This is a genomic window from Plantactinospora sp. GCM10030261, from assembly GCF_042666615.1.
Taxonomy (GTDB): Bacteria; Actinomycetota; Actinomycetes; order Mycobacteriales; family Micromonosporaceae; genus KBS50.
Map to the genome: position 1 here is coordinate 56,518 of NZ_JBHTDD010000008.1, position 56,094 is coordinate 112,611.

Sequence of the window (56,094 nt, forward strand, 5' to 3'; positions counted from 1 at the left end):
GTAAGCCGACGTGGAACGCGGACGCCAAGAAGGCCGGCAAGTGGGGTCCCCCGGTCGTCCACAAGCCCGGCTGCAAGGAGATGGCTGGCTGGGAGGCGCTTGACTACTCCCGGCAGCGGTACGGCCTGAAGAACGGCGACTACGACCGGCAGCGGCACCAGCAACAACTGATCAAGGCGATGGCCAAGAAGGCCATGGACGGCGGCGTGATGACCAACCCGGTCAAGCTGAACGGGCTCATCAAGGCCGCCGGCAAGGCGTTCACGCTGGACACCGGTGGCGTCCCGATCGACGACTTCATCTTCACCATGCGTGGGGTGACCGCCAACGACCTGACGCTGCTGCGCACCAACGGCGGAAAGTTCCACGGGGAGAACAGCCGCGAACTGCTCAGCGAGGAGAGCCGGGCCATGTTCCAGGCCGTCAAGGACGACCGGCTCGACGAGTTCATCCTGGCAAACCCCGGTGCACTGGCCGGGAAGCCGGCCTGACGGCAAAAGCCGTGAAAGCGGCTAGCTGACCAAAACGGGCCCCTAGGCTGACGTGAGAACCATTCCGCAGCCAGGGTCCGGGAGGGGTCACGTCCACACGAAAGCGGGTCGCACCAGACGCCCGAGACGCCAACCCCGCCACGCAGGGGGCGCCGCCTCCCGCCGGTCCGTCGGCCGGCGAACCCCCCATCGGTCCGCCGCCCGCCAACTCCGGCCCGGCACCCGCCGACCGGCCACGTCGCCGGGCCCCGCTCTGGCCCAGGCTCGCGCTCGCCGTCGGTGTCGCGCTCGTGGTTCTCGCCGGCGGCGCCGGACTGGGCCTGCACGCGCTCACCGGCCGGTACGACCGCAGCGTGCTCAAGGAACCGCTGCTCGACCAGACGGCCCGGCGCCCGCACGCCGCCATCACCGGTCCGCTCACCTACCTGCTCGTCGGCTCGGACCAGCGCACGGCCCAACCGGACACGGACGCCCGCTCAGACACGATCATCATCGCCCACGTGCCGGCCAGCCTCGACCGCGCGTACCTGATCTCGATCCCCCGCGATCTGCTTGTCGAGATCCCGCCGGGCGGTGACTGGGCAGGCGGCAGCGACAAGGTCAACGCGGCCTTCGACTACGGCGGCGGCGGGCAGGGCGGCGCCCGGCTGCTCTCGGCCGCCCTGAGCCACCTCACCGGCGTACGGTTCGACGGCGCGGCCCTTATCGACTTCTCCGGCTTCCGGCGGGTCATCGACCTGCTCGGCGGAATCCGGATGTGCGTCGACACCCCGGTGCGTTCCATCCACACGGGCACCACATTCGCCGCCGGATGCCAGCAGATGACCGGGGACCGGGCGCTCGACTATGCCCGGCAGCGTTATGACCTGCCCAACGGGGACTTCGACCGGCAGCGGCACCAGCAGCAACTGCTCCGAGCGATCCTGGAACGGATCTCGCCCACCGATCTCGTGACCAACCCCGTCCGGTTCGACCAGGTGATCCGGGCGATCGGCTCGACCTTCACGGTCGACACCAACGGTGTCCAGCTCGAAGACCTGATCTTCGGCCTACGCGGGGTGCGGTCCGACCGGCTCGTCGGTGTGCAACTGCCGTCCCACCCGGAAATGATCGACGAAACCTCGTACGTGCTGCCCGACCCGGAGGCCGACGGCCTGTACCGGGCACTGACCGGCAACACCCTGGATGCCTGGGTCACCGCGAACCCGCGCTGGGTGAACCGGCTGTAGCGCGGCCGCCCGAGCGGCAGGCTGGGCGCGGCAGCCGGGACCCGCCCCGCTGGCTGGGCGAACGCGGACTCACCGCCTAGGCTTGGCGACTGTGTTCGGACCTGATATTCCCACCGTGAACCCGGCCGAGGTGGCCGACGGCGACTACCTCCTCGACGTCCGGGAGCCGGACGAGTGGTCCGCCGGGCACGCCCCCGGCGCCCACCACCTGCCGATGATGGAGGTGCCCGCCCGGCTCTCCGAGATCCCGACGGACCGTGACGTGGTGGTGGTCTGCCGCTCGGGCGGACGATCGGCCCAGGTGGTCGGCTATCTGCTCGGCAACGGCTGGGACAACGTCCGCAACCTCGCTGGCGGGATGCACGGTTGGACCGCCACCGGGCGACCGGTGGCCACGGACGACGGGCAGCCGGGCCGCGTGCTCTGAGCCGATGCGTCCCGGGTGGGAGACGAAATCCACCGGAGCTGACCGGCCCGAGCCGCTGGTGTTCGCGCACCGCGGCTCGTCCGCCGCGTTACCCGAACACACCCTCGCCGCGTACCTCCGCGCGATCGACGAGGGTGCCGACGGGCTGGAATGCGACGTCCGGCTCACCCGCGACGGCCATCTGGTGTGCGTACACGACCGGCGGTTGGACCGGACCAGCAACGGCCGTGGCCGGGTCAGCGCGCGCACGCTCGCCGAACTCGACGCGCTGGACTTCGGATCATGGCATCCCGGCGCGTCCTCCGAGGACGCCCCCACGGATGTGCCGGCCGATCCGTCGCGTACCCGGCTGCTCACCCTGGACGGACTGCTCGGCGCGGTACGGGACGCCGGTCGGCCGGTGCGCCTGCTGATCGAGACCAAGCATCCGACCCGGCACGGCGGCTGGGTGGAACGCCGGCTGGTCCGCCTGCTGGACCGGCACGGCCTGCTCCGGCCGTCCCCGACGGATCCGGTCCGGGTCACCGTGATGTCCTTCTCCGCCCTCGCCGTCCGCCGGATCCACGCCCTCGCGCCGGCGTTGCCGACCGTCCTGCTGCTCGAGGTGCTGCCGCCCGGTCTGCGCCTGGGTCTGCTGCCGTTCGGCATCCGGATCGCCGGGCCGGGTATCGGGCTGATCCGCGCCCGGCCCCAGCTCATCCCCGCGCTGCGTGCCACCGGCCGGCAGGTGTACGTATGGACGGTCAACGAGCCGGACGACATCGACCTGGTGCTGGACTGCGGGGTGGACGGGATCATCACCGACCGACCGGCCCTGGTGCTGGAGCGCCTCGGCCGGTGAGCCGGTCCGGGCTGACGCGCCCACGGAACACGAGGCAGACTCGGGGGATGCCGGATCCCCCCGACTACCGCTCGCTCATCGCCGGCCACACCGCCGTCATCGACATGATCAACACGGGTGACGCGGGGCTGCCGATGCTCGGCCGGATGCTGCGTACGGTGCAGCGGTCACTGCGCGCGGACGGAATGGTCTTCGTCGAGTACGCCCCCGCCGAGGGACGGATCGTCGCCGCCACCGGGGCCGCCGAGTGGACCGTGGGCCGGCCGGTGCCGGTCGGCGAGCCACCAACCGCACCGCTCACAAACGGCCCACGCTGTCAGGAGCTACGGGTGGAGGCGCTGGCCGAGGAGTTGGCCGCCCAACTGGACGGGCACGGTCTGGCTCGGATGCTGGTGGCCCGCGCGGAAATCGGTGGGGTCACCGTCGGCGGTCTGCACGCCCTGTACGCCGAGCAGGCGCCGCCACCCGGCGAGGAGGACCGGAGCGTCCTCACCTACGTCGCGTCCTGCATCGCGCACCTCTACGGCGACCAGGCCGGGCTGCCGGTGCACGGCGACGGTCCGGTGGTCGCCGCGCTCGCCGACGGCCTGGCCATCGTTGATCGGGACGGTGGGGTACGGCTGTGGAATCCGGCCGCTGAACGGGTCACCGGCCTGGCCGCGGCGCACATCGTCAACCGTCCGATTCCGTTTCCGGTGCCACCGCCGGGGCAGGTGGTCGACCACCGGTTGCCGGACGGTCGCTGGTTGAAGATCACCAGCGGCGAGTTGCCCGGCAGTGTGGCATCCCGGGTGGTCACCTTCTCCGACGTCACCGACCAGCATCAGCGCGATCTCGACCGCGACCTGTTCGTCGCGGTGACCAGCCATGAACTCCGCACCCCCATCACGGTCATCAAGGGCTTCGCCGACACGCTCAACAACCACTGGGACTCGGTTCCGGAGCCGGACCGGCAGGAGGCCGCGCGGGTCATCGGGCAGCGTGCCGACGAGTTGGCCCGGCTGGTCGACCGGCTGCTCTCGGCGGCGACCGGCGCCGGCTCGATGGGCGGCGCTCGGCCCGTACCATTTGATCTTCCGGCCGCGCTCCGGGAGGCGGTGGTGGACCTGCCCGCGGACCTGCGGCGGCGGTTGGTCCTCGCCCTGCCCACCGGGCTGCCGACGGCGGCGGGCGATCCGACGAGCGTGCCGACCGTGCTGACCGAGCTGGTCACCAATGCCGGCAAGTACGCGCCGGCCGGCTCGTCGATCGAGGTGAGCGCCGAGGCGGACGAACGATCGGTGGTGTTCCGGGTCAGCGACCGGGGGATCGGGGTCCGGCCCGAGCACGTCGAGCGGGCGTTCGACCGGTTCTGGCAGGGCGAGTCCGGTGACCGGCGCCGCTACCCCGGCGCCGGACTCGGCTTATACCTGGTGAGAAGGATCGTAGAACGACAAAAAGGGTGGGTCAGCCTCCGCCCGCGCGCCGGGGGCGGTACCGTCGCAGAGGTGCGGCTTCCCCGGGGATCAGCCACGGTGGACGGCCGTCCATCCGGCGAGGAGGCGGCGAGGTGACAGCGGACCCGGCCGAGCGGGCCTGGTGCGTGGTCGTGCCCCATCAGGCGCGCGGCGCGCGGATGGCCCGGCATCGGCTGGCCAACGAACTGGCCGGGACGATCCGGCCCGGGCTGCTTGCCGACGTGGTCGCGGTCCTCGCCGAACTCGTCGGCAACTCGGTACGACACGCCGAGCCGCTACCCGGGGCGGTGATCCGGGTGGCCTGGCGGCATCGATCCGAGTCCGGCACGGACGTGGTTCAGGTCAGGGTGACCGACAGCGGCGGCGGTGACCGCCCCCGGATGCGGGAAACCGGTCCGGAGGCTCTGGACGGGCGCGGACTCCACATCGTGGCCGCGCTGGCCACCAACTGGGGGGTCGACCGGGACGGCCTGGGTCAGAGCGTCTGGGCCGAGCTACGCGCCCCCGCCGGTGAGCCGGCCGGCACCGACGCCGTCGGTGCCGGCACCAGCCTGCTCAGCGTCTCCTGAGCCGGCTCGCCGGCCGTTACCGCCCGTCGGCCGCGCAGCCGCGTAGGCTGTCTCGCCGTGAGCAAGCGTCGGAAGAACAACCGGGGCGCCGAGGCGGCGCCGAAGCGCCAGAAGGTGCGTGACATCTTCGTACCTCGGCCGTTCGAAGGACTGGCCGATGAGGTGGAGTGGATCGCACTCCGCGAGTTCGTCCCGGCCGCCTCCGCGCCGCTGGCACTGCGACCGGAACTGATCGAGGAGTACGGCGACCGCCCGGTGACCCTGGCCACCGTCCTGCCGATGGCCTCGCCGGCGGTCGCCCGAGACGACGGCCGGATCCTGCTCGGGCTGCAACGCCATGTCCAGTCCGGTGACGCGTCCCGGGATCTCGCCGAGGCCTTGCTGTGCGCCCTGCGGACCACGCCCGGCCAGCCGGTCTCCGTCCCGGCGCTGCCGGGCGAGGGGCCGCGCCTGCCCGACGTCCTGGCCGACGGGCCACTCGACATCACCATGCACGACGGCTTCGAGTTCTGGCTGGCCGAGGACGCCCCCCGGGACGGTAACGTCCAGGCCTCGCTGGAGCGGGCCAACGCCTCGATCTTCCCCACCGTGAAGCTCGCCGCCGCGCGGGCCGCGTACTGGGTCCGGGTGCCGGACAAGGCGCACGTGCGCTGGGTCCTGCCGGACGACGAGGACGACGCGCTGGACGCGCTGTCCCGGCTCGCCGCAGCCGGTGAGCTGACGCTTGCCGAGGACACCCGGTTCGCCGGGATGTTCCGCGCGCACGGCCGGCTCGTCCCGGTCTGGGACCTGCCGGCCGAGCCGACGGCCGAACGCTGGGAGGCGCCGGTCACCGAGTTCGCCAAGCGGTACGCCACGGCGCTGGCCGACGACGCCCCGCTGGACGCCGCCGGCCGCCGAGCCAAGCAGGGCCTCCTCGGGCGGCAGCTCACCCTCCGCTGAGCCACGCGGAAGGGCTCTCCCAGCGGCTCTTTCTCACCTCGGGTCGCGGACCAGTGGGCAGGACATGCACCGGGGCCCGCCCCGGCCGGAACCGAGTTCCGAGCCGGCGATCCGGATCACCTCGATGCCGGCCCGCTCCAGTTGCGCGTTGGTTTCCACGTTCCGTTCGTACGCCACGCACAGCCGGGGCGCGATCGCCAAGGTGTTGTTGCCGTCGTCCCACTGCTCCCGCTCCGCCGTGACGGGATCCAACCCGGTGTCGATCACCCGGAGGCGGTCCAGGTCCATGGCATCCGCCGCGGCCCGCAGGAACGGCGCCGGACCATCCACCCGCGGTTCGCCGTCCGGACCCACGATCACCGTGTACGCGGTGAGGGTGTCGGCGATGTTCGGGTACATCAGGACGGCGTCGGCGTCCACCATGGTGCAGACGGTGTCCAGGTGCATGGTGGCCCGCTGCTGCGCGATCGGCACGACGAGCAGGGTGTGCGCCAGATCGGCGGCGAACACCCGACGCGCCAGGCGCTCCGCGCCGGCCGGCGTGGTGCGCTCACCGACGCCGATGGCGATCACTCCGGGCGCCAGCAGCAGGACGTCGCCGCCCTCGACGTGTTCCAGATCGGGGTGGTAGACGAACTCGGTGCCGGCGAACCGGGGGTGGTGGCGGTAGATGGCGTCGGTGAGCGTGGTCTCCCGCCGCCGGGCCGGCATGGCGAGGCTTGTCACCGCGGCCCGGTCCCGGATCCACACCGACGAGTCGCGGGTGAACAGCAGGTTCGGCAGGGGGTCGATGACGAAGTCGTGCCTGTCCATCAGCTCGTAGACCAGACCACCAGGGCGGTCCGCGCCGGTTCGCAGTTCCTCGTGGGCGAGTCCCGCGATCATCACGTCGGACAGTCTGGCCGGGTCGAGGTACGCGAGGTGGTCCGCCACCCGTCGACGCAACGTCTCTCCCAACCGGTGGTCGGCGAGCACGTGCTCGGTGACCTCGGTTCGCGCCTGCGGCAGGGCGAGCGTCTCGGCAAGGAGCGTGCCAAGGTAGAGAACCTCCACCCCCCGGTCCCGCAATGCCGCCGCGAATCCGTCATGCTCCTCCTGAGCACGACCCACCCACGGGATGGCGTCGAAGAGGAGGGAGTCGTTGTTGCGCGGGGTCAACCGGGCCAACTCGGGCCCCGGACGGTGCAGCAGGACGGTGTTGAGCCGGCCGACCTCACTGTCGACGTAGTGAGTCATTGGTGCAGCGTAGGACAGTGCTTGGCACCATCCGGAAATTCGGTCCTGCCGTGAATATGGCATTCATCCTTACTCACTCCAGCGCTTCCGTTTGACGGTCCGGCCGTTCATCCACGTAGGGTAGTTAGCAGATAACTTCAGGAGACCTTTTGCCGGAGGTCGGAATGACAGTCTTTCCCGCGCGCCGCGCGATCCCCACGAGCCGGGCGCTCCCGTCCGGGAGCCCGCTCCACGGGCCGCCGACCACGCTCGACACGGTCCGGCCGCCCAGTCCGGTCGAGTGGGCCCGCCGCCGCCGCGCCGAGCGCGAGGCACGTCGAGTGGAGGCCGCGGGCGCGCGGGCGCTCGGCCGGCTCGACTCGCTCGGTCCGAGCTGGCACATCACCGAGCTGCCGCCGGCCGAGACCCGCAGAACGTTCCTCGACGCGCAGCGGCCGGACGAGCGCAGCAGTTTCCTGGCCATTGGGCCGGGCGGCCTGTTCGCTGTCACGATCGCCGACCATGGCCGGACCAGGGTGATGGTGGCCGGCGACGTCGTCCAGATCAATGGCAAGCGGCCCAGCTATGTGGCGGACGCCCGGCGGGAGGCGAGGCGGGCCGGGAAGGCCCTCACCAACGCCACCGGGCTGACCATCCCCGTCACGCCGGTGCTGACCTTCGTCGGCTCCGGCGACATAAGCGTTTACGGCCTGCCCAAGGACTGCCTGGTGGCCACCCACCGGGAACTCGACCGGTTGCTCGTCGCAGGGGGCGATCGGATCAGCCCGGCCACCGCCGACAAGCTGTACCGGATCGCCCAGGCGCCCACCACCTGGGGCCTGCCGGCGCAGCCCGAGGCCGCCACCTACCGGTGGTACGAGCACGGCCGAACGGCCGCTGACAAGCAACCGACCCGGCGGTAACCTCGACAGGCAGCGGCATCGCCGGGAGCGGTGGGTCCGCCCGGAAACCGGTCGGCGCACGGAACGGACCGGTCAGCGCACGGATCCGGGTCCATGGCGCGGTCGTCACTCCCGGGGCGGCGGTCCGTGACAGGACCGGCTAGCGTGGTCTCGCCGGTGGTTACATAGGAGGCGCGGTGGCCCACGTCGAACTCTCCCTCACGGAAGCGTTCGTGCCGGCACCGGCGACTTCGATCCAGGAGTCGGACAGCTTCTCCCGCTGGGTGGGCACGGTGTCAGCAGCGGTCGAGCCATGCCTGGTCATCGACGTGCACACGATCGTCTCCGCCGTTTCCCGCTCCTGTTGTGACCTGCTCGGCCTCGGTTCGCCGGCCGACGCCGTGGGGCGCCCGCTGCTCGGCAACGGCCTGCGCCTGCTGGACTTCACGGCCGCGCGAGGGGAGTTGACCGACCAGGAGGCTGAGAAGATCCCGCCGCTGCTGGCGATGAGTTCTCAACGGTTGGCCCGCGGTCTGCTCCGGGTCTCCAGCGACATGGCGACCGACATCGACGTGACGGTGGACGCCGTCTCGACCCCGCTGTTCTCCCCGGACGGCACGGTGGCCGGATCGCTCACCTTCCTCTCCGAGGTGTAGCCGGGGCACTCCGAGGTGCGGCCGGGGCACCCGGAGGCGTGGCAGCGGCGAACGCCGGGCGGCACGCCGATCCGCGGTGTGTGTCGTTCGCCGCACCGCGACGGAGTTGGGAGCGGCCCCCACTCACCGTAAGGTGCCCTCATGCTGGATATCGCTCTGCTCCCGGGGGAGTACGCCGTGTGTCGGTTGGCGGCCGGCAGCGCCGTACCAGCGGGCCTGCTGAGCGCCGGTGACGGCGCCGGGGTCGTGTCGATCACCTCGAGCGCTGACGAGACGTCGATCATCTGCCCGGCCGACCGGGTTCCGCGGGACGCCACCGTCGAAACCCCATGGCGCTGCCTCCAGGTGGTCGGCCCGTTCCACCTGGCGCTGACCGGCATCCTCGCCTCGGTCGTCGGTCCGCTCGCCGACGCCCGGGTGAACATCGTCGCGTTCTCCACCTACGACACCGACTATGTGCTGGTGCCGGCGGTTCGGTTGGACGAGGCACTGGCCGCCCTGAGCACCGCCGGGCACCGCGTCGCCGCCTGAGCGCCGCCGGGACCGAACGGTCACCTGTCGACGCGCCTCGCGGCCCGAGTTCCAGGCCCTAGGATGGTGCCGGCCACTCAGCCCCGTCTATGCCGAGGAGTACGAACCGTGCTCGCCTCCCGCGCCGCGGGTGCCCCGCGCAGGTCGACCGTCCGCGCCCGCAGCTCGATCGTCGGCGCCGCCCTACTCGCCGGTGGGACGTTGCTGGTCGGCTGCGGCGCCCCACCCGAACTGGCAGCGACGCCCTCCCCCACGCCCAGCCGGGTGGCTCCGACGGCGACCGGCACGCCAACCTCCCAACCGAGGCCGACCCTCCCCGTCCGGACCCCCACGGCCGGCGCGACCACCGGCGTGGTGGCGCGGCCGTGCGGCGGCCGACCCGCCGGCTCCGCGGTGATCGCCCTGCTGCGCCGGGAACGCGGGCTGCTGCCGGACCGGCTGAAGGTGACCGTGACGACCGGACCCCTGTGTGCCGGGGAATGGCAGTACACCGTCGTCGAGGCCGCGGGGCACGAACCGCTCCAGGCGGTCTCCCGGGGTCGACCCAGCGCACTCACACTTGTCACCGCGGGCACCGACGTCTGCTCGATCCCCGTCCGCACCGCCGCTCCCCCCGGAATCCAGACACTCGCCTGTGATGGCCCGGCCGTCGGCCCGCCGCCTGCGTAGGCTGAGGGAATGCCTGGCACACCACCGAGCCGCTATGTCTACCTCGGCCCGGAGGGCACGTTCACCGAGCAGGCGCTACGAATGATCCCGGCCGCCGAGCACGGCACCCGTACCCCGGCCCGCAGCGTGCCGGAGGCACTGGACGGCGTCCGCGGCGGGGACTTTGACGCTGCCGTGGTCCCGCTGGAGAACTCGGTCGGCGGCGCGGTGCCGGTGACGCTCGACGAACTCGTCTCCGGTGAGCCGCTCGCCATCACCCGGGAGATCGTCCTGCCGGTGCAGTTCGTGTTGGCCGCGGTGGACGAGAAGCCGTTGTCCGGGATCCGGGGGGTGGCCGCCCATCCGCAGGCGTCCGCCCAGTGCCGGCACTGGCTGCGCGAGCACCTCCCGGACGCGACGGTCGTCGACGTGCTCTCCAACGCCGCCGCCGCCGCGGACGCCGCGGCGGGCAGGCACGATGCGGCGATCTGCGCGCCGATCGGCGCCGACCGGCACCGGCTGACCGTACTGGCTGACAAGATCGCCGACCGGGACGACGCGGTGACCCGGTTCGTGCTGGTTTCCCGACCCGGGCCGCCGCCCCCGCCGACCGGCGACGACGTCACGTCGCTGGCCGTCTACATCGCCCACGACCGGGTCGGCGCGCTGCTCGCCGTACTCACCGAACTGTCGGTCCGCGGGGTGAACCTGACCCGGATCGAGTCACGGCCGACCGGTGAGGCTCTCGGGCGATACGTCTTCTTCCTGGACTGCACCGGCCATGTGGCCGACGTCCGGGTCGGCGAGGCACTCCAGGGCCTTCGACGCATCTGTGCCGACGTCCGGTTCCTCGGGTCGTATCCCCGGCACCGCTGGACCGGCGCGGCCGGCGACCGTCCGGTCCAGGGCCCGGCGGGTCTCACCGACCTCGACTTCGCGGACGCCGCCGCCTGGCTGGCCCGGCTCCGCGCCGGCCGGCCGGACTGACCGCCGATCGGCCGACCCGGGCTCACTCCGCCCGCGGCCTGCCGGCCAGGTGGCCCGCCGGCGGCCTGCCGGCCCCGCCGCTGACCGGCCGCGGGCCGCCGGTCAGCTCAGCAGACCGCCGAGCATCCCGCCCTGCTGCTGCTGTTGCTGCCCGGAGCCCTGCACGGGCGGTTCCTCCGACGGCTGGACGACCACGAAGCCCTGGCCGGCGAAGCTCATCGTGAACGCCTCACCGGTGGAGCGGCCGAGCAGGGTGCCGAGGCCGAGCTGCTCGGCCCGGTGGTAACCGGTCTGCAGGCCGGCTGACCAGCAGACGGCGGCCTGCGGGTCGACGTAGGTCGGCTGGTCGACGTTGAGCACGACTGGCGTCCCCCTGGTGGTGATGGCGATCCGGCCGTACCCGCTGAAGACGCAGTTGAACAGGCCGGAGGAGGATGCCATGCCGGCACCGCCGACCATCTTGATGTCGTAGTTGAGGGTGGGGTCGAAGGCCAGCACGCTGGAACCGTTGATCGAGAGCGCGTCGCCCGGCTCGAGGTCGATGATGTGCACGTCCGCGGCCAGGTTGGCGAGGAACACGTCGCCCCGGCCCGTGAGCCGCATCAGCGGCACACCCTCGCCGGTCAGCTTCTGCTTGAGGAACTTGCCGATCCCGCCGGAACCGAGCGCCTGGAACTGCACCTGCCCCTGATAGGCGACCATGGAACCCACCCGGGCCATCGCCTCACCGTTGAGTTCGATCTTCAAGAGCTTGGAGTTCTGGAGTCGCATGCCCGGCTGGGCCGACTCCTGCTCCAGGTTCTCCGGGGAGAAGAGCGCGCTGCGCATGGGGTTCCTCCTGGTCACCGGGGTTGCCGAGGGTCGCGGGACCAGCGTAGGCGGGGCACGCAACGGCGGACCACGACCGTTCAGGCGATGCTCCGCCTCACCCCCAGCCGAGATCGTGCAGCCGTTCGTCGTCGATGCCGAAATGATGGGCGATCTCGTGCACCACCGTCACCGCCACCTCGTCCACGACCTCCTCGTCGTCGGCGCAGATCCGCAGGATCGGACCACGGTAGATGAGAATGCGGTCCGGCAGTACCCCGCCGTAGTCCCAGCCCCGCTCGGTGAGGGCGTGCCCCTCGTAGAGGCCGAGCAGTTCCGGCTCGCCGGGCGGCGGTTCGTCCTCGACCAGGATCACCACGTTGCTCATCAGGCCCAGCAGTTCCTCCGGGACCTCGTCGAGCGCCTCCCCGACCAGTTCCTCGAACCGTTCGCGACTCATCTCGACGGGCACGTTGACCATTGTGCCGCAGCGGGCGGTCCGGCCGGACGCGTGCCATGATTCGGGAGCCACCCGGGTACGCGGCGGAAGGATGGCCATGTCGCACGAGCTCCAGATCCCGCGCCAGGACCGAGCCGGTGACACCGCGACGCTCGAATGGGGCGACGAACGCCCGGCGCCGTCCGGCCGGCTCGCCCGGGTGCGGCAGCGGTTCGGCGGGGACCGTCGCGGGGCACAGCTCGCCGGGGCGCTCGGTGCTGTCGCCGCGTTCGTCTCGCTGACGGAGGAGTGGACCGTCACCTCGGTGCCGGACGCCGGACGCAACGGCAGCCCGGTCGAGGTCCCGGCCGGCGTGGCCGAGGTGGGCGCGTTCGGCACCGGTTACCTGGTCGGCCTGTTCGGTGTGCTCGCGGCGCTGGCTCTGCTGCTGTTCGGCACCGCCGCCGCCGCCCGAAACGCCCGGGTCCTCGGCCTGGCCGCCACCGGCGCGCTGGCCGCACTGCTCCTCGCCGCCGCGCTCACCCTCGAACAGATGGCCGGCCGGTTGTTCTTCTTCAGCGACGACGAGCGGTTCCGGATCGAGCTGGGGCCGGGTCTGACGTTCGCCTTCGCGGCGACCGTGTTGCTCGGCACCGCGATCGTGCTCGCCGGCCGGGCTGCGCTCGGCGGTCACGGCACCACCGCGCCCGGGGCCACCGCCGCGGGGATGGCGGACCAGCCAGGTGACCCGCCGGACGGGACCGACGGGTGGGCCGGACCGGACCGGCACCGGGCGGAATCCGACGCGGAGCCGCACGGCCCCATCGACCTCACGGTGAGCGCGGCACCACCGATTGTCCCGCCCCGGCAGGAGTAGGCGACGGGGACCGGCATATCGAGGTGAATCCGCCCGGCCGTCCCCGGTAGGCTCACCTCCCGTGATTGACCTGCGCCTGCTTCGCGATGATCCGGATGCCGTTCGTGCCAGCCAGCGGCTGCGTGGCGAGTCCGAGCCCTCGGTCGACGACCTGCTGGAGGCGGACGAACGGCGGCGGAGCGCGGTGGGTCGGTTCGAGGCGCTGCGCGCCGAGCAGAAGCAGCTCGGCAAGCGGGTGCCCCGGGCCAGCGGCGACGAGAAGGCCGCGCTGCTGGCGCGTACCAGGGAGTTGTCCGTCGAGGTGAAGGCGGCCGAGACGGCCGTCGGCGAGGCCGAGCGGGAGCTGCGCCGGGCACAGTTGGCGATCCCGAACGTGGTCGCCGACGGGGTGCCGCCGGGCGGCGAGGACGACTACGTGGTGCTCCGCGAGGTCGGTACGCGGCCGGACATCGAGAATCCGCGCGACCACCTGGAACTCGCCGAGTTGCTCAAGGCGATCGACGTCGAGCGGGGGGCGAAGGTCTCCGGTAGCCGGTTCTACTTCCTCACCGGCGTGGGAGCTCTGCTCCAGCTGGGCATGCTGCAACTGGCCATCGCCCAGGCCGTCGAGCACGGCTTCACCCCTTCGATCACCCCGGCGCTTGTCAAACCGGAGTCGATGGAGGGCACCGGCTACCTCGGCGAGCACGCGAGCGAGGTCTACCGGCTCGAGGCCGACGACCTCTACCTGGTCGGAACCAGCGAGGTGGCGCTGGCCGGCTACCACGCGGACGAGATTCTCAAGCTGGACGAACCGGTGCGGTACGCCGGCTGGTCGTCGTGCTACCGCCGGGAGGCCGGCTCGTACGGGCGGGACACCCGGGGAATCATCCGGGTGCACCAGTTCGACAAGGTGGAGATGTTCTCCTACTGCCGCCCCGAGGAGGCGGAGGCCGAGCATCTGCGGCTGCTCGCCTGGGAGGAGGAGATGCTGGCCAAGGTCGAGATCCCGTACCGGGTGATCGACGTCGCGGCCGGCGATCTGGGCACCAGCGCGGCCCGTAAGTACGACTGCGAGGCGTGGTTGCCGTCGCAGGGGCGCTACCGGGAGGTCACCTCCACCTCGAACTGCACCACGTTCCAAGCTCGCCGGCTGAATATCCGGTACCGGGACGCGGACGGGAAACCGCAGGTGGCGGCCACCCTGAACGGAACGCTGGCGACCACCCGGTGGCTGGTGCCGATCATGGAGAACCACCAGCAGCCGGACGGTTCGGTGCGGGTGCCCAAGGCACTGCAGCCCTACCTGGGTGGGCGGGACGTCCTCGAACCGAGGTGACCCCTTCAGTGTCACCCCCGCTTCGCCCGGAATTCGTGGATCGTCCCGGCGCGACCGAGGTACGGTTGCTCCCCGTCGCCGAGGAGTTGCCGTCCGGCCAGTTCGACCGGATACGCGACGATCCACGACGCCGGGGGTGAAGGAGGACGTCATGCCCCGACCCGGCCTGCCCAAGCTGATCGCGACCGACCTCGACGGCACGCTGGTCCGCAGCGACGACACCGTGTCGACGTTCACCCACGCGACCCTCGACCGGGTCCGGGCCGCCGGCATTCCGGTCGTCGGCGCCACCGGTCGTGGGCCGCGCCTGGCCGAACTGACCCGTAACGACATCAGGACCGCGGACTTCCTGGTGATGGCCGGCGGTGGTCGGGTGGTCGACCAGACCGACCCAGCGGGCCCGGTGGTGCTGCGGGATGAGCGACTGGGGGGTGAGGTCCTCGCCGAGTTGCTGACGTCACTGGAGCAGGTGGTCGGTCCGCTCACGGTGATGGTGGAGGCGTTGGACGCCCCGAACGCGCCGCTGTGGGGTGATCACGACCCCACCTGGCCGTATCAGGACGCGTTCGAGGCGCGGAACCGACGGGACTGCCTGGCCGACGATGTGATCAAGGCGTTCGCGCGGTCAGCAGATCATGACGTGGACGTGTTGCTGGCCACGGCCCGCGAGATCATCCCGCCCGAACTCGCCACGCTGACCCAGGCGGGACTGGGTTTCATCGAGATCACCCCACCCGGGGTCGACAAGGGCAGCGGCCTCGCCGTGGTGGCGCAGGCCCTCGGCGTGGACCCCGCCGAGGTGCTGGTATTCGGCGACATGCCGAACGACCTGCCGATGTTCGAGTGGGCCGGCTGGAGCCGGGTGGCGGTGACGAACGCCCATCAGACCGTACGGGCGGCCGCTGACGAGATCACTCTGCGCAACGACGACGACGGGGTGGCGATCTACCTCGATCGACTACTCTCCAGGTGATGTCCCCTTTGCCCCGCCTGGTCGCCACCGACATCGACGGCACGCTGATCCACCGGGACCACACGGTCAGCCGGCGGACCGCCGACACGCTCGCCCGGCTGGTGGCCGACGGTGTCCACGTGGTGCTGGTGACCGGCCGACCGGTGCGCTGGCTGACGCACGTCTACGAGCAGTTGCACGCCCCGCTGACCGCGGTCTGCGCGAACGGCGCGGTGGTCTACGACCCGGTGTCCGACGCCGTGCTGCGGGCCGATCCACTGAACGGTGACCTGCTGGCCGAGGTGGCCCGCCGGCTGCGCGCCGAGGTGCCGGACGCCGTCTTCGCCGTGGAGGTGGAGGACAGCCGCCTGATGCGGCACGACCCGGACTGGCCGGTGCGCTGGGACGAGGGACATCCCACCGTGCGGCCGTTCGACGACCCGGCCGACCTGACCGGCATCCCGGCGGTGAAGCTGCTGGTCCGAGCGGGGGAGCAGAACGCCGACGTGTTCGTCAAACTGGTCGCCGGCGCTCTCGACGGGGTGGCCGAGGCCACCCACTCGTCGATGTCCGGGCTGGTCGAGATCTCCGCTCTGGGGGTGACCAAGGCCGCTGGCCTGGCGTGGCTCTGCGAGCGGCTCGGGGTTGCGCAGGCAGAGGTGGTGGCGTTCGGCGACATGCCGAACGACGTGCCGATGCTGACCTGGGCCGGCCGATCCGTGGCCGTCGCCAACGCACACGCCGGTGTGCTTGAGATCGCCGACGAGCGCACCGCGAGCAACGACGAGGACGGCGTCGCCGCCTACCTGGACGAGCTGTTCCCGCCGGCCGGTTGACCTCGTCGCCGCCTCATCCGGCAGACCGATGAGCATGAAGGTGGCGGGCACGGCGAAACGCCCGCCATCCTCATCCGGGTCACAGGTACTGACCGGTGGGACCGTGCCCCTCGTTGGGGTGTGGTTGGCCCGGCATGCCGGGCATCATCCCGCCACCGGCCGGACCCATCGGCAGCGCCTGCCGGCCGCCGGAGCGCATCTGCTCCAGCTGGACCCGGGCCGCCATCTGTTGCGCCACCAGCGCCGCCTGGATGCCGTGGAACAATCCCTCCAACCAGCCGACCAGCTGTGCCTGCGCGATCCGCAGCTCGCCCTCGGTCGGTGTGCCGTCCTCGGTGAACGGCAGCGAGATCCGCTCCAGCTCCTCCCGCAACTCGGGGGCCAGGCCGTCTTCCAACTCGACGATGGACCGCTTATGGATCTCGCGGAGCCGCTGCCGGCTCGCCTCGTCGAGGGGTGCGGCCTTCACCTCCTCGAGCAACTGCTTGATCATGCTGCCGATTCGCATGACCTTGGCCGGCTGCTCGACGAGGCGCGACGGGTCCTCACCCGCCTGGTCGGCGTCCGTCTGCACCGTGCCCACGGGCCGGCCATCGGGACCGACGACCACGACCGCCCCGGGTCGGGCCGGGCTGGCGTCGTCCTGCACTTCCGGGTTACGCGGTCCTTCGCTCATGCCCTTCATCTTCGCTCAGCACCAGCCCTGGGCGCTCGTCGGGACCCCGAGGAGCGCGGGCCGCCGGTAGCGTCGGAGCATGGCCGTGGACCCGCGCACCGTGCTCGACCGTCCGGCGCCGCCGCCGGACCAGACGATCGCGTACGGTGACCATCCCGACCAGGTCGTCGACCTGCGCTGGCCGGCGGCACCCACCGAACGCCCGTACCCGCTGGTGGTGGTGATCCACGGCGGTTTCTGGCGGTCCGAGTACGACCGGAGGCACACCGGCCCCCTCGCCACGGCCCTCGCCGAGCTGGGCTACCCAGTGGCCCAGCTCGAATACCGGCGTACCGGTCAACCCGGCGGTGGCTGGCCGGCAACCGGAGATGACGTGGTCGCCGGCCTGACGGCCCTGCCCGGCCTCCTCGCGGACCGGGCCGACATCGTGGCGGCGGGACCGCCGATCCTGCTCGGCCACTCGGCCGGTGGACAGTTGGCGCTGTGGAGCGCCGGTGCCGGCGTACCTGTCGCCGGCGTCCTGGCCCTCGCCCCCGTCGCCGACCTGGTGGAGGCGCACCGGCGCGATCTGGACGACGGCGCGGTGACGGCGCTGCTGGGCGGCGGACCCGATGAGGTGCCCGAGAGATACGCGGCGGCCGACCCGGCACTGACGGTGCCGCCGCCGGCACCCGTCGTGGTGGTGCACGGAACGGCCGACCGTCAGGTGCCCGTCGAGATCAGCCGGCACTACGTCGCCGCCGCGACGACCGCCGGCGGTGACGTCACGCTGGTTGAACTGCCCGGATGTGAACACTTCGGCTTGATAGACCCGCTGTCCGAAGCGTGGCCGAGGGTGACCGCGGCGCTCCGAGCGATCCACCGTCCTTGATCGCGGCATTGACGCGCTGCCATTTAGCGGGTAGAACGCCGGATGGACTGCCGTCTGTCCGTACCAATCAGGAGGTCATCGGTGCCGCACGTCGATCGCAGGCAGATCCTCAAACTGCTGGCCGCCCTCGGCGGCGGCGGGCTGGTCGGGGCCTGCGGCACCAGTGAGGCCAGCACGGACGACGAACCGGTCGACGCGGACCCCATCCGGATCGGGCTGATCGCCCCCCGCTCGGGCGTCTACAAGGCGATCGGGGACGACATCCGCAACGGCTTCCAACTGTTCCTCGAACTCAACGAGAACCGGCTCGGCGGTTACCCGGTGGAGTTGATCGGGGCGGACGAGGGCGACTCCGCCGACTCCGGCAAGGCCGCCGTCGACACCCTGCTGAAGCAGGACGTGCTGGCGCTCACCGGGGTCGTGGACTCGTCGGTGATGCTCGGCATCCGGGACATGGTGGAGCAGGCGAAGGTGCCGCTCGTCGCCTCCAACGCCTCGCCGACCAGCCTGCAGAGCGTCTTCTACATCTGGCGGACGTCGTACGTCAACGACGAGGCCGGCCAGGCCCTCGGGCCGTACGTGAAGGCGAACACCAAGGGCCGGGTAAGCACCATCAGCCCGCAGACCCCGGCCGGCACGGACGCGGTGAACGGATTCCGGCAGAGCTTCGGACCCGGGGACTCGCGGCTCCGGCCGCCGCTGTGGACCGGATCCACGGCCAGCCCGTCCGACGACGCCCTCGACACGCAGATCACCAGGTTGCTGGCGCAGCAGCCGGAGTCCGTCTTCTGCTTCTTCGCGGGCGACGCGGCGGTGCGCTTCCTCCGGCGGTTGCACGAGGCCGGCTACCGGAAGAAGATTTTCGGCCCGGGCTTTCTCACCGAGGGAAACGTGTTGAGTGAGCTCAAGCCGGCGGAGGCGGAGAACATCACCACCGCTCTCAACTACTCCTCGGACCTGAAGAACGGTCCCAACCGGGAGTTCGCCTCCGCCTACCGGAAGGCGCACAGCGTGGCACCGTCCACCTACGCGATGGCGTCGTACGACGCGGCACAGGTGCTCGACAAGGCGATCCGGATCGTGGAGGGCGAGCCGACGCCACCGGCGGTGAACCTCGCCCTCGGGCGGGTCGGCCAGGTGGACAGCCCGCGCGGCCCGTGGCAGTTCAACCAGCCGCGAACCCCACAGCAGAAGTGGTATCTGCGGCAGGTCCGCACGGAGGGTCAGGTTCTGGCCAACGTGCTGGTCGAGGAGTTGGGCACGCTCGGCTGAGGGTGGCGGAAGCCAGGCGGTGGCGGCGCCACCCCGCGACCGCGCCGTCCTGCTGTCGTCCGACGCCTGACCGGCCCCCCAGGAGAGGGCGAGCTGGGCCCGGACCTCGGGCACCTCATCGACGCAACTCGGCGACGCAACACTTCACGCTGCCGCCGCCCTTCTTGAGTTCGGAAAGGTCGACCATTACCGGCGTGTAACCGGCGGCTGCCAGCTTGCTCGCCAGCCCGCTCGCCTCATTGTTGAGGATTACGTGCTGACCGTCGCCCACCAGGTTGAGCCCGAAGGCGAAGGCATCCACCTCGTCGGCGAGCACGGCGTCCGGGAAGAGCTGGGCAAGGACCTTCTGCGCGGCCACCGAGAAGGCGCCGGGGAAGTAGACGACCCGCTCGTCGTCGAGCGCCGCCAGTGCCGTGTCCAGGTGGTAGAAACGCGGGTCGACCAGGCGCAGGGACACCACCGGGTGGTTGAGCATCTCCTGGGCCTCGGCGTGTGCCGCCAACTCGGTACGGAAGCCGTAGCCGGCGAGGATCAGACCGCCGTGGGATCGGGGGAGATAGGCGAAGTCCCCCTCGCCCTCGTTCGTCTCGCTGGGTGCCATGAACCGCCAGCCCGCCTCCTCGTAGAAGGCGCGGTGCAGAGCCGCCTCGGCCGTCCGCTGCTGGTGCTTGAAGCGGGCACCGTACGCGATGCCGTCGACCACGAACGCCCCGTTCGCCGCGAAGACCATGTCTGGCAGGCCGGCCTCGGGCGCGAGCACGTGCACCGAGTGCCCGAGCCGGAGCAGCGTCTCGCGGAGCCCTTCCCACTGCTTGACAGCCAGTTCGGTGTCCACCGGCTGGTCCGTGTCCATCCACGGATTGATGGCGTACTCCACCGCGAAGTACTCCGGGGGACACATGAGAAATGTCCGCTTTCGCGGCATGCGTTGCTGGTTCACGAACACCAAGGGTAGGTACGGTTGATGCGCGATAACAGCCACATGCATTGCTTCGGAGAGGTAGAACGTTGCACATCGACGCCGTTGATCAGCGAATCATTGCGTCGCTCGTCGCCGACGCGCGCGCCTCGTACGCGGAGATCGGCAGCCGGGTTTCCCTCTCCGCTCCGGCCGTCAAGCGGCGGGTTGACCGGCTCCGCGCCGGCGGTGTGATCCGCGGCTTCACGGCCGTGGTCGACCCCGCCGCGGTCGGCTGGACGACCGAGGCGTTCATCGAACTCTTCTGCACCGGGCGGACGACTCCGGCCCAACTCGCCACCGCGACCCGCCGGCATCCCGAAGTGGTCGGCGCCTACACCGTCTCCGGTGAGGCGGACGCCCTGGTGCATCTCCGCGCCGCCGACATCGCACACCTGGAGCAGGCGCTCGAACGGCTGCGCGCCGAGCCCTTCGTGACATCCACCCGGAGCATGATCGTCTTGTCCAGGCTGGCCGAGTCGCCCACGGTCGTGGCGGCGCCCGACTGAAGCGCGTCCCGACAGCACCCGCCGGCGTCGTACACACGTTCTATCCACAGGCTGTGGACGCGCCTGTGGGTAGTACACACGTTCTATCCACAGGGTGTGGACGGACGCCAGCCGACGTCGTGGGTGGCTAGAGGTACATGCCCGTGCGGTGCTCGCCGACCTCCCGCTGGGCAGGCTTGTCCCCCTCGCCGAAGAACCGCTTGCCGCCGAACTCTCCGTGCAGCCGGTCATCCAGTTCGTCGGCCAGTCCGGTCATCACCTGCACCGCCAGCATCAGGTGGGTGGCCTGGAAGTTGCGGCCGAAGACGGGGATCGACGCCCACACCGTGTCGCTGGCGCAGTAGAGCCGCCCGATCGGCATCCGGTTGGTCAGTTCGGACAGCTTGACGTAGAGCCGCTCGGTCGGCTCCACCTCGGTGAGGATCGGGGAGAAGACGTCGACAAGCGGCGGGTTGTCCCGGATGCGGACGAACACCATCGCCGATCCCGCCCGGATGCTGATATCTCCGTCGGAGTCCACCTGGAGTTGGCCGGGCTCGGAGCGCAGCATGGCGGAGAGGACCGTCCGGACCTGGTCGTCCAGGGCCAGCGCGTCGCCGGTGGACTCGGGTACGGCGGTCGCCAGCGCCGCGTCGAGGTCACGCTCCAGTTGCTCGTCCGAGACGATTTCCGGACGGGCCGGACCGAGGGGCTCGACGGTGATCGGCTCCTGGTCCGCGTTCCGGGCCAGGAAGACGAGGAACGCCGGGTGCGGTGCGCCGTAGACGTCCCGCAGTGTTCGGGACACGACGGTGGCCACCTGATTCGCCTCCGCCCGGGAGCGGTGCAGCCCGAACTGGTCACCGGAGCCCTCGACCACCCCCGGCGGCGCCCAGCCGAGGGCGACCATGTCGGCGACCGCCGACCGGTCGAGCCGGTAGCCGTCGGGCAGCCCGGCGTTGCCCACCGCCCGCGCTCCGAGCCGGTCCTCCTGGTCCACCGTCGCCGTGACCGAGTAGACGGCATGGCCGGTGCCGGAGGCGGTCGGGTCGAGGGTGATCTCCAGATAGGCACCGATCGGCAGGGTACGCAACGCGGCGGCCAGCGCCCGCGCGAAGTCCTGCCACGCCTCGGTAACCTTCACCCGCAGGTCGGCGGTGCTGGGCTCGTCGAGTAGGACGAGATCGTGCGCGCCGGGCGACGAGGGGTCTGCCGTCATGATCGCCTCCGTCCGTCAGGCCAACACCCTACCCAGCCGCCAGCGTGATCAGCCCTCCCACCGCTCGGCCAGATCGGTGAGCCGGCGCGCGGCCTCGGTGGGGTCGGCACCCGCGCCGACGGCCAGGCCGAGCAGGTACGCGGTCACCGGCGCGGCCGGTCGGAGCACCTGGTGTGCCACGTCGCGGGCCAGGTCGAGCACCATGGGCACCGGTACCCGGTCCGGCTCGATGCCAAGCTCCGCAGTGGCCGACGCCACCCAGTCATCCATTTTGGTCATTTCACCCATTCCTCGGCCCGCCGGACATCGTCGTCAGTGTCGCAGTCGAACCACGGCGGCGCCCCGGACCCGGACGCCGTGCCACCGAGCGGAGACACCTCCCGTACCACCAACCCGTCGATCAGCATCCGCATCGACGCTCCGGCCAGTGCCCCCCCGCGACGGTCGGTGAGAGTCGCGACAGCGCGGCGCAGTGCGCCCACCCGCCACACCCCGCAGAGATGTTGACGCCGGCCGGTCTCGTCCCGGAAGCAGGCGCCGTCCGCCCGCTCCGCCGGGTCCAACGCGCCGTCGGCCGCCAGCGCCCGCCGCAATTCGGTCACCGCCGCCGAGGTGAGCAGCGGCAGGTCGGCCGCGAGCACGGCCACCTCGACCGCCTCGGCCAGACCGGGATGGGCCAGTCCGGCAGCCAACGCGGCCACCGGGCCTCCGCCGGCTGGCTCCTCCCGAGTGGCCAGCACGCCGCTGGGCAACTCGACGCCGGGCCCCACCACGATCCGGGGCGCCGCATCGGCCACCGCGGCCAGCACGCGGTCCCGCATGGGGCGACCACCGACCAGCATGGCCGGCTTGTCCACACCGCCCATCCGGCGGGCCGCACCGCCAGCGAGCACCACCGCCGCGTATCCCCGCACCCGCTCACGGTAACCGGCTCGGCCACGCGGTGGGCGGCCGAGATCCGGGGCAGGATGGTGTCATGGGACGGGCCACGGATCGCCGCAGTGTGCTGCGGATCGACCTCGCGTCGGATCGGGCGGATCGGAACGCGGTGCGCCGGCCGGACACGCTGGCCGCCGAGGAGCCGCTGGAGATCCGGGTCGGCCGTGCCGGGCAGGGCCCTCGCCGCCCGCTGGCGGTGACGATGCGCACCCCTGGCGACGAACTCGACCTGGCCATCGGGTTCCTGCTGACCGAGGGTCTGATCAGCTCGGCGAAGGACGTGCGGACCGCCCAGCTCTGCGCGGGTGACGACGCGCCGAACACGTACAACGTGGTGGATGTGGTGCTCGGCGACGACGTGCCGGAGCCGGAGACCGACCCGGCCCGGGGCTTCTACACCACAAGTTCCTGCGGCGTCTGCGGCAAGGCGAGCATCGAAGCGGTCCGGACCCGCTCGCCGTACGACGTCACCACCGATCCGGTGCGGGTGCCGGCCACGACGCTGGCCACACTGCCGGACGCCCTGCGCGCCGCCCAGCGAGGCTTCGCCCGCACCGGCGGGTTGCACGCCGCGGGGTTGTTCACCGCCGACGGCGAGTTGCTGGCGGCACGCGAGGACGTGGGTCGGCACAACGCGGTGGACAAGCTCGTCGGCTGGGCGGCGCGCCAGGATCGGCTGCCCCTGGCCGGGCACGTCCTGATGGTGTCCGGCCGGGCGAGCTTCGAGCTGACACAGAAGTCCTGGATGGCCGGGATTCCGGTGCTCGCGGCGGTGTCGGCGCCCAGCACCCTCGCCGTCGATCTGGCCGCCGAGGCCGGCATGACCCTCGTCGGCTTTCTGCGTGGTCAGACGATGAACGTCTACGCCGGGGCCGAGCGGATCAGTGGCTGAGCGCGGCCAAACGGTCCCGCACGGTCAACGGTTGCGCTCGGCGCTACCGTCCCGCCCGCGGCGCCGCGCGCGCCTGCCCGGTGTGTGGCGTGCCCGCCGCCCTCGTGCGCCCGGTCCGCCGCCGGACGGACCCCGTCCGCCAGTCGACCCGCCCGATCCGTCGCCCGACGCGCCCTCGCCGAAGGCGCCCGGTCCGCCGCCCGCCCGGTCCGGCCAGTCGCGCAGCGCGGCCGGCGGCATGCCACGGCTCAGGGCGTCGTCGAGCAGCAACGCCAGCGGGTAACCGGGATCGGCCTCCAGGGCCCGGTCCAGCGCCACCGCGGCCAGCGCCCCATGCCCGTCCAACCACGCGGCGAGGGCGAGCAGGCTTGCTGGTGCCGGCACCAGGGCCGGATCGACCCGGCGCACCACGTCCGTCCACAGATCGATCTGGTCGTCGTCGCCCGCTTCGATAAGCGTCCACGCCTCGTCGCCTACCGGCAGATGGTTGACGAGGAGGCCGAGCCATGTCACCTCGTCGTCGGTGAGCCGGCCACCAGAGCGATGCCGGTGCACCGCTTCCCGGATCGCCGCGCACCCGGCGTCGAGCACCTTTCGCTCCACCGGCCCTGGCTCGGCCCTACGATCATCGGCCAGGCACCCGGGTCCACCGGCGCGTCCGCCGCCCACCGGCCCGGCGGATTCCGCCGCGGGCCCGCCGGCCCGCAGCGTCGCCAGGCGGTTGGCGGCCCGTTCGGTCGCCTCCCGCAGCATCGCCCGCTCGGATCCGGCGGCCGGGGCGACCTGCCGCTCCAGCGCGGCCCGGTCGGGCAGCGCGACCTGGCCCGCGAAGACGGCGGCGGCGCTGACCGGGCTGGTGGACGGGTCGAGCCGATGCCCGTCGATCGGACAGCAGTCGGGCTCGGTGCACAGGTATGACCACCACCGTCCCGCTGTGACCCGGAGCTGATCGATGACCGGGAGGCCCCGCTTCGAGATCGCCCCGGCGGCCGCATCCACCGCGGCGGTCACCCGAGCGGGTGGCCCGTACCCCACCAGCGTGACCGCGTCGACCCGCTGCCTGGCCACGACGACCGCGAGGCCGTCGGTCGCGGCGCGCACCCTGGGCGGATCGGACTCGGGCAGGTCGATGCGGGCGGCGAAGGAGATCCGGTCGCGGTGCATGGCCACCACGACCAGGCTGTCGGTGGGATGGAAGCCCAGCAGGTACGGCACGGCGGCGAGCAGGTCGGCGGGCGAGCGGACGGTGAGCCGCGGTGGGTCGGAGGATGCCATGACGAGCAGCCTGGTCCAGCCGGCGGCGCATCGGAACACCCCTACCGGCAGCCTGTGGATGACACGCGGGTTATCCACAGTTACCCACTGTAAGTGAGCAGGTGAGCCGGTCTTTGGAGCGCCCGGAAGGCCGCGATCCGCGGACGGCGACCTGACGAAGCCGGCCGGCGGCTCGCCGTACGCCGGTCCTCTCCCCCGCCGCGCCGCCGTCGCACTCGGCGCGGTCACCGCGACGGGACTGACGCCTCAGCTCCGGAATCGCAGGCCGTGCAGGTCAATCCCGTCCGCCCGGTCGACCGGGCGGTCCGTCAGGTCGAGACTCAACTGGACGGCCGCCAACACGTCGAACCCCGCCGCGTGCAGGCAGCGCAGCGCGTCGACGTTGCGCGACTCCGGCGTGACCCTCAACTCGCGCAGCCCACGCCGGCGCGCCTCCCCGGCCACGTGATCGAGCAGCGCCCGACCCAGCCCGTTCCCGCGCAGCCGGGCGTCCACCACCACCGGCTCCACCCGACCCGCACGACCATCCATGATCAGACCGACGAGCCCGACCACGCCGTACTCCGGGTGGTCCGCCACCCAGACCCCGGACAGGTCGAGCCGGGTCAGGTACTCCTCGAAGCCCGTTCCAGGCTCGGATCCGCCCGGCCCCGGATAGAGCGAGCCGTGCTGGTCGACCAGTTCCGTCCACAACCGCCGCCCGGCCTGGTGGTCGGTCGGGCGGTACGGACGCACGCCTGCGGAGGCCATTCCCCATCCTTACTCCGAAGGGCCCGCCCCGGAAGCATCACGGCCGCACGGAAAGCATCGTGGTGCCGGGATACCGTGCCCGGATGGACCTGGCGTACCTGCGCGCGCACCCGCGACAGCTCCCCACCTTCCTGACCCACCAGCGGATCCGCGAGACGCCGGTGCCGGGCGGCGACATCTGCGCCGCCTCCCGACTCACCCTGGACGACGGCAGTTCCCTCTTCGCGAAGACCTGGCCCGAGGGCGCGGCATCGGCCGTACCCGACAGGTTCTTCACGGCCGAGGCCAACGGCCTGCGCTGGCTCCGCGCGGCGAACGCGGTGCCGGTGCCCGAGGTTCTGGTGGAACTGCCCGACCTGCTGGCCCTGGAATGGGTTGATCCGGGCCCGGCAACGCCGGCGGCCGCCGAGCGGTTCGGCCGGGAGTTGGCCGCGCTGCACCGGGCCGGGGCGCCGGCGTTCGGCGCGGACTGGGACGGGTACATCGGCGCGCTGCCGCAGGACAACACCGCGCGGCCTGGTCCATGGCCCGGCTGGTTCGCCGAGCACCGGCTGCGGCCGTACCTGCGGCGCGCGGTGGACACCGGCGCCCTCTCCGAGGCCGAACGCACGCTTGTCGAGCAGGTCATCGACCGCGTCGACGGGTACGGCGGGAGTGAGCCTCCGGCCCGGGTGCACGGCGACCTGTGGCCGGGCAATGTGCTGTGGGGCGCCGGTGACCGGGCCTGGCTGGTGGATCCGGCGGCGCACGGGGGGCACCGGGAGACCGACCTGGCCCAGCTGGCCCTCTTCGGCGGCAGTCCACACCTCGACCGGACGATCGCGGCGTACCAGGAGGTGTGGCCACTGGCGGACGGCTGGCGGGCCCGGGTGCCGGTGCATCAGTTGCACCTGATGCTGGTGCACGCCGCCCTGTTCGGCGCGGCCTACCGGGAGTCGGTGGCCGCGACGGCCCGCGCGGCGCTGAGGTGAGAAGGCGCTCTTATCATCGCAGAGTGCGTGATAATGGACCCTTCCTGCCATGGGATGCGACCGTCCGGGCCGCGTCTCCTGACCGGGACGCGCTACGGTCGAGCGATGACCAGTGCGCCGGGGCCGCGGGCGGGGGACCGCCCGGCGGAAAGCGAAGCGCGGCCGTCCGGACCGGACGCCCGGTCCGGCACCGGTGCTCTGATCGACCGGTACGGCCGGACCGCGATCGACCTTCGGGTGTCGCTTACCGATCGGTGCAACCTGCGCTGCACCTACTGCATGCCGGCCGAAGGGCTGCCCTGGCTGCCGCGCGGTGAGGTCCTCACCGACGACGAGGTCGTCCGGTTGGTCCGGGTGGCGGTCGAGCGGTTGGGGATCACCGAGGTCCGGTTCACCGGCGGGGAGCCGCTGATCCGACCCGGTCTGGTGGACATCGTGGCCCGGGTGGCCCGGCTCACCCCCCGGCCGAGGCTGTCGCTGACCACCAACGGCCTCGGGCTGGACCGGCTCGCCGCGCCGCTACGGGCGGCCGGACTGGACCGGGTGAACGTGTCCCTGGACACCGTCGACGACGAGCGCTACGCGCGGATCACCCGCCGTCGCCGGCTCGCCGACGTGCGTGCCGGACTCGCCGCCGCCGCGACCGCTGGGCTGCGACCCGTGAAGATCAACGCCGTGCTGCTCCGGGGAATCAACGACGACGAGGCCCCGGCGCTGCTCCGGTTCGCCTTGGCGCACGGCTACCAACTGCGGTTCATCGAGCAGATGCCGCTCGACGCCCAGCACGGGTGGGACCGGACGGCGATGGTGACCGCCGACGAGATCCTCGCCGCCCTCAGCGACCAGTTCACGCTACGACCCGACCCGGTCGACCGGGCCGGCGCCCCGGCCGAGACCTGGCTGGTCGACGGACACGTCGACTCCACCGGCGGACCGGCTCGGGTCGGGGTGATCGGCAGCGTCACCCGACCGTTCTGCGGTGACTGTGACCGGACCCGGCTCACCGCCGACGGCCAGATCCGCAACTGTCTGTTCGCCACCGCGGAGTCCGATCTGCGGACGCCGTTGCGCGAGGGGGCCGACGACACGGACCTGGCCGACCGTTGGCGCGCCGCCACCTGGCCCAAGCGCGCGGGGCACGGTATCGACGACCCGACCTTCCTGCAGCCGCACCGGCCCATGTCCGCGATCGGAGGATGACCCGTGCCGATCACCATCCGGTACTTCGCCGGTGCCCGCGCGGCGGCGGGGGTCAGTGAGGAGACCGTGCCCTCGGGCCGATCCCTCGCCGACCTGACCACCGACCTCGCGGACCGGCGCGGGGCCCGGCTGGCCGCAGTCCTGGCCGCCGCCAGCTTCCTGGTCGACGGGCTGGCCTGGCATGACCGGCGGGCTCCGCTGCCGTCCGGCGCCACGGTCGACGTGTTACCCCCGTTCGCCGGCGGCTGAGGGTGGCGGCGGTGCTGTTCCTGGCGATCGTCCTGCTGGTCCCCACCCTGGTCCACCTGTACCTGTGGAAGCGGTTGGTCCGGGACACCACCCGGCCGGGTCGCTGGCGGCGCGCCGGCGGGGTGCTGATGGTCACCCTGGCCCTGCTGATCCCAGCCACCCTGGCGGGCACCCGAGCCGGGCTCTACTGGCTGGCGTGGCCTGGCTACCTCTGGCTGGCCGTGATGTTCTACCTGCTCGTCCTGCTGGTCGTCGCCGAGTTGCCGATGCTGGTGATCAGGCGTCTCGTCCGGCGTCGAGCAGCCGGCGTACCGGCGCGGGAGCCGGTGCAGGCGGACCGGCCGACGGAGGCGGGCGACCCGGTGGCGGTGCTGGCCGGGCCGGGCGCGGAGCGGGCGGCCGGCACGAATGCCTCGGCCGGCCCCGCGCCGGCCGTCGGGCCGGGGTCCGGCGGCCGGGTGCCGCCGGACGGCGCCACGGGTTCGCCGAGCAGCACCACGGTCCCGCCGGCCGAGCCGGGACACGATCCGGGTCGCCGGCTGCTGCTGGCCCGCAGCCTGGCCATCGTCGCCGGGCTCACCGCGACCGGCGTCACCGGGTACGGGGTGGCCGTGGCCAAGGGCCCACCGCGACTCAACCGGGTCCAGATCCCGTTGGCCAAGCTGCCCCGCCGGATGGACGGGATGAGGATCGCGCTGGTCTCCGACATCCACCTCGGCCCGCTCTCGGGTCGTCCGCACGCCGAACGGGTGGTCGCCGCGATCAACCGGGTGGACGCCGATCTGGTGGCGGTGGTCGGTGACCTGGTGGACGGCTCGGTCGCCGAACTCGGGCCGGCCGCCGCCCCGCTGCGCGACCTGCGGTCCCGGTACGGCAGCTTCTTCGTGACCGGCAACCACGAGTACTACTCCGGCGTGGCGGAGTGGGTGGCCGAGGTCGATCGGCTCGGTCTGCGGGTGTTGCAGAACCGCCGCCGCGAGATCGTCACCCCGGGTGGGGTGTTGGACCTGGCCGGCGTCAACGACGTGTCGGCGGAGGAGTTCGGGGGCACCGGGGTCGAGGCGGGACCGGACTATGACGCCGCGCTCGGCGGACGGGACCCGGACCGTCCCGTGGTGCTGCTCGCTCACCAGCCCGTCGCCGTGCACGAGGCGGCCCGGCGCGGGGTGGACCTGCAACTGTCCGGGCACACCCACGGTGGACAGATCGTGCCGTTCAACCTCCTGGTCGGGCTGGAGCAGCCGGTGGTTTCCGGGCACGCCACAATCGACGGTACGCAGGTGGTGGTGACCAACGGCGCCGGATTCTGGGGGCCGCCGGTGCGGGTCGGCGCGCCGCCGCAGGTCACCCTTGTCGAGTTGCGCAGCGCATAGCGCTCCACCTCACCCGGCAGCGTGGCGCCGGGCAGTCCCGGATCGGCGCGTGACAGGATGCGGCGTGCTTCCGATCCCGGCCGCCGATGTCAGCGGCTCCCCCGTGGGCACCCCGTTCGTCGCCGACCTGCACATCCATTCCAGATACTCGCGGGCGTGCAGCCGCGACCTGACCGTGCCGACGCTCGCCTGGTGGGCTCGGCGCAAGGGCGTCACCCTGCTCGGTACGGGTGACTTCACCCACCCGGCGTGGCTGGCGCACCTGCGGGAGACGCTGGTGCCGGCCGAACCGGGGCTGTACCGGCTCGACGCGGACACCGAGCGGGACGTCGTCCGCCGGTTGCCGCCGCGGCTGGCCTCGACCGCCGAGGGCACGCCGGTACGGTTCGCGCTGAGCGTCGAGATCTCCACCATCTACAAGCGGGCCGACCGCACCCGCAAGGTGCACCACCTCGTCTATCTTCCCGATCTCGACGCCGTGGAGCGGTTCAACACGGCGCTCGGGCGGATCGGCAACCTCGCCTCGGACGGGCGGCCGATCCTCGGCCTGGATTCCCGTGACCTGCTGGAGATCACCCTCACCGCCAGCCCGGACGGCTACCTGGTGCCCGCGCACATCTGGACGCCGTGGTTCTCGGCGCTCGGCTCGAAGTCGGGGTTCGACGCGATCGCCGACTGCTATGCCGACCTGGCCGAGCACATCTTCGCCGTGGAGACCGGGTTGTCGTCGGACCCGGCGATGAACTGGCGGGTGTCCACCCTGGACCGCTACCGGCTGGTCTCCAACTCGGACGCGCATTCACCGGCCGCCCTGGCCCGCGAGGCAACCGTCTTCGACACCGCGCTGGACTACTTCGCGGTCCGCGACGCGTTGCGGACCGGCACCGGGCCGCATTCGACGATCGAGTTCTTTCCCGAGGAGGGGAAGTACCACGCTGACGGACACCGGGCCTGCGGAATCAACTGGTCGCCCGAGCAGACCAGGGAGGCCGGCGGGCGCTGCCCGGAGTGCGGCAAGCCGCTGACGGTCGGCGTGCTCAGCCGGGTCGAGGAGCTGGCCGACCGGCCCGCCGGGCAGCGGCCGGCCGGCACGCCGGCGGTCACCCATCTGGTGTCGCTCGCCGAGATCCTCGGCGAGATCGAATCGGTCGGGGCCAAGTCGAAGCGGGTGACCGGGCAGCTCACCACGCTGACCGCCGCGCTCGGCCCGGAGCTGGAGATCCTCACTCGGACGCCGCTGGCGGACATCCGGTCCGCCGGGGGCGAACTGCTGGCCGAGGCGATCGGCCGGCTGCGCCGCGGCCAGGTGCGGCGAGTTCCCGGGTACGACGGCGAGTACGGCGTGATCACCCTGTTCGAACCGGGTGAGCTGACCGGCCGGCGGGGGGCGCAGCCGGAGGCCCTGTTCGACATGCCGGCTCCGGCGCCCCGGCGAGCGCCGGACCGGTCGCGGCCCGGCACGGTGGTCGGCGCGTCCGGTCCCACCGCCCGCCGACGGTCCCGGCCGGTCCCGGTGTCCGAACCACCGCCGCCGATCGCTCCGCCGCCGTCGCCGCACGAGCCGTTCGAGCCGGTGCTGGCCGGAATGGAGGAGGTGGGGACCGGCCTGCTGGACCGGCTGGACGCGATGCAGCGGGTCGCCGCGTCCGCTCCCGGCGGGCCGATGCTGATCGTGGCCGGTCCGGGCACCGGCAAGACCCGGACGCTCACCCATCGCATCGCGTACCTCTGCGCGGAGTTGAACGTTTTCCCGGAGCACTGCCTGGCCATCACGTTCACCCGGCGCGCCGCCGAGGAGCTGCGGTCCCGGTTGGACGACCTGCTCGGCCCGGTGGCCGAGGACGTCACGGTCGCCACGTTCCATTCGCTGGGTTTGCTGATCCTGCGGGAAAACGCCGCCGCGGTCGGTCTGCCGGCGGACTTCCGGATCGCCGACGACGCCGACCGGGTGGAGATCCGGGCCGAGGCTGGCGATGACGACGCGGCGTACGTCAAGCTGCTCCGGGCCCGTGATCTGGTCGACCTGGACGAGCTGGTGGAGCTGCCGGTGCGGCTGCTGCGCGACGAGCCCGCGCTGGTCGCGCAGTACCGCCGGCGCTGGTCATGGATCTTCGTGGACGAGTACCAGGACGTCGACGCCGACCAGTACGAGCTGCTCCGGCTGCTCAGCCCCGGCGACGGGAACCTCTGCGCGATCGGTGACCCCGACCAGGCGATCTACTCGTTCCGGGGCGCCGACGTGGGGTACTTTCTGCGCTTCTCGCGGGACTTCACGGACGCGCGGTTGGTCCGGTTGACCCGCAACTACCGGTCCTCCGCGCCGATCCTGGCCGCCGCGGTGCAGGCCATCGCGCCCACCTCGCTGGTCCGGGGGCGGCGCCTCGACCCGGCGCGGTTGGATCCGGAGGCGCCGCTGGTCGGCCGCTATCCGGCCGCGTCGGTGGCGGACGAGGCGGACTTCGTGGTGCGGACCGTGGACGATCTGGTCGGTGGGCTGTCCCACCGGTCCTTCGACGCCGGGCGGGCGGACAGCCGGGCGGAGACCCGACCCGGATTGTCGTTCTCCGACATCGCGGTGCTCTACCGCACCGACGCGCAGGCCGCCGCGGTGGTCGACGCGCTCGTCCGGGCCGGCGTGCCGGTTCAGAAGCGGTCCCACAACCGGCTGCGCGACCGGGCCGGGGTGGCGGTCCTGGCCCGCGAGTTGCGGCACGCGGACGGGCTTGCCGGACCCTTGGCGGCCCGGCTCCGGCTCGCCGGTCAGGTGCTCGCCGACCGGTACGCGGCCCCGACACTGGACGCCGCCGGCGGGGTCGGCCCCGAGGAGATCTGGTCCGCTGTGGACCTGCTCACGCCGCTCGCCCAGCGGTGCGGCGACGACCTGCCGGCGTTCCTGACCAGGCTGGCCACCGGGGAGGAGGTGGACGCGCTCGACCCGCGGGCGGAGGCGGTCACCCTGCTCACCCTGCACGCGGCCAAGGGACTGGAGTTCCCGGTGGTGTTCCTCGTGGGCTGCGAGGACGGGTTGCTGCCGCTGCGGTTGCCCGGTCGGCCACCGGGCGACGAGGACCTGGCCGAGGAGCGGCGACTGTTCTTCGTGGGGATGACCCGCGCCCAGGACCGGCTCTACCTCAGTCACGTGGCTCGCCGGGTGCGCGGTGGGCAGGACCGGGACTGTGCGCCGACACCGTTCTTCGACGCGATCGACCCAGGGCTGTTCGAGCGGCTCGGTGACGCGCGCCCCCGCCGCCCGAAGGATCGCCAGCTCCGTCTCCTCTGACTCACCCACTCCCCGCACACTCCCGGGTCAGACCGACGAGGGACAGCAGGAGCCCGAGATCTACGAGGAAAGTGGAGTGGCAGACCAGCTTCCGGGTGATGAGCTGATCATTGGTCCACGCTACGGTGGCCTGGGCATCCCCCGCCCATAGATTTCTCCCCGGATCGGAGACAACTCGTGTCGAACTACGGACGGTCGGGTGACCCGCACCCCGATCCGTGGCCGAGCCGGCAACAGCACCCGGCCGGCGACCGGCCGGCGGCCGACCCGCCGCCCGGCTACGGTCCGCCGCCGAGTTACGGTCCGCCCGTCAGTGATCAGCCGCCGGGCTACGGCCCGTCCCGGGGGTACGGGGAGCCGGGTCCCGGCTACGGTCCGCGCCCAGACGGTCCGCCGTCGACCCACGGTTACGGTTCTGGACCGGGATACGGCCCCGGACCGGGATACGGCCCCGGACCGGGATACGGCCCCGGCTCGACCTACGGCCCCGGACCGGAATACGGCCAGGGTCAGTCGGCCGATCCTCGGTACGGCGACCCCGCCGCGGGGTACGGCCAGTCCGGTGCCGGCGGATACGGCCGACCGCCGGAGTACCGCCAGCCCTCGGAATACGGCGCCGCCGACCAGTCGTACCCGCCGGGACCGCCACCGGGCACCTGGTCGTCGGCCGGCGCCCCACCGCCGCCGCCGAAGAGCCGAACGCCCATGATCATCCTGCTTGCCGTCCTGGCGCTGTTGGTGGTTGGTGGCGGCGCCACGACGGTGTTCCTGCTCGGCCGGGGCAGCGGCACGCCGTCGACAGCGTCGGCACCGACGCCGACCGAGTCGGTGCCGGCGAGCGAAGCCGCCCCCTCCGAGGACGTGGCTGCCACCCCTACGCCCGAGTCCTCGACGGACGCCCGGTTCGTCAAGGAGGGCCAGTGTGTCAAGAACGAGAGCGGCAGCGGCGACAAGCCGAAGCTCGCCATCACCAGTTGCACGCCGAAGACGTACGAGGTGCTCAAGCGCGTCGACGGGGCCACCAACGGCAAGAACGACGCGGTGGCGAAGTGCTCCGGGGTGGCGGGCTACACCGACTGGTACTTCTTCAACAGTGAGCTGGATGTGCTGGACTTCGTGCTCTGCCTCAAACTGCGCTAACCAAAACTAGCGTCGTCTAGCCCATTTTTTAGATAGCTGTAGTTTTCCATCGACCACGACACGCTGGCGTCCTATAGCGGCATCTAGCGGTCCGGCTAGAACGCCCGATACTGTGCGAGGCGTGGATCCGGTCCGCAACCCGTACGCTCCGGGCGCCGGCCAGCGCCCGCCCGAACTCGCCGGGCGCGGTCGCGAGCTGGACGTCTTCGACGTGGTCCTGGAGCGGGTGGCCCGTGGGCGGCCAGAGCGCAGCCTGATGTTGACCGGCCTCCGCGGCGTCGGCAAGACGGTGCTGCTCAACACGCTGCGCTCGCAGGCCATCGGCCGGATCTGGGGCACCGGCAAGATTGAGGCTCGGCCGGACCAGTCGTTGCGCCGCCCGGTTGCCGCCGCCCTGCACATGGCCGTTCGGGAGCTGGCCCCGCGGCACCGGGCACCCGCCCGGATCGACGAGTTCCTCGGCGTGCTGAAGGCGTTCGCGTTGCGCGCCGATCCGGTCGGCCGAGGTCGCGGTGCGACCGCACCCCGGCTACGCGACCGGTGGCAGCCCGGCATCGACGTGCCGGCGGCCACCGGGCGGGCCGACTCCGGCGACATCGAGATCGACCTGGTCGAGTTGCTCACCGACGCGGCCAGCGTGGCCACCGACGTCGGCACCGGCATCGCCGTGTTCATCGACGAGATGCAAGACCTGGGGGCCGAGGACGTCTCCGGACTGTGTGCCGCCTGTCACGAGCTGTCCCAGCTCGGCGCGCCGCTGATCGTCGTGGGAGCCGGTCTGCCGCACCTGCCCGCCGTACTGTCGGCCGCCAAGTCCTACTCGGAACGACTGTTCCGCTACCAGCGCATCGACCGGCTCGACCGGATCGCGGCCGACCAGGCGCTCTGCGCACCGGCCGCCCGGGAGGAGGTCGAGTACGAGCCCAAGGCGCTCGACCTGCTCTACGAGAAGTCGGGCGGCTACCCCTACTTCGTCCAGGCGTACGGCAAGGCGACGTGGGACCACGCCCCGCGTACCCCGATCACCGCCGCCGACGTCCGGGTGGCCGCGCCAGAGGCGGAGGCCGAGTTGGCGGTGGGTTTCTTCGGCTCCCGCTTCGAGCGGGCCACCCCGGCGGAGCGGGAGTACATGCGGGCGATGGCCGCGCTGTCCTCCGCGACCGACTCGACCGGAGCCACCGGAGCCACTGGAGCGACCGGAACCACCGGAGCCGCCGGCGCGCCGAACGGTGGTGACCACCTCCGGGACGACATGGACATCGCGGTGCCGACCGCGGAGATCGCCCGCTCGCTGGGTCGCAAGCCAGCGAGCCTGTCCCCGGCCCGGGACGCGCTCATCAAGAAGGGTCTGATCTATTCGGGTGAACGCGGCACGGTCGCGTTCACGGTGCCGCACTTCGGCCGCTACCTCCGAACGCAGCCGGCGTGACGGCGTCGCATCCGAGGACAGCCGGCTCAGCTGTGGTCAGACCAGGGACCACGGCGCCGGGAAGCTGACTTCACCGGGCGGGGGCGCCGGCGCGTCACCGGTGTCGGTCGGCAGCACGAGCGCCTGCCACGGACTTCCCAGCCCCGACCACGGGCTGGTCAACCCGAGCCGAACCGCCGGCTGGAAACCGAACCGACGGTAGTAGGCCGGGCTGCCGAGCACCACCACCAGGCTCTCACCCAACTCGGTGGCGGCGTCCAGAACGGCCTCCACCACGTCGGTGCCGTACCCCAGACCCTGCCGGTCCGGTCGCACGGCGACCGGACCGAGCGCCAGTGCCGGCGTCCCGGACGGTTCGACGGTGACCCGGGACAGCAGGGCGTACCCCACGATCTCCCCGGCGGCCTCGGCCACCATGGACAGCTCGGGAAGCCACGCAGTGCTGCCCCGCAGGGCCTCCACCAGCCGTACCTCGGCGGGCGTGGCGGCGTCGGGCCGGCCGAAGGCGTCGCCGAGCACGCGCCGGATCCCGGCACCGTCCGCCGGCTGCTCGGACCGCAGTCGTACCGTCGTCACGGATCGCGACGCTACTCGTCCCACCGCAGGTCAGACCAGTGAAACAGCGGTACGGCGACGGTTGTGGGGGTAAACCGGACCGCGGCGGGGTATGACTGACCCATGAAACCCGTACGCGCCGTCGCCCGCGCGATGTTGAGCGGCATCTTCGTGATCAACGGAGCCCGCGCCGTCGCGAACCCGGAACCGTACGTCTCGCGCGCCAAGCCGGTGACCGACCGGGTGGCGCCCGTGCTGGAGCGGACCAACCCCCGACTGCCCACCGACACCGCATCCCTGGTACGCGTCAACGGTGCCGTTCAGTTGGCCGCCGGCCTGCTGCTGGCGACCGGGCACCTGACCCGCCCGGCCGCCGCGATGCTCGCCGGCACGCTGGTGCCGACGACGCTGGCCGGCCATGCGTACTGGACGGTCGACGATCCCACCCAGCGGATGAATCACAAGATCCATTTTATGAAGAACCTCAGCGTGCTCGGCGGGCTGCTGCTCGCGGCCGCCGACACCGAAGGGCGGCCCAGCCTGCGGTGGCGTGCGGGGCACGCCGTCGGCGGCGGGCAGCGCAAGGTCCGCAGCGGGCAGCGCAAGGTCCGCCGGGCGGTCCGAACCGCCCGGCGCGACGCGCGGATCGCGGTATGGTCGGCATCGGCGGCGCGCCGCATGCCGGGCTGAGCCCTGTTCGTCCGGTTGAACCGCGCCGATAGGATGCCCACGCTCCGGTGTCCAAGGAGGCCGAATTCGACGGGATTCGGTGCCCTGCGGCAACGTGGCGGAAATGTCGCGAACTAGTGTGGGACCGGACACGGTCGGATAACGCAGGGGGCACGACAGTGGGGGGCGGTTCTAGGCTGCGGTCTGGATCTGGCTGGGACAGACGACATCGGTTCGGGGGTGACCACGCCATGCCGGCGACCGTCGCGCGACGAACCGACGGCGAAACCCCCCGCCAGCGGCTCGCTCGCCGCCCCGACCGCGGTGCCGTCGGCCGGCTCGTCGTCGTCGCGGTCGTCTGCGTCCTCGCCTGGTGGGCCGTGCGCACGTTCGGCCGGCCGTACAACTTCTTCGACATGAAGATCTACTACGGCGCCGTCGCGTGGTGGGCGAACGGCAACGACCTGTACGCGTTCATCGCGCCACGGACCACCCTCGGGTTCACCTATCCGCCGTTCGCCGGCCTGGTGATGCTGCCGATGGCGGTGCTCCCGCTGGGCGGGGCCGCCTGGATCAACATGGTGGGAAGTCTGCTGGCCCTCACCGTCATCCTGACGGCACTACTGCGGCCGCTCGCCGACCGGATGGGCTGGTCCCTCCCGTTCACCGTGGCGCTCGCGGTGCCGCTGGCCGCCGCGCTGGAACCGGCCCGGGAGACGCTCGGGTACGGGCAGGTGAACCTGCTGCTGTTCGCACTCATCTTCGCGGACCTGATCGCCCTGCGCTGGCGGGCCGGGCGGCACCCGCGAGCCGCCGCTCAGCGTGCCGGCGGTGCGCGGTCGGTCGGTGGCCCGTTGCGGAGGTTCTTCTTCAGCGGGGCCTGGGCAGGCGTCGGAATCGGCCTGGCCACCGCCATCAAGCTCACCCCGGCGCTGTTCATCGTCCACCTGCTGATCACCCGGCAGTGGCGGGCCGCGGCGACCGCTGTCGGCACGGCGCTCGGCGTGACGATCGGCACCTTCGCGGTCGCCGGCGCCGAATCCACCGCCTACTTCACGTCGGTGCTGTGGGACACCGGTCGGGTCGGCGCGGCCGACATGACGCCCAACCAGTCGTTGGCCGGCGTCCTCGCCCGGCTCTACGACTCGGTGGAGACGCCGGGCCTGCTCTACCTGGCGTTCGCGGTGCTGCTGCTCGCGGTCGGCCTGTCGCGGGCCGCCGGTGCGCACGCCGACGGCGACGAGTTGACCGCCTTCACCCTGGTAGGCCTCACCGCGAACGTGATCAGCCCGATCTCCTGGAGCCACCACCTGGTGTTCGTGATCCCGGCGGTGATCGTGCTGGCCGACGCGGCCATCCGCCGCCGCGCCGCCAGCCGTGGGCTGCGTCGACCGGCGAACGCGCCAGCCGGGCTGAGTGCGGTCGGCGGACTCCGGTCACCGATCTGGTATCCGGCGCTCACCGGGTTCCGGCACGCGGCCGCCGCCGTCGCCCTCTATCTGTTGTTCCTGGTCTCCCCGATCTGGCCGTACGAGCACCAGCTCCCCGCGGAGTCCCACTATCAGGACGGGCTGTTCGGCGCGCTGATGGAGAACTCCCTGGCCATCGGGCTGATTGTGCTGGTGGCGGCGCTGCCCTGGCGGCCCGGCGCGGAGCCGGTCTTCTACGCCGAGCAGCACCGGGTCAGCCGGCCGGTCCCGCTCATCCGGTCCTGACGGGTCGACAGCACCGGCCTGGGGCAGCCCTGGTCACTGTCACTGGCGGCGGGGCGACCGCCACGGGGGGCAGGCACCGAGTCCGCGAGCGTCAGGGGCAGTTGACCCACTCGTCGGTGCCGTCGGCGAAATGCTGGTGCTTCCAGATCGGCAACCGCGCCTTGGCCTCGTCCACCAGTCGGGCGCAGGCGGCGAAGCCGGCGGCCCGGTGCGCGGTGCTGACGGCGGCGACCAACGCCACCTCGCCGACCTCCAGCGGCCCGACCCGGTGCGACACGGCCACCGAGATCACCGCCGGGTCGGTCGCGATCTCGGCAGCGACCTCGGCCAGTACCCTGTCGGCGCTGGGGTGACCCTCGTAGGCGAGCCGGGTGACGCGCCGGCCGTGATCGTGGTCGCGTACCACGCCCTGGAAGGTCACGACCGCGCCGGCCCGCGGATCGCCCACCGCGGTCTCATGCGCGGCCAGGTCGAGTTCCTCCCCGGACACCGAGGTGTACGCCACTCGTCCGGTCATCGGATCGTCTCCTGTCGGGCCGGTAGCGGAACCAGCGGAACCCGCGCACCCGCCGCGCCCTCCGTGTGCGGGGCGATGACCGCGAACCCGTCGGCCAACGCGAGGCCGCGCAGCATCGCCGATCCGACATGTCGCACCGGGTATGCCGTGTGCCGCGCCGGATCGACCCGGGCCAACGCCAGATGTGTGTGCCCGCCTCGGCCGGGCACCGCGGCGCCGAGCGTTGTCACCGGAAGTTCACCCAGCTCACGTCCTCGCAGACCGGCCAGCAGGGGAGCGACCAGGGTGACCAGTGCGATGATGGCGGACTGTGGATTACCCGGCAGGCCGGCGATGAACGTCGTCCGGCCGTCCGCACCGGTCACCCGCGCCAGCAGCATGGGGAAGCCGGGGCGGACGGCCACCGTGTTCACCACGTATTCGGCGCCCAGCGCACGCAGGGCCGGGTGCAGATGGTCCACCGGGCCTTGCATGGTGCCACCTGTGGTGCACACCAGATCGACGCCGGCAATGGCCCGACGAAGCGCCGTGACGTGCGCCGGCAGGGTGTCCTCGACGGGGCCGGCGACGTCGGCCGGGTCGACCTGACAGCCGTACCGGCGGAGCAGGGCCGGGACGGACGGGCCGAGAGCGTCGCGGACCCGCCCGGCGCCCGGCGGGCCGGTGGTCAACAACTCGTCGCCGAACACGAGTACCGCGGACCGGGGCGCGGGACGGACCGGCAGCAGGTCATGTCCGCAGGAAGCGGCCAGCCCGATCAGCGCGGGATCGACAGGTGAGCCGGCGGGCAGCAGTTCCTCGCCGGCCCGCGCCTCCTCGCCGGGCGCCCGCCACTCCGGCGCGTCGCGCAGCCGGCCACCCACCCGCCCGTCGGCCGTCGGGGACGATTCCTCGACCCGCAGTACGCCGTCCGCGCCGGGCGGCACCATCGCGCCGGTGGCGATCTCGACCGCCGTCCCGTCCTCGGTCAGCGGGGGCGGCGTGGCGCCGGCGAGGACCCGGCCGACGATCCGCCAGTCCCCGGCGCCCCGGACCGCCCAACCGTCCACGCTGGAGGTGGGGAATGCCGGAAGATCGGTGAGGGTACGCAGCGGCCGGGCCAGGGTCAGCCCGTCCGCCTCGGCCAGGGGCACCTCGACGGGCGCCAACGGCGCGGCGGCGCCGGCGGCGTACGCCAGGGCCCGCGCCTCGACCCAGTCGATCGGCTCGCTGACGGGCCGGTCGGCCACGAGGTCGGCAGCGCCGGCTACGAGGTCGGCGGCATCGCGGTCGGCAGCATCGCGGGCAGTGGTCACTCGCTGAGCCTATGCACCCGAGCCATGGCGCGGTCAGGGGCCTGTCCCGCTACCGGTGGTCGCCGCCGCGCAGTTGGTCGACCGCGTGCGCCAGGATCGGGCCGAGCACCGCCAACCCGTCCCGCGCACCGCCTGTGGAACCGGGCAGGTTGACCACCAGCATCCGGCCGACCACGCCGGCGAGCCCGCGGGACAGCGCGGCGGTGGGCACCGTACTCCGGCTGTGCGCCCGGATCGCCTCGGCGATGCCGGGCACCTCGTAGTCGAGCAACCCTCTGGTGACCTCGGGTGTCCGGTCCGTCGGAGTTATCCCGGTGCCGCCGCTGGTTAGCACCACGTCGACGCCATCGGCGAGCGCTGCGCGCAGCGCCTGACCGACCGGGTCCCCGTCCGGGACCACCACCGGGTCGGCCACCTCGCAGCCCAACTCCCGCAGACCGGTGACCAGCAGGGGACCACTGGTGTCCCGGTACACGCCGGCCGCCGCCCGGTTGGACGCCACCACCACCCGAGCCCGGATCACGGCCGGTCCACCGGTCGCCGCCAGTCACCGGTCTTGCCACCCTCCTTGCGCAGTACCCGCACCGCCTCGACGGAGGCGGCCGGGTCGACCGCCTTTACCATGTCGATCAGGGCCAGACCGGCGACGGCCACCGCGGTGAGCGCCTCCATCTCGACGCCGGTGCGGTCGGCGGTCCGGACGGTGGCCACGATCTCGACGGTGTGCCCTACCGGGTCGAGGTCGACGGTCACCCCGTGCAAGGCGATCGGATGGCACAGCGGGATCAGGTCGGGCGTGCGCTTGGCGCCCATGATGCCGGCCAACCGGCCCACCGCGAGGGCGTCGCCCTTCGGCAGCCCGTCCCGCCGGAGCAGCTCGACCACCTCGGTCGTGGTGACCAGGCGGCCGGCCGCCACCGCGCGGCGGGCGCCGACTTCCTTGGCCGACACGTCCACCATGTGGGCGGCGCCGGCCGCATCGATATGGGTGAGGTCGGACGGGGTATCTGTCACGTGTCGACCCTATCGATCGGTGGCCCGGTTGAGCCGATTGGCGCAACCATCCGGCCGCTCCGCCGACCATAATGACCGGAGGCCCCACCGTGCCGCTCGATGCCTTTCCACCGCGAAAGTCCCTCCGGTAAGCGACCCCAATGGCCCATCGCTCCTGAATCGGCAATCAAATAGACGGAACGTTTTCCTCCATACGCATTCCGTAACCAAATGCCGGCCAATCATCGGATGATGCGCAATACGACATCTAACGGGTGCAATCGGGCGGCATCTTGCTTAACGTGAGTTGCATCAGGACCGAGAGCCCCGAAAGCGGGGCGAATGGTCCGGCTCGGACAGCGATGTGAGGAGGGGTCATGCAGGCCAAGCGCGGCAGCCACTGGGGCTGAGAGGTACCGCCGTCCCGTAACGGCGCGTAGGCTGCCCCCTACGTAATCTCCATTGGAGAGGTATGCGGCGGCAGCGGCGACGCTTTCATGAGACCGATCGGCGACTCCTGTTGCCTGTCGGTCTCGTCGTCGTTCTCGCCGTCGTGGTGCTGGCGACGGCCATCGGCGCGGTGGTCGCCGATCCCCCCACCACCCGCGACATACAGATCGGGATCATCCTGGTCCTGCTGTTCGCCCTCGGCACCACGATCGCGATCCGGGTCCGCATCCGCTCGACCATACAGATGATCCAATGGATCGAAGCGGCCATTGTCATCGGGCTCGTGGTCGCCCCTGGCCAGACCGTGGCCCTCAGCGTGTGTGTCGGTATCGCTACCGGAAATCTGATCCGTCGCCGTGCGCCGATCAAGGCAACCTTCAACGTGGCCAAGGACACGGTGCTGGTGGGTGCCGCCTGGGCGCTATTGCACCTTATCGGCTGGAACTGGCAGGTGGACCTCGGGGTGGCGCACGCCCTCGCGGTCGTCCTGGCCACCTATTGCCTCATGGTCGTCCTCGACGATCTGCTGTTCCTTCCGGTCCTGGCAATCGACACCGGCACGCCACTCGTCCGGCTGCTCCGTGCCGACCTGGGCCTGCGACTCATCAGCGCCGCCGCCCGACTGCTGCTGATCGTCGCGACGCTGTTGATCCTTCGGCTCGATCCCCGCCTGTTGCTGGCCGTCCCACCCCTGGTGGTGAGCGTGCACCTGGCGTACGCGGGGCGGATCCGCTCGGGTGAGGAACGGCAGGCGTGGCAACGGCTGGCCCGCACTACCGACGCGCTCAACGTGATCGATCTGGAAACGGTGCTCGTCACGGCGGTGGGCGAGGCGGCCGAGTTGTTCTCGGCCGACGAGGTCGAGGTGGAGTTGACCGACTCCGGCCGGTTGCTACGCGGCAACAGCAAGGGCATCAGCTACGACGGCCCCAGCGCCGAGGCACCCGGAACGGCCAAGGTCGTCATCCCGGCCGCCCTGGTCGGCCACGACAACCACGAGCCACTCGGCGCCGTGCGGCTGCGGTTCAACGGACCGATCAAACTCTCCGAACGCGAGCAGTACACGCTGCGGACGTTCGCCTCGGCGTTGTGTACGGCCATCCGCAACGCCACGGCGTACGCCGAACTCGCCCGGGCGGCGGAACAGCACGCCCACGCCGCCAGCCACGACGCGTTGACCGGGTTGCCCAACCGGCGGCAACTCATGGACACCGGGGAGGCACAACTTCGCGAGCAGTACACCACCGGGGTAACCGCGCTCCTGCTGATCGACCTCAACCACTTCAAGGAGATCAACGACACCCTCGGCCACGCCGCCGGGGACCGGGTGCTGCGCCAGGTCTCGGATCGGCTGCGTACCGCCGTACGCGACGACGACGTGGTGGCCCGGCTCGGTGGAGACGAGTTCGCGGTCCTGTTCCGTGGCCTTCCCGCCCCGGCGGTGGCCGCGCACCGGGCCGAGTCGCTGTTCACCTCGCTGCACGAACCGCTCGACCTGGACGGCATGCGGATCCGGGTGGAAGCCAGCGGCGGCATCGCCGCCGCACCCGCCTCCGGGGGCATGGCGGAGTTGCTCCGGCGGGCCGACGTCGCGATGTACCAGGCCAAGCGAAGCGGCCGGCGACTGATGACGTACCTGCCCGCGCAGGACACCGCGGATCTGGGCCGCCTGGTGCTCGGCGGCGATCTGCCCCGAGCCGTGGCCGACGACGAGTTCACCGTCACCTTCCAGCCGATCGTCGACCTCAACAGCGGCGAGGTCGTCGCGGCGGAGGCCTTGGCCCGTTGGCAGCACCCGGTGCACGGCATGATGGACCCGCTGCGGTTCATCGACACTGTCGAACGCTCCGGCTTGCTGCCGGCATTCGCCGAGGCGGTGCTCGATCAGTCCCTGGTCGCCGCGAGAAGTTGGCGGGATGCCGGCTTCGATCTCCCCGTGGCGGTGAATGTGTCGCCGCGCAGCCTCCTCGACGCCCGGTTCCCCAGCTCGGTCCTGGCCCGGTTGCGGGCCCACGACCTGCCGCCCGAAGGGCTGATCCTGGAACTCACCGAGAGCCTGGCACTCAGCCAGTTGGAGATCGTCGACCAGGTGCTCAACCAGTTGCGCCGGGAGGGTGTACGGCTCGCTCTGGACGACTTCGGCACCGGCTACTCCTCGCTGTCGGTGCTTTCCCGGATCCCGGTGCACGAACTGAAGATCGATCGGGATTTCGTCATGGCCATGGAAACCTCGGCCGAAGCGGCCGCGGTGATCCGCTCCACCGTCGAGTTGGGTCGCAGCCTGGATCTCATGGTGGTCGCCGAGGGAGTGGAGAGCGAGCCGCAACGACAGACGCTGTGGGAGATGGGCTGCGCGGCCGGGCAGGGACACCTGTTCGCCCGGCCGATGGCGGCGAACCGCCTGCTCTCCGCGCTGCGACAAGGCGCCGGGGGACGACCGGGCACGCTCGCTTCGCCGCTGCACGATGCCGGTTCCGTGATCCGGTTGTCACCCGGGCGCCGCGCCGGCGGTCGACGCTCCGACCGTCTTCCACACCTGCCGGCGTGACAACCGACGGCTGCCCGGGTCGCCGTGCGGCCGGCGGATCGTGGCGCCGGTGACCGCGCCGACCGTCATCGGGTGACCTCACCCGGTACCGTCGAAGCATGCAAACGCTGACCTGCCCCAAATGTCGTGGCGACATGCGCCAGTACGAACGTAGCGGCGTCACCGTCGACCAGTGCGGTGAGTGCCGAGGCATCTTCCTGGACCGTGGCGAACTGGAGAAGCTCTTCGAGGCCGAGTCGAACTGGAATCGTCAGCACGGCGCCGCCCAGCAGCCCGGCGCTCCGGCCGGCGCCCCCGGTTACCCGCCGCCGCCACCCCCGCCGCCGGCCCACCCGCAGCCGGGTTATGGCGCCCCGAGCCACGCACCACCGCCACCGCCGCAGCACGGCTACCCGCAGCAGCCGGCGTACGGCCACTCGCAGTACGGCTACCACGGGCACTACCGGCGCAAGAAGCACAAGGGATTCCTCGGCGAACTGTTCGACTAGCCGGCCGAATCGCCCCCGCCCCGCCTTGTTGATCAAGAGGTTTGCGTCGTGGGACGGCCTGTCGGATGACGCAAACCTCTTGATCAACGGGGCGGGGGCGTTGGGCCTGCCGACCCGGCCAAACCGTGTCAGGCTGTGTCGATGGCCCCGACAGCCACCGCCACCGACCTGGCCGCCGCGTACGCCGGCATCACCGACGTGGTCGTCGGACGCGACGACAGCGACCTGCAGCGGCCGACCCGGTGCCACGGCTGGGTGGTCGCCGATCTGCTGTTCCATGTGCTCTGTGATGCTCAGCGAGCACTCGTCACGCTGGCCAGCCCGGCCCGCGGACCGGCTGACGTGGACGCGGTGAGTTATTGGCGGGCGTTCCCGCCCATCGCCGCCGACGGCACCGACTCCACCGGCAACGATCGGGCCGTTGACGCCGCTCGCCACGCCTGGTGGGCCCGGCGGTCGGCGGCCGCCTTCGACCGGCCCAGCGGAATCGTCCGGTTGTGGACCGAGACCGCTCCGGCGGCGGTACGAGCCGCCGGCCGCGCCGATCCGGCCGCGCTGGTGTCGACGCAGGGTCACGTTCTCCGTGTCGCGGATTTCCTCGCCACACTCGTCACCGAGGCCGTAGTGCACCACCTTGACCTCGTGGTGGACCTGCCGGACGCGCCACCACCGGCGGCCACCGCGACGGCAGTGGCGGTGGCCACGATGGACGGTCTGCTCGGTGCTCCGGCGCCAACTGGATGGACGGCCACCGACCATCTGCTCAAGGCCACCGGCCGGCTTGGGCTGACGATGGTCGACCGGGCCGCGCTCGGTGCGACCGCGGGCCGCTTTCCGCTGCTGGGATGAGGCTCAGACGATGGCCATGTCGACGAAGCGCGACAGGTGGAGCTGGGCGGCGACGGTCACGGTGTCTGTCGGTCCGTTCCGGTGTTTCGCGACGATGAAGTCCGCCTCACCGGCTCGTGGTGACTCCTTGTCGTAGTAGTCGTCCCGGTGCAGGAGGATGACGACGTCCGCGTCCTGCTCGATCGAGTTGTGCACGACGATGCCGTTGGCGATGAAGTTGTGGGTGCCGAGGACGGTCGCGTCGTACACCGGCTGCACACCGATGGATTGGACGCTTACCACCTCGTCCCAGAACACGTCGTTCGTGGCGTGCATCTCCAGGCCGGCGTCGCCCAGCACCTCGGCGACCCTGGACAGCCCCGACCTGCTCGGGGAGCGCTTCGACAGGCTGCTACCGCGGGCCTTGGTGCCCCTTGCCCCGGCGAACTCCCGATGTGTCGGTCCCTGCTCGGCGAGGGCGGTGCGCACCCGGGTCCACACATCGTCGGAAATCGTGTCGCGGTTGGCGTAGCGCTTCTGATCCACCAGGCCCGCCAGGCATTCCTGGGTCATTGCCGACCGCTCACCGTGAACGCCGATCTCCCGGAGAAACCGGAGCTGATCGTCACCACCCGAGATCACCAGGCGGTAGTCGTCGCGGTGTCCCCTCTTGCTGACGGCCTTGACGGACGTCTGGATCCCGAACCGCAGGCACAGCAGGGCCAGCTGGTCGATCATTCTCCGACTGGTCGACGCGTAGTAGATCCGCGCCTGCTCACCCTCGACGTCCCACCGGACAGAGCCGCCACTGCCCCACAGGTGGCGAAGGAAGGTCGCAACCTGGCGCTTGGGAAGCGAGAACACCTCGTCGGGAATGGACTTCTCGCGACCACACAGACCTGCCAGCCTGATCACCTCGGGTTCCGGCCGCTCCACCGTGACCAGCGGGGCAGGCACGTGCCGAGGACAGGCGATCCGCGCCCCGGGCGCCAGCTCTCCGAGCGGTCGCCAGCCGTCGATGGTGAGGAACGGGTGGTTGGCGGTTGCCTCCACCGTGCGGCCCGACGCGAGCCGCAGCGTGAACGCCTCCTTCATGCCACTCGGAAAGGCGTGTGTCATCGGTTTCGCCGTGTATCGAAGCTTCTCGTCCGCCGACCACACCGGGATGTTCGTCGCGCCGCTGGACAGCAACTCGCCGATGGTCGTCTCCGTCCCGGAGTCCGCCCGCAGGATCCGGGTTCCGGCCGTCAGGCAACCACTCTCCCGCAGGTCGGACAACTGGGGTCGCTTGTCGGTGCGCTGCTCTGGGCCACGGTTCAGCTGGCTGACCGCGATGACGGGGCACTCGACCTCCTTCGCCAGGAGCTTGAGACCCCGGGACAGCTCGGCGACCTCCTGCTGCCGACTCTCTGTGCGCTTCGGCGAACTCATCAGCTGGAGATAGTCGACCACGATCATCTTCAGGTCGTGCCGCTGCTTGAGCCGGCGGGCCTTCGCCCGGATCTCCATGAGGTTCATGTTCGGCGTGTCGTCGACGAACAGCGGCGCCTCGCTGATCTCCCCCATGCACCGGGCGAGCTTGGTCCAGTCGTCGTCGGAGAGCTGCCCGCTGCGCAACACGTGCAGCGGCACCCGGGCCTCGGCCGAGAGCAACCGCATGACGATCTCCACCTTGCTCATTTCCAGTGAGAAGATGGCCGCCGCCTGGTTAGCCCTGATGGCGGAGTTCCGGGCAAAATCCATCGATGCCGTTGAGTTGTGCGTGGGGATCATCGATCGTCCGGCCAGATACAGGTGATCGGCGTTGTCCACCGTCACGCAGCGCACCGGCACACTCGCTATCGGGCGCGCATCCACGATGTACCGGCTTCCGGCACCGGTGTCGTCCACCCCACGACGCCGGTTGGCGTGCGCCTCACGCTTCCTCGGCAACCGGAACACGTCGTCGGTCGTGGTGAAGTTCAGGTTGTAGGCGACGGACGATTCCGCGGTACGTCCCTTGACCCGCTTCCGGGTGACCGAGCACCGGTAGCCGAGGCTCACGATCAACTCGTGGACGTCATCAGCGAGCCGCCGCGAGGTAGTGGTGAACTGAGGGCTGCCCGTGTTGGTGACGGTGCCGTCGGTGTCAAGCAGCCCGGCCAACAGCGCTCGCCGCTGCCGTTCTGACGCCCGTAGGTAATCGTGCGGGATGTGCTTGTTTCCGAGCAGCATGTTCGCCCGCAACGCACCCACAAGTGACGTGTTCGACGCGTGATGACACCGGCGGGTCGCCGCCCGTCCGATGTGGCTGGCGGTCACCCGCCCACAGTCGGGACATCCCGTGGGCGGGGGTTTGGGCAGACCACGAGACCGGCCCCCGCAGGATGAACCACAGCTGTGTGCGGCCAACGACTGCGGCTCGAACGACTTTCCACACCTGACGCAGCCACGAGACCTGAGGGGAGGAAGCGCCGGTGGCCGGATTGAGTAAACCATCGGACCGCTGTGCTGCACGCGGTAGCCGTCCGCCCCGATCCCATGAACGATCTCCGGGTCAACGGTGGTGAAACGCGCCGCGCCGGTATGCCCGTCACCGAGCCACACCCCGAGTGTGTACGGCGCGATTGGTAGCTCACGCTCAGGTAGTTGGATGGGAGCGGAGTTCCCGACAGCGTGGTTCAACCGGTCACCATCCGCCCGCAGGGTGCTCGCGATCTGTTCGGTTGTCACCACGTCCCCGTACGTCACCAGGCGGTCGGGCTTGGCAGTAACCTTGGCGCGAAAAGTGGCTACGGCCTCACGTGCGTCCGCATCCCATTGGTAGGCGGGCGGCCGTTGGCTGCGCTGCCGACGGCTCGCCCTGGTGGTCGTCTTCCACAGGTGCTCAGCGTCGGCGACGATCACTGATCCGTCGGAAAATTCGATCTCGTAGCAAGGACGACCGTGCATCACCTCGAAGGCGTGGGTGACGGTAGTCGGTCGCCCGTCCCCGCCCAGCAACCGGTCACCGGCCTTGACCTCGCCCATGGTGGTCCAGCCGTCCGGGGTGGGCAACGGCGTGTCGAGGGCGAGTGCCTTGCCAAGTCCAGGCCGACCGGCCACGATGATCAACTGGCCAGGGTGCAGGCCGTTGAGCAGGCGGTCGAGGTCGGTGAAGCCGGTCGGCACACCGGTCATCACGCCACCCTGGGCACCCACCGCCTCGATCTCGTCGAGGGTGGGTTGCAGCATGTCGGCGAGCACCGCGAAGTCCTCGCTGACCCGCTTCTCGGTGACGTCGTAGACGGCCTGTTGGGCCAGGTCGACGATGTCGTCGACGTCCCGCCCACCACCCGCGGCCGAGCCGTAGCCGAGCTGCACGATGCGGGTGCCCGCCTCGACCAACCGGCGGAGCACGGCACGCTCGGCGACGATGCGGGCGTAGTAGGCGGCGTTGGCCGCGGTGGGGACGCTGGCGATCAGGGTGTGCAGATACGGAGCGCCGCCGATGCGGACCAGTTCCCCGGCGTCGGCCAGGGTGGCGGCCACGGTGATGATGTCGGCCGGCTCGCCCCGGCCGTAGAGGTCGAGGATCGTATCGAAGATGGTGGCGTGCACCGGGCGGTAGAAGTCACCGGTCTTGAGGATCTCCACGACGTCGGCGATCGCGTCCTTGGACAACAGCATGCCGCCGAGCACGCACTGCTCCGCCGCGATGTCCTGGGGCGGCGTCTTGTCGAACTGGCCGCCGCTCTGCCCGGACGAGGGCGGTGGCGGAGCGATCGGGTGGATCTCCGCCCGCGCGCCGTCGGTGACCGACACGGCTCCCCCCTCCGGTGCATCGGCACTGCCCCAAGGATCACCCTGGGGTCTGACAATCCGCAGTGACCGCGACTTCCGTGCGGCGGGGGACTCCGCGGCGGGTCGGGCCCGGATCAACACGATACGGAACCGCACGTCAACGGCCCAAACGAGCCGGTGGACGAGCCTCGGGACAACCTGTGGACAGCAAGCCTCCGCCTGTGTGTACGCCTGTGCACAGGATGTGGAAAACAGTTGGGGACGGTCCACAAAAGCCCTGCTGACGTGGGCGGATACGGTCCCCAGCATGTGGAGGGTGGAAACTCGACATGACCTCGACCGCACCTCTGCCGTACGATCGACCGCGAACGTATGCCCGCTGACTCCATCTCCCGGGAAGGGATTCGCCGGCCGTGGACTACCGGGACTGGGGAAGCGCGGACCGCACCCGGCGTAGCGGGTACTCCGGCGCCCTCCCGGACGAGGGTCCCGGTGATGTCGACGAGGCGGGTTATCCCGCTCCCCGCAGCCGCGCCGCGCGCCGCCGGTTGGGCGCGGACTCCGCCCAGCGATACGTGCCCGATTGGGCACGGGAGGACCCGCCGGTCAGTACCGGTGGAGGGCGTCACCGGTACGCGGAGGAAGAGGAGCCGGCGTCGCGGTCCGCCGGCCGGCGGGCCCGGTGGGAGTCGACCGAGACGACCGCCAGTTGGCAACGGGCGACCGAGACGGATGGCTGGTCGGCGGACCCGCCGGCGCTGGCCCGCGAACCCGAATCCAGCGAGTGGGCGAGCCTGTCGGCACGATCGAGCTACCGGCAGCCGGAGCGGGGCGAATGGGCAGCTCTCTCGGCCCGACCGGCGGACGTGCCGAGACCCAACCCGGAGCCGGTCTCCGGCGGTTGGTCGCTGGGAGCTCACCAGGACGAGCGTCCGGCCCGGCACGCGGCCGGCGGCCGGCGACGCGCTCGCGAGGACGACGACGGCGGTGCCGTGCATCGGAGGGTGGCAACGGGCTACGGCGAGGCGGATCCGCAGCCGGTGACCGACGTCGGCCCGTCGGGGTCGACCCACGGACGGCGGCGGAACCGCGCGGCCGAGGCTGACAACTGGGAGAACAGACCGGCCGTCGATCCCTGGGAGCAGGTCCCCCCGTCCGATCCGTGGGCCCGACCGGACGACACCTCCGTCGGTGCCTGGCGGTGGGACGGCGGAAGCGACTCCACGACCGAGACCGGTCAGTGGGGACGGCTCAGCGACGAGACCCGGGAGTGGACCAGGGAGCCGGAGACCGAGGAGCCGACCGAGGGCAACCGACGGTACGGCCGACGCGAGACATTCTGGTCGGGCACCAGGCTGGCGGGTGACGACCCACGGTGGATGGACACCCCGGCCGCGGCACCACGATCACCCGTCGTGGAATATTCGGAGTCGAGCCCCTGGTCCGCACCCGGCACCGCGCGTCGTGCCGACCGGCGCGGCACGACGACCGGCGCCGGACGGCGGACCGGCGGTGCCGAGCGGCGGGGTGCACCGCGACGGAGCGGGTCGACGGAGGCGGACCGGCGTGGCGGTTCCGAGCGGCGGACCGCGGCCAGGTCCTCGACGCGGCGGAGCGACCCCGGGAGCGCGACACGGCGGGCCGACACCGGGACCGCCGTGCGGCGAGCCCCGGTCGCCGCCCCCCGCCGTCCCGGGACCGTGCCGGACCGGCGACGGTCGTCGACCGTCGTGGACCGGGCGGCCATCCGCCGGTTGGAACGGGACCTCGTCGAGCGGGAGCGCGGCGGGCTGCCGGCCGCGCTGTTCTCAACCGTCGCCTGGTACGTCGCTCCACTGCTCGTGCTGTTCGGCTGGCTGCTGACGGTGGATGGCCGCGCGCCGACCGGCTGCGTCACGGACGTCAGCGGCGGCGGATGCGAATCCCCCCGGGCAGAGGCGTTGGCGTCGGTGCTCGGCGGGACGCCACAGTTCGGGGCGGCCCTGCTCGCCAGCCTGCTGATCGCGATAGTCCTGCGTCGGGCGGGGGGCAACTGGCGAGCCGCCACGGTGGGCCTGGTCGCCGCCGTCGTGGGTGGCGGCCTGTCCACCGTCCTGTTCAGTGCCATGAGCGACGGTCCGGTGGGCTGACCTCGATCCCGGGAAACGCGTCAGGGGTGCCGCGCCGATGGCGCGACACCCCTGTGGCCGGTGGTTACTTCCCCGGCACCACGTTGAGGTCGAACCGGGCGGTCACTTCCGGGTGCAGGCGGACCCGCACCGGATAGGAACCGAGCGCCTTGATGTGGCTGGGCATGTCCAGCCGACGCCGGTCGAGGGCTGGTCCGCCGGCCGCCTTGACGGCGGTCACGACCTCGGCCGGGGTGACCGAACCGAAGAGACGCCCGCCGTCGCCGGCCCGGGCCGCCAGGTTGACCTTGAGGCCCTCGAGCTGACCCTTCAGCTCGTTGGCGTGGTCCAGATTGCGCACCTCACGGGCGTTGCGGGCCCGCTTGATGACCGAGACCTGCTTCTCGGCGCCCTTGGTCCAGGCGATCGCGAAGCCCTGCGGGAGCAGGTAGTTCCGGCCGTAGCCGTCCTTGACCTCCACGATGTCGCCGGGACCGCCGAGGCCGGAGACCTCCTGAGTGAGGATGATCTTCATTGCGATGGCCTCCCTCAGCGCGCCGTGGCCGTGTAGGGCAGGAGCGCCATCTCGCGGGCGTTCTTGACCGCGCGGGCGATCTGCCGCTGCTGCTGGGACGTCACCCCGGTCACCCGCCGAGCGCGGATCTTGCCTCGGTCGGAGATGAACTTGCGCAGCAGCGCGGTGTCCTTGTAGTCGATGTAGGTGATCCCGTCCTTGTCGAGCGGGTTCACCTTCTTCTTCGGCTTGCGCAGTGCCGCAGCCTTTGCCATTGCTCTTGCTCCTGTGTGCGATCTCGGTGCCGGGACGGCACCGTCAGAACGGGGGCTCGTCGTCGAAGTTGCCGCCCGAGGAGGACGAGGAGGACGGCGTGGCCGTGGCCCAGGGGTCGTCGAAGTTTCCACCGCGACCCTGGCCACCGCCACCGCCACCGGAGGCCCCGAAGCCGCCGCCACCGCCACCGGAGCGGGACATCTTCTGCACCTTCGCTGTGGCGTACCGCAGCGACGGGCCGATCTCGTCGACCTCCAGCTCGATGACCGTGCGCTTCTCGCCCTCACGGGTCTCGTAGGACCGCTGACGCAGCCGGCCCGACACGATCACCCGGGCGCCACGCTGCAGCGACTCGGCCACATGCTCCGCCGCCTGCCGCCACACGGTGCAGGAGAGGAAGAGCGGCTCGCCGTCCTTCCACTCACCGGAGGCCTTGTCCATGAACCGGGGCGTCGAGGCGACGCGGAACTTGGCGACCGCGGCGCCGGAGGGGGTGAACCGCAACTCGGGGTCATCGGTCAGATTGCCGATGACCGTGATGGTGGTGTCTCCTGCCATGACCATCTCCTCGCGCACACATCAGTCTCTGTGCGAACAGGCTGCCAGAGCCGTGCGACAGAGCCGATGAGGCTGATCGGGCGAGCCGGGATGCGCTCAGCGCATCTCCGGCCGGATGACCTTGGTACGCAGCACCGACTCATTGAGTCGCAGCTGGCGGTCCAGCTCAGCCACCGCCGCAGGCGTGGCCTGCAGATCGATGACGGCGTAGATACCCTCGGCCTTCTTGTTGATCTCGTACGCGAGGCGCCGGCGGCCCCACACGTCGAGCTTCTCCACCGAGCCGCCCGCGGTCCGGATCACGTTCAGGTACGTGTCGAGCGACGGGGCGACGGTGCGCTCCTCGAGACTGGGGTCGAGGATCACCATGACTTCGTAATGACGCAAGACGTGCTCACCTCCTGTGGGCTATGCGGCCACGGTCCTTCCGTGGCAGGAGGTCGTGCGTCGTCGCCGGCACCCACGATCCTCGCGGCTCCGGACAACCTGACCAGGATAGCCGGCCGCCGTCCGCCGGGCATCCGCAGGTGGGGCACGCGACATCCACGGCGGGAAGACCGGACACCCGGTGGCACGACGGCCACGCGTTCTGCCGTACGCGGCCTGCCGTACGCGGCCACTTCGGGCAACAGAACGGGCCTCCCCTCGCCGCACGGCGATGGAGAGGCCCGGATCGGCAGTCCGCCGTGGCGGTGCTGCCGAGCCGCGGGGCGCCCCCGTCCGCATTCCTTGGGTGGGACCTGGGGAGGAACGACCACACCGATGAGGTTGGACGGCTGGCGCCCCGCGGAGCCTGTGGAGTTCTGTAACGCCAAGATAGCACGATTTGCACTTTGAGAGGCAATCGCCCGAATTATTCGACCGAATCCGGGCTGGCCCCGCCCTCGCCTTCCATCCGCTCAACGAGCTGGATCGGACCGGAGTGACGGTGGACGGCGGATCGCCGCCGCCTCGCGGATCGCCGGCCCACCCGCCCCCGTCGCGTCGGCCCCGCGACGTAGGCTCGCCCCCATGCGTATCGGAGCCCATGTCGATCGGACCGACCCGCTCGCCGCCGCCGCCGACCGCGCGGCGGAGACGGTCCAGTTCTTCCTCGCCGATCCGCAGGGCTGGAAGGCACCCCAGCCACGGGCGGACGCGGCAGCGCTGCGGGACGCCGACGTCGAGGTGTTCGTCCACGCGCCGTACGTCCTCAACGTCGCCACCCTGAACAATCGGATCCGCATCCCGAGCCGCAAGCTGCTGCTGGCCCACGCCACGGCCGCGGCGGACGTCGGCGCCCGCGGGCTGATCGTGCACGGCGGGCACGTCAATGCCGGCGACGACCTCGCCGCCGGCATCGACAACTGGCGCAAGACCTTCGCGTACGCCGCGGAGCAGGGCGGCTTCCCGACACCCGTTCTGATCGAGAACACGGCCGGCGGGGAGAACGCCTGCGCCCGACGGTTCGACAACCTCGCCCGTCTGTGGGACGCCATCGGGGAGTACGACGTCGGGTTCTGCCTGGACACCTGTCATGCGCACGCCGGCGGCGAGGAACTGCTCGGGATCGTGGACCGGATCAAGGCGATCACCGGACGGATCGACCTGATCCATGCCAACGACTCCAAGGACGCCTTCGGGTCGGGCCGGGACCGGCACGACAATCTCGGTCAGGGCAACATCGATCCGGATCTCGTGGTGGCCGCCGTCCGGGCCGCCGACGCGCCGGTCGTGGTCGAGACGCCGGGCGGCGCCGAGGGGCAGCGCGCCGACATCGCCCTGCTGCGCGAACGTGCTGGCCGGTAGGGGCGGACGATGAGCGGCAACCAGCCCGCCGAGGAGGCGACCGAGACCATCGCCCGGACGACCCCGGACGACGGCCGAGCCCCCGACGACGGCGACCCGGCTGGCGAAGCCCCGAAGGCGGGCGGGTCCGCCGGCGCCGACGTGACAACCACGCCCGACTCGGCCGGAACAGTCGAGCGGGCCGGCAGCGCGACGAAGACCGCCGAAGGTGACGCGTCCGGTGCCGGAGAGGACGGCGAGTCGGACGGTAGGTGGGCCGCGTTCTCGCCGGCCGGTGAGACCGTCGCCGGTCGCGCTCGGCGGGTCGGCCAGCGGGTCGGCCGGATCCTCGCCCACGAGTGGACGTTGGCCGCGCTCGGCAGCGCCCTGGTCGCGGTCCTGATGACCTGGCCCACCCTGCGGTACCCGCGGTACACAATCCCGCAGGACACCTGGGATCCCACCCTCCAGGCGTGGCAGATGGCCTGGTCCGGGCACATCCTGCGAACCGACCCCGCCCAGTTGTGGCACTCCAACACGTTTTTCCCCGAACCGTGGAGCTTCGCCTTCTCCGACACGCTGCTCGGCTACGCGCCGCTCGGCATGCTCGGCACCGGCCCGGAGGCGGCCCTGCTGCGCTACAACATCCTCTTCGTGCTGGCCCATGCCCTGGCCACCTTCGGCGCGTACGCGCTGGCCCGGCAGCTCGGGGCCGGCCGGATCGGGGCCGCCGTGGCGGGCGCCAGCTACACGTACGCCCCGTGGCTACTGGCCCAGGCCGGGCACCTGCACGTCATCTCGAACGGTGGCATCCCGCTGGCGCTGGCCATGCTGGCCAGGGGGCACGGGTGGTCGTTACGCCACGGCTACCGTCCGGAGCGCCGCAACGCCGGTTGGGCACTCGCCGGCTGGCTGGTGGCGAGTTGGCAACTCAGCCTCGGTTTCGGCATCGGCCTGCCGTTCGCGTACCTGCTGGGCCTGATCGTGCTGGTGGCCGGCGCGACGTATCTGGTCAAGCGGATCTTCCTGTGGCCAGAACGTCGCCCGTTCGGTGTCCGGTTGCTGCTGGCCGACCTCGGCGGCGGCGCGATCTTCGCGGCGGTCGGAGCGCTGCTGGCGATCCCGTTCTTCAAGGTCGCCGAGCTGCATCCGTACGCGAAACGATCGCTCGGCGAGGTGGCCGCCTTCTCGCCGCCCGCGGACGGCTTCCTCATCGCCCCCGCCGAGTCCCGGATCTGGGGCGAGTTGCACGAACCGGCGCGGGCCGGTCTGCCGTGGCATCCCGAGATGACCCTGATCCCCGGGTACGTGCTGTACGGGTTGGCGGTCGCCGGTCTGCTCTTCTCCGTCTGGACGCTGCGGCAACGCCTCCTGCTGCTCGGCGGGACCGTGCTCACCCTGCTACTCGCGATGGGCACCGAGTTCCTCGGCGGCCGGTACACCTACCTCCCGCTCTTCGACCACCTGCCGGGCTGGGACGGCATCCGTACGCCGGGGCGGCTGACCCTGTGGACCACGCTGCTGCTCGGTCTCCTCGCGGCCGGCGCGGTGACCGCCTTCGCGGCGCGGGTCCGGGAGTTGGCCGCGCACCGGGTGCCACCGTGGCCGGGACCGTGGCTACGGCTCGCCACCCTGCTGCCGCTGGTGCTGGTGCTTGTCGAAGGGCTGAACGTAACCCCGCACCCGATCGTCCCGCCGCAGCCGGCGGCGTTCCGCACACTGGACGGCCCGCTGCTGGTGCTACCCAGCGATCAGGGCACCGACCAGCACGTCATGCTGTGGTCCACCAGCCGCTTCCCGGAGGTGGTCAACGGCGGTAGCGGCTTCACACCGCGCAGCCAGCAGGTGACCCGGCAGGTCACCGCCACCTTCCCGGACCGGGCCAGCGTGGACTACCTCCGCGGCATCGGTGTGCACACCGTGGTCCTGCTTCGCGACCAGGTCG

55 protein-coding genes and 1 pseudogene (2 of these 56 cut by a window edge) are annotated in these 56,094 nt (G+C 71.5%); 35 read left to right on the forward strand and 21 right to left on the reverse strand.

Going from position 1 to position 56,094, the window contains the following annotated elements; all coding sequences use genetic code 11:
• The 7 genes from ACFQUZ_RS11980 to ACFQUZ_RS12010 form a co-directional block, all read left to right on the forward strand.
• On the forward strand, positions 1-491 hold the end of the coding sequence (locus tag ACFQUZ_RS11980) for an LCP family protein (RefSeq protein WP_377441242.1). 763 nt of this gene lie to the left of the window's left edge; 491 of the gene's 1,254 nt are visible here — the last part of the coding sequence; its start codon lies off the left edge, out of view; its stop codon occupies positions 489-491.
• A gap of 290 nt (positions 492-781) precedes the next feature.
• Positions 782-1,720, forward strand: coding sequence for an LCP family protein (locus tag ACFQUZ_RS11985; RefSeq protein WP_377441244.1), 939 nt, complete (start codon positions 782-784; stop codon positions 1,718-1,720).
• Positions 1,721-1,811: 91 nt separating this feature from the next.
• Positions 1,812-2,147 (forward strand): rhodanese-like domain-containing protein, encoded by a 336-nt coding sequence (locus tag ACFQUZ_RS11990; RefSeq protein WP_377441246.1) that lies wholly within the window; start codon positions 1,812-1,814, stop codon positions 2,145-2,147.
• A gap of 4 nt (positions 2,148-2,151) precedes the next feature.
• Positions 2,152-2,988, forward strand: a complete 837-nt coding sequence (locus ACFQUZ_RS11995) for a glycerophosphodiester phosphodiesterase (protein ID WP_377441248.1) — start codon at positions 2,152-2,154, stop codon at positions 2,986-2,988.
• A 47-nt stretch (positions 2,989-3,035) separates the two neighbouring features.
• A complete protein-coding gene (locus tag ACFQUZ_RS12000; protein ID WP_377441250.1) occupies positions 3,036-4,541 on the forward strand; it encodes an ATP-binding protein in 1,506 nt (501 codons plus the stop codon).
• Between the two features lie 29 nt (positions 4,542-4,570).
• Positions 4,571-5,014, forward strand: coding sequence for an ATP-binding protein (locus ACFQUZ_RS12005; RefSeq protein WP_377441595.1), 444 nt, complete (start codon positions 4,571-4,573; stop codon positions 5,012-5,014).
• A 57-nt stretch (positions 5,015-5,071) separates the two neighbouring features.
• Positions 5,072-5,956: a DUF5926 family protein gene (locus ACFQUZ_RS12010; RefSeq protein ID WP_377441252.1), complete on the forward strand. Its 885-nt coding sequence runs from the start codon at positions 5,072-5,074 to the stop codon at positions 5,954-5,956.
• A 33-nt stretch (positions 5,957-5,989) separates the two neighbouring features.
• Here ACFQUZ_RS12010 and ACFQUZ_RS12015 read toward each other — a convergent pair whose 3' ends face one another.
• Positions 5,990-7,192 carry an arginine deiminase gene (locus tag ACFQUZ_RS12015; RefSeq protein WP_377441254.1) on the reverse strand — a complete coding sequence of 401 codons (1,203 nt, stop codon included), beginning with the start codon at positions 7,190-7,192 and terminating at the stop codon, positions 5,990-5,992.
• A 164-nt stretch (positions 7,193-7,356) separates the two neighbouring features.
• Here ACFQUZ_RS12015 and ACFQUZ_RS12020 point away from each other — a divergent pair, with 164 nt between their 5' ends.
• The 5 genes from ACFQUZ_RS12020 to pheA all read left to right on the forward strand — a co-directional run bounded on the left by ACFQUZ_RS12020 (position 7,357) and on the right by pheA (position 10,895).
• The gene (locus ACFQUZ_RS12020; RefSeq protein WP_377441256.1) at positions 7,357-8,094 is read left to right on the forward strand and encodes a hypothetical protein; all 738 of its coding nucleotides are present in this window, start codon (positions 7,357-7,359) and stop codon (positions 8,092-8,094) included.
• Positions 8,095-8,270: 176 nt separating this feature from the next.
• A complete protein-coding gene (locus ACFQUZ_RS12025; RefSeq protein WP_377441258.1) occupies positions 8,271-8,729 on the forward strand; it encodes a hypothetical protein in 459 nt (152 codons plus the stop codon).
• A 141-nt stretch (positions 8,730-8,870) separates the two neighbouring features.
• Positions 8,871-9,260 (forward strand): ACT domain-containing protein, encoded by a 390-nt coding sequence (locus ACFQUZ_RS12030; RefSeq protein WP_377441259.1) that lies wholly within the window; start codon positions 8,871-8,873, stop codon positions 9,258-9,260.
• Between the two features lie 108 nt (positions 9,261-9,368).
• Entirely contained in the window at positions 9,369-9,929 is a 561-nt protein-coding gene (locus ACFQUZ_RS12035; RefSeq protein ID WP_377441261.1) for a hypothetical protein, read from the forward strand.
• Between the two features lie 9 nt (positions 9,930-9,938).
• On the forward strand, positions 9,939-10,895 hold the full coding sequence (pheA, locus tag ACFQUZ_RS12040; RefSeq protein WP_377441263.1) for a prephenate dehydratase: 957 nt from the start codon (positions 9,939-9,941) through the stop codon (positions 10,893-10,895).
• A gap of 102 nt (positions 10,896-10,997) precedes the next feature.
• Here the strand turns inward: pheA and ACFQUZ_RS12045 are convergent, their stop codons facing one another.
• Together ACFQUZ_RS12045 and ACFQUZ_RS12050 are read right to left on the reverse strand one after the other, a co-directional pair.
• Positions 10,998-11,723 carry an AIM24 family protein gene (locus tag ACFQUZ_RS12045; protein ID WP_377441265.1) on the reverse strand — a complete coding sequence of 242 codons (726 nt, stop codon included), beginning with the start codon at positions 11,721-11,723 and terminating at the stop codon, positions 10,998-11,000.
• Between the two features lie 97 nt (positions 11,724-11,820).
• On the reverse strand, positions 11,821-12,183 hold the full coding sequence (locus ACFQUZ_RS12050; protein ID WP_377441598.1) for a metallopeptidase family protein: 363 nt from the start codon (positions 12,181-12,183) through the stop codon (positions 11,821-11,823).
• 76 nt (positions 12,184-12,259) lie between these two features.
• Here ACFQUZ_RS12050 and ACFQUZ_RS12055 point away from each other — a divergent pair, with 76 nt between their 5' ends.
• From ACFQUZ_RS12055 to ACFQUZ_RS12070, 4 genes are all read left to right on the forward strand, one after another.
• Positions 12,260-13,018, forward strand: coding sequence for a hypothetical protein (locus ACFQUZ_RS12055; RefSeq protein WP_377441267.1), 759 nt, complete (start codon positions 12,260-12,262; stop codon positions 13,016-13,018).
• A gap of 61 nt (positions 13,019-13,079) precedes the next feature.
• Positions 13,080-14,336, forward strand: coding sequence for a serine--tRNA ligase (gene serS, locus ACFQUZ_RS12060; RefSeq protein WP_377441269.1), 1,257 nt, complete (start codon positions 13,080-13,082; stop codon positions 14,334-14,336).
• A 151-nt stretch (positions 14,337-14,487) separates the two neighbouring features.
• Positions 14,488-15,309: an HAD family hydrolase gene (locus ACFQUZ_RS12065; RefSeq protein WP_377441271.1), complete on the forward strand. Its 822-nt coding sequence runs from the start codon at positions 14,488-14,490 to the stop codon at positions 15,307-15,309.
• Positions 15,309-16,124, forward strand: coding sequence for an HAD family hydrolase (locus ACFQUZ_RS12070; RefSeq protein ID WP_377441273.1), 816 nt, complete (start codon positions 15,309-15,311; stop codon positions 16,122-16,124). Before ACFQUZ_RS12065 ends, ACFQUZ_RS12070 begins: the two co-directional genes overlap by 1 nt.
• Positions 16,125-16,203: 79 nt before the next feature.
• Here the strand turns inward: ACFQUZ_RS12070 and ACFQUZ_RS12075 are convergent, their stop codons facing one another.
• Complete coding sequence (locus ACFQUZ_RS12075) at positions 16,204-16,800, reverse strand: proteasome activator (protein ID WP_377441275.1); 597 nt, start codon at positions 16,798-16,800, stop codon at positions 16,204-16,206.
• Positions 16,801-16,879: 79 nt separating this feature from the next.
• Here ACFQUZ_RS12075 and ACFQUZ_RS12080 point away from each other — a divergent pair, with 79 nt between their 5' ends.
• Entirely contained in the window at positions 16,880-17,671 is a 792-nt protein-coding gene (locus ACFQUZ_RS12080) for an alpha/beta hydrolase family protein (protein WP_377441277.1), read from the forward strand.
• An 81-nt stretch (positions 17,672-17,752) separates the two neighbouring features.
• Positions 17,753-18,943, forward strand: a complete 1,191-nt coding sequence (locus tag ACFQUZ_RS12085) for an ABC transporter substrate-binding protein (protein ID WP_377441279.1) — start codon at positions 17,753-17,755, stop codon at positions 18,941-18,943.
• A gap of 115 nt (positions 18,944-19,058) precedes the next feature.
• On the opposite strand, the gene ddaH is transcribed toward ACFQUZ_RS12085, so the two are convergent.
• Positions 19,059-19,892, reverse strand: coding sequence for a dimethylargininase (gene ddaH / locus ACFQUZ_RS12090; RefSeq protein ID WP_377441281.1), 834 nt, complete (start codon positions 19,890-19,892; stop codon positions 19,059-19,061).
• Between the two features lie 59 nt (positions 19,893-19,951).
• On the opposite strand from ddaH, the gene ACFQUZ_RS12095 reads away from it, so the two are divergent.
• A complete protein-coding gene (locus tag ACFQUZ_RS12095; protein WP_377441283.1) occupies positions 19,952-20,410 on the forward strand; it encodes an Lrp/AsnC family transcriptional regulator in 459 nt (152 codons plus the stop codon).
• A 127-nt stretch (positions 20,411-20,537) separates the two neighbouring features.
• Here the strand turns inward: ACFQUZ_RS12095 and ACFQUZ_RS12100 are convergent, their stop codons facing one another.
• From ACFQUZ_RS12100 to ACFQUZ_RS12110, 3 genes are read right to left on the reverse strand one after another with little or no spacing between them, the layout of a single operon-like run.
• The gene (locus tag ACFQUZ_RS12100) at positions 20,538-21,608 is read right to left on the reverse strand and encodes a hypothetical protein (protein WP_377441285.1); all 1,071 of its coding nucleotides are present in this window, start codon (positions 21,606-21,608) and stop codon (positions 20,538-20,540) included.
• Between the two features lie 48 nt (positions 21,609-21,656).
• Positions 21,657-21,887: a DUF6457 domain-containing protein gene (locus ACFQUZ_RS12105; RefSeq protein WP_377441287.1), complete on the reverse strand. Its 231-nt coding sequence runs from the start codon at positions 21,885-21,887 to the stop codon at positions 21,657-21,659.
• Positions 21,884-22,522 (reverse strand): molybdenum cofactor guanylyltransferase, encoded by a 639-nt coding sequence (locus ACFQUZ_RS12110; RefSeq protein WP_377441289.1) that lies wholly within the window; start codon positions 22,520-22,522, stop codon positions 21,884-21,886. The genes ACFQUZ_RS12105 and ACFQUZ_RS12110 overlap by 4 nt, the downstream gene beginning before the upstream one ends.
• Positions 22,523-22,584: 62 nt before the next feature.
• On the opposite strand from ACFQUZ_RS12110, the gene fdhD reads away from it, so the two are divergent.
• A complete protein-coding gene (fdhD, locus tag ACFQUZ_RS12115; protein WP_377441291.1) occupies positions 22,585-23,439 on the forward strand; it encodes a formate dehydrogenase accessory sulfurtransferase FdhD in 855 nt (284 codons plus the stop codon).
• A gap of 24 nt (positions 23,440-23,463) precedes the next feature.
• Here fdhD and ACFQUZ_RS12120 read toward each other — a convergent pair whose 3' ends face one another.
• Positions 23,464-24,714 (reverse strand): DUF4192 domain-containing protein, encoded by a 1,251-nt coding sequence (locus tag ACFQUZ_RS12120; RefSeq protein WP_377441293.1) that lies wholly within the window; start codon positions 24,712-24,714, stop codon positions 23,464-23,466.
• Positions 24,715-24,960: 246 nt separating this feature from the next.
• On the reverse strand, positions 24,961-25,464 hold the full coding sequence (locus tag ACFQUZ_RS12125) for a GNAT family N-acetyltransferase (protein WP_377441295.1): 504 nt from the start codon (positions 25,462-25,464) through the stop codon (positions 24,961-24,963).
• 83 nt (positions 25,465-25,547) lie between these two features.
• Between ACFQUZ_RS12125 and ACFQUZ_RS12130 the strand changes: the two genes are divergently transcribed.
• The 5 genes and pseudogenes from ACFQUZ_RS12130 (at position 25,548) to ACFQUZ_RS12150 (ending at position 32,537) form a co-directional block, all read left to right on the forward strand.
• Positions 25,548-26,435, forward strand: a complete 888-nt coding sequence (locus tag ACFQUZ_RS12130; RefSeq protein ID WP_377441297.1) for a fructosamine kinase family protein — start codon at positions 25,548-25,550, stop codon at positions 26,433-26,435.
• 105 nt (positions 26,436-26,540) lie between these two features.
• A complete protein-coding gene (moaA, locus tag ACFQUZ_RS12135; RefSeq protein WP_377441299.1) occupies positions 26,541-27,635 on the forward strand; it encodes a GTP 3',8-cyclase MoaA in 1,095 nt (364 codons plus the stop codon).
• Between the two features lie 3 nt (positions 27,636-27,638).
• Positions 27,639-27,884: a MoaD/ThiS family protein gene (locus ACFQUZ_RS12140; RefSeq protein ID WP_377441301.1), complete on the forward strand. Its 246-nt coding sequence runs from the start codon at positions 27,639-27,641 to the stop codon at positions 27,882-27,884.
• Between the two features lie 2 nt (positions 27,885-27,886).
• Positions 27,887-29,257, forward strand: a complete 1,371-nt coding sequence (locus tag ACFQUZ_RS12145; RefSeq protein ID WP_377441303.1) for a metallophosphoesterase — start codon at positions 27,887-27,889, stop codon at positions 29,255-29,257.
• 86 nt (positions 29,258-29,343) lie between these two features.
• A pseudogene (locus ACFQUZ_RS12150) lies at positions 29,344-32,537 on the forward strand (UvrD-helicase domain-containing protein).
• 509 nt (positions 32,538-33,046) lie between these two features.
• Here ACFQUZ_RS12150 and ACFQUZ_RS12155 read toward each other — a convergent pair.
• On the reverse strand, positions 33,047-33,244 hold the full coding sequence (locus ACFQUZ_RS12155; protein WP_377441305.1) for a hypothetical protein: 198 nt from the start codon (positions 33,242-33,244) through the stop codon (positions 33,047-33,049).
• On the opposite strand from ACFQUZ_RS12155, the gene ACFQUZ_RS12160 reads away from it, so the two are divergent.
• Positions 33,243-33,677, forward strand: coding sequence for a hypothetical protein (locus ACFQUZ_RS12160; protein ID WP_377441307.1), 435 nt, complete (start codon positions 33,243-33,245; stop codon positions 33,675-33,677). The two genes, ACFQUZ_RS12155 and ACFQUZ_RS12160, sit on opposite strands and share 2 nt — an antisense overlap.
• A gap of 121 nt (positions 33,678-33,798) precedes the next feature.
• Positions 33,799-35,106 carry an ATP-binding protein gene (locus ACFQUZ_RS12165; RefSeq protein WP_377441309.1) on the forward strand — a complete coding sequence of 436 codons (1,308 nt, stop codon included), beginning with the start codon at positions 33,799-33,801 and terminating at the stop codon, positions 35,104-35,106.
• A gap of 36 nt (positions 35,107-35,142) precedes the next feature.
• Here ACFQUZ_RS12165 and ACFQUZ_RS12170 read toward each other — a convergent pair whose 3' ends face one another.
• Positions 35,143-35,682: a GNAT family N-acetyltransferase gene (locus ACFQUZ_RS12170; protein ID WP_377441311.1), complete on the reverse strand. Its 540-nt coding sequence runs from the start codon at positions 35,680-35,682 to the stop codon at positions 35,143-35,145.
• A gap of 102 nt (positions 35,683-35,784) precedes the next feature.
• Between ACFQUZ_RS12170 and ACFQUZ_RS12175 the strand changes: the two genes are divergently transcribed.
• Positions 35,785-36,351, forward strand: a complete 567-nt coding sequence (locus ACFQUZ_RS12175; RefSeq protein ID WP_377441313.1) for a DoxX family protein — start codon at positions 35,785-35,787, stop codon at positions 36,349-36,351.
• A 230-nt stretch (positions 36,352-36,581) separates the two neighbouring features.
• Positions 36,582-38,045, forward strand: a complete 1,464-nt coding sequence (locus tag ACFQUZ_RS12180) for a glycosyltransferase 87 family protein (protein ID WP_377441315.1) — start codon at positions 36,582-36,584, stop codon at positions 38,043-38,045.
• A gap of 91 nt (positions 38,046-38,136) precedes the next feature.
• Here ACFQUZ_RS12180 and ACFQUZ_RS12185 read toward each other — a convergent pair whose 3' ends face one another.
• The 4 genes from ACFQUZ_RS12185 to moaC form a co-directional block, all read right to left on the reverse strand.
• Positions 38,137-38,562 (reverse strand): molybdenum cofactor biosynthesis protein MoaE, encoded by a 426-nt coding sequence (locus ACFQUZ_RS12185; RefSeq protein ID WP_377441317.1) that lies wholly within the window; start codon positions 38,560-38,562, stop codon positions 38,137-38,139.
• Positions 38,559-39,791, reverse strand: coding sequence for a molybdopterin molybdotransferase MoeA (locus ACFQUZ_RS12190; RefSeq protein ID WP_377441600.1), 1,233 nt, complete (start codon positions 39,789-39,791; stop codon positions 38,559-38,561). The genes ACFQUZ_RS12185 and ACFQUZ_RS12190 overlap by 4 nt, the downstream gene beginning before the upstream one ends.
• A gap of 115 nt (positions 39,792-39,906) precedes the next feature.
• Positions 39,907-40,380: a molybdenum cofactor biosynthesis protein B gene (locus ACFQUZ_RS12195; RefSeq protein WP_377441319.1), complete on the reverse strand. Its 474-nt coding sequence runs from the start codon at positions 40,378-40,380 to the stop codon at positions 39,907-39,909.
• The gene (moaC, locus tag ACFQUZ_RS12200; protein ID WP_377441321.1) at positions 40,377-40,871 is read right to left on the reverse strand and encodes a cyclic pyranopterin monophosphate synthase MoaC; all 495 of its coding nucleotides are present in this window, start codon (positions 40,869-40,871) and stop codon (positions 40,377-40,379) included. Before moaC ends, ACFQUZ_RS12195 begins: the two co-directional genes overlap by 4 nt.
• Before the next feature lie 451 nt (positions 40,872-41,322).
• Here moaC and ACFQUZ_RS12205 point away from each other — a divergent pair, with 451 nt between their 5' ends.
• From ACFQUZ_RS12205 to ACFQUZ_RS12215, 3 genes are all read left to right on the forward strand, one after another.
• Complete coding sequence (locus ACFQUZ_RS12205) at positions 41,323-43,848, forward strand: putative bifunctional diguanylate cyclase/phosphodiesterase (RefSeq protein ID WP_377441323.1); 2,526 nt, start codon at positions 41,323-41,325, stop codon at positions 43,846-43,848.
• A gap of 98 nt (positions 43,849-43,946) precedes the next feature.
• Positions 43,947-44,336, forward strand: coding sequence for a zf-TFIIB domain-containing protein (locus ACFQUZ_RS12210; protein ID WP_377441325.1), 390 nt, complete (start codon positions 43,947-43,949; stop codon positions 44,334-44,336).
• A 141-nt stretch (positions 44,337-44,477) separates the two neighbouring features.
• Positions 44,478-45,185 carry a maleylpyruvate isomerase N-terminal domain-containing protein gene (locus ACFQUZ_RS12215; protein WP_377441327.1) on the forward strand — a complete coding sequence of 236 codons (708 nt, stop codon included), beginning with the start codon at positions 44,478-44,480 and terminating at the stop codon, positions 45,183-45,185.
• A gap of 3 nt (positions 45,186-45,188) precedes the next feature.
• On the opposite strand, the gene dnaB is transcribed toward ACFQUZ_RS12215, so the two are convergent.
• Complete coding sequence (gene dnaB, locus ACFQUZ_RS12220) at positions 45,189-48,947, reverse strand: replicative DNA helicase (RefSeq protein WP_377441329.1); 3,759 nt, start codon at positions 48,945-48,947, stop codon at positions 45,189-45,191.
• Positions 48,948-49,339: 392 nt separating this feature from the next.
• Here dnaB and ACFQUZ_RS12225 point away from each other — a divergent pair, with 392 nt between their 5' ends.
• Positions 49,340-51,055 carry a hypothetical protein gene (locus ACFQUZ_RS12225; RefSeq protein ID WP_377441331.1) on the forward strand — a complete coding sequence of 572 codons (1,716 nt, stop codon included), beginning with the start codon at positions 49,340-49,342 and terminating at the stop codon, positions 51,053-51,055.
• 64 nt (positions 51,056-51,119) lie between these two features.
• Here ACFQUZ_RS12225 and rplI read toward each other — a convergent pair whose 3' ends face one another.
• The 4 genes from rplI to rpsF all read right to left on the reverse strand — a co-directional run bounded on the left by rplI (position 51,120) and on the right by rpsF (position 52,769).
• A complete protein-coding gene (gene rplI, locus ACFQUZ_RS12230; protein ID WP_377441333.1) occupies positions 51,120-51,569 on the reverse strand; it encodes a 50S ribosomal protein L9 in 450 nt (149 codons plus the stop codon).
• 14 nt (positions 51,570-51,583) lie between these two features.
• Positions 51,584-51,823, reverse strand: a complete 240-nt coding sequence (rpsR, locus tag ACFQUZ_RS12235; protein ID WP_007073789.1) for a 30S ribosomal protein S18 — start codon at positions 51,821-51,823, stop codon at positions 51,584-51,586.
• A 43-nt stretch (positions 51,824-51,866) separates the two neighbouring features.
• The gene (locus ACFQUZ_RS12240) at positions 51,867-52,400 is read right to left on the reverse strand and encodes a single-stranded DNA-binding protein (RefSeq protein ID WP_377441335.1); all 534 of its coding nucleotides are present in this window, start codon (positions 52,398-52,400) and stop codon (positions 51,867-51,869) included.
• A 78-nt stretch (positions 52,401-52,478) separates the two neighbouring features.
• A complete protein-coding gene (gene rpsF / locus ACFQUZ_RS12245; protein WP_377441337.1) occupies positions 52,479-52,769 on the reverse strand; it encodes a 30S ribosomal protein S6 in 291 nt (96 codons plus the stop codon).
• Between the two features lie 624 nt (positions 52,770-53,393).
• On the opposite strand from rpsF, the gene ACFQUZ_RS12250 reads away from it, so the two are divergent.
• Together ACFQUZ_RS12250 and ACFQUZ_RS12255 are read left to right on the forward strand one after the other, a co-directional pair.
• Positions 53,394-54,170, forward strand: a complete 777-nt coding sequence (locus ACFQUZ_RS12250) for a deoxyribonuclease IV (protein WP_377441339.1) — start codon at positions 53,394-53,396, stop codon at positions 54,168-54,170.
• 9 nt (positions 54,171-54,179) lie between these two features.
• On the forward strand, positions 54,180-56,094 hold the 5' portion of the coding sequence (locus ACFQUZ_RS12255) for a hypothetical protein (protein WP_377441341.1). Its footprint extends 95 nt past the window's final position; 1,915 of the gene's 2,010 nt are visible here — the first part of the coding sequence; the start codon lies at positions 54,180-54,182; the stop codon falls past the right edge of the window.

Bases quoted from the DNA above. Each gene is read 5' to 3' on its own strand.
- ACFQUZ_RS11995 (WP_377441248.1), top strand. From the start codon at position 2,152: ATGCGTCCCGGGTGGGAGACGAAATCCACCGGAGCTGACCGGCCCGAG.
- ACFQUZ_RS12000 (WP_377441250.1), top strand. From the start codon at position 3,036: ATGCCGGATCCCCCCGACTACCGCTCGCTCATCGCCGGCCACACCGCC.
- ACFQUZ_RS12015 (WP_377441254.1), bottom strand. From the start codon at position 7,192: ATGACTCACTACGTCGACAGTGAGGTCGGCCGGCTCAACACCGTCCTG.
- ACFQUZ_RS12020 (WP_377441256.1), top strand. From the start codon at position 7,357: ATGACAGTCTTTCCCGCGCGCCGCGCGATCCCCACGAGCCGGGCGCTC.
- ACFQUZ_RS12030 (WP_377441259.1), top strand. From the start codon at position 8,871: ATGCTGGATATCGCTCTGCTCCCGGGGGAGTACGCCGTGTGTCGGTTG.
- pheA (WP_377441263.1), top strand. From the start codon at position 9,939: ATGCCTGGCACACCACCGAGCCGCTATGTCTACCTCGGCCCGGAGGGC.
- ACFQUZ_RS12045 (WP_377441265.1), bottom strand. From the start codon at position 11,723: ATGCGCAGCGCGCTCTTCTCCCCGGAGAACCTGGAGCAGGAGTCGGCC.
- ACFQUZ_RS12050 (WP_377441598.1), bottom strand. From the start codon at position 12,183: ATGGTCAACGTGCCCGTCGAGATGAGTCGCGAACGGTTCGAGGAACTG.
- ACFQUZ_RS12055 (WP_377441267.1), top strand. From the start codon at position 12,260: ATGTCGCACGAGCTCCAGATCCCGCGCCAGGACCGAGCCGGTGACACC.
- ACFQUZ_RS12065 (WP_377441271.1), top strand. From the start codon at position 14,488: ATGCCCCGACCCGGCCTGCCCAAGCTGATCGCGACCGACCTCGACGGC.
- ACFQUZ_RS12070 (WP_377441273.1), top strand. From the start codon at position 15,309: ATGTCCCCTTTGCCCCGCCTGGTCGCCACCGACATCGACGGCACGCTG.
- ACFQUZ_RS12075 (WP_377441275.1), bottom strand. From the start codon at position 16,800: ATGAGCGAAGGACCGCGTAACCCGGAAGTGCAGGACGACGCCAGCCCG.
- ACFQUZ_RS12080 (WP_377441277.1), top strand. From the start codon at position 16,880: ATGGCCGTGGACCCGCGCACCGTGCTCGACCGTCCGGCGCCGCCGCCG.
- ACFQUZ_RS12100 (WP_377441285.1), bottom strand. From the start codon at position 21,608: ATGACGGCAGACCCCTCGTCGCCCGGCGCGCACGATCTCGTCCTACTC.
- ACFQUZ_RS12105 (WP_377441287.1), bottom strand. From the start codon at position 21,887: ATGACCAAAATGGATGACTGGGTGGCGTCGGCCACTGCGGAGCTTGGC.
- fdhD (WP_377441291.1), top strand. From the start codon at position 22,585: ATGGGACGGGCCACGGATCGCCGCAGTGTGCTGCGGATCGACCTCGCG.
- ACFQUZ_RS12120 (WP_377441293.1), bottom strand. From the start codon at position 24,714: ATGGCATCCTCCGACCCACCGCGGCTCACCGTCCGCTCGCCCGCCGAC.
- ACFQUZ_RS12125 (WP_377441295.1), bottom strand. From the start codon at position 25,464: ATGGCCTCCGCAGGCGTGCGTCCGTACCGCCCGACCGACCACCAGGCC.
- ACFQUZ_RS12130 (WP_377441297.1), top strand. From the start codon at position 25,548: ATGGACCTGGCGTACCTGCGCGCGCACCCGCGACAGCTCCCCACCTTC.
- moaA (WP_377441299.1), top strand. From the start codon at position 26,541: ATGACCAGTGCGCCGGGGCCGCGGGCGGGGGACCGCCCGGCGGAAAGC.
- ACFQUZ_RS12160 (WP_377441307.1), top strand. From the start codon at position 33,243: ATGATCATCCTGCTTGCCGTCCTGGCGCTGTTGGTGGTTGGTGGCGGC.
- ACFQUZ_RS12155 (WP_377441305.1), bottom strand. From the start codon at position 33,244: ATGGGCGTTCGGCTCTTCGGCGGCGGCGGTGGGGCGCCGGCCGACGAC.
- ACFQUZ_RS12175 (WP_377441313.1), top strand. From the start codon at position 35,785: ATGAAACCCGTACGCGCCGTCGCCCGCGCGATGTTGAGCGGCATCTTC.
- ACFQUZ_RS12180 (WP_377441315.1), top strand. From the start codon at position 36,582: ATGCCGGCGACCGTCGCGCGACGAACCGACGGCGAAACCCCCCGCCAG.
- ACFQUZ_RS12185 (WP_377441317.1), bottom strand. From the start codon at position 38,562: ATGACCGGACGAGTGGCGTACACCTCGGTGTCCGGGGAGGAACTCGAC.
- ACFQUZ_RS12205 (WP_377441323.1), top strand. From the start codon at position 41,323: ATGCGGCGGCAGCGGCGACGCTTTCATGAGACCGATCGGCGACTCCTG.
- ACFQUZ_RS12210 (WP_377441325.1), top strand. From the start codon at position 43,947: ATGCAAACGCTGACCTGCCCCAAATGTCGTGGCGACATGCGCCAGTAC.
- ACFQUZ_RS12215 (WP_377441327.1), top strand. From the start codon at position 44,478: ATGGCCCCGACAGCCACCGCCACCGACCTGGCCGCCGCGTACGCCGGC.
- rplI (WP_377441333.1), bottom strand. From the start codon at position 51,569: ATGAAGATCATCCTCACTCAGGAGGTCTCCGGCCTCGGCGGTCCCGGC.
- rpsR (WP_007073789.1), bottom strand. From the start codon at position 51,823: ATGGCAAAGGCTGCGGCACTGCGCAAGCCGAAGAAGAAGGTGAACCCG.
- ACFQUZ_RS12250 (WP_377441339.1), top strand. From the start codon at position 53,394: ATGCGTATCGGAGCCCATGTCGATCGGACCGACCCGCTCGCCGCCGCC.